The organism is Paenibacillus sp. OT2-17 (genome assembly GCF_009827695.1).
In the GTDB taxonomy this organism is placed as follows: Bacteria; Bacillota; Bacilli; order Paenibacillales; family Paenibacillaceae; genus Paenibacillus; species Paenibacillus polymyxa_B.
In genome coordinates this window covers 114,110-171,780 of sequence record NZ_WUDQ01000001.1, presented here as the reverse complement: position 1 = coordinate 171,780, position 57,671 = coordinate 114,110, and the positions used below count along the sequence as shown (strand labels likewise).

Annotated in this window: 53 protein-coding genes (2 of these 53 running past the window's edge); 29 read left to right on the top strand and 24 right to left on the bottom strand. The window is 43.9% G+C overall.

Translation table 11 applies throughout. The features are described from left to right. The 6 genes from GRP75_RS00800 to GRP75_RS00775 form a co-directional block, all read left to right on the top strand. Positions 1 to 1,104: the 3' portion of an elongation factor G gene (locus tag GRP75_RS00800; RefSeq protein WP_160788371.1), read on the top strand. It extends 861 nt beyond the left edge of the window; only the last 1,104 of its 1,965 coding nucleotides appear in the window; the start codon falls outside the window, past its left edge; its stop codon occupies positions 1,102 to 1,104. Positions 1,105 to 1,206: 102 nt separating this feature from the next. Then, positions 1,207 to 1,767, top strand: coding sequence for a DUF4303 domain-containing protein (locus tag GRP75_RS00795; RefSeq protein ID WP_160788370.1), 561 nt, complete (start codon positions 1,207 to 1,209; stop codon positions 1,765 to 1,767). Between the two features lie 141 nt (positions 1,768 to 1,908). Beyond that, on the top strand, positions 1,909 to 2,436 hold the full coding sequence (locus tag GRP75_RS00790; protein WP_053326487.1) for a hypothetical protein: 528 nt from the start codon (positions 1,909 to 1,911) through the stop codon (positions 2,434 to 2,436). Positions 2,437 to 2,775: 339 nt separating this feature from the next. Further along, entirely contained in the window at positions 2,776 to 4,110 is a 1,335-nt protein-coding gene (locus GRP75_RS00785) for an SMI1/KNR4 family protein (RefSeq protein WP_160788369.1), read from the top strand. 165 nt (positions 4,111 to 4,275) lie between these two features. After that, entirely contained in the window at positions 4,276 to 4,878 is a 603-nt protein-coding gene (locus GRP75_RS00780; protein WP_160788368.1) for a class I SAM-dependent methyltransferase, read from the top strand. A gap of 256 nt (positions 4,879 to 5,134) precedes the next feature. Then, the gene (locus GRP75_RS00775) at positions 5,135 to 5,671 is read left to right on the top strand and encodes a YceI family protein (RefSeq protein WP_160788367.1); all 537 of its coding nucleotides are present in this window, start codon (positions 5,135 to 5,137) and stop codon (positions 5,669 to 5,671) included. A 77-nt stretch (positions 5,672 to 5,748) separates the two neighbouring features. Here GRP75_RS00775 and GRP75_RS00770 read toward each other — a convergent pair whose 3' ends face one another. Further along, entirely contained in the window at positions 5,749 to 6,426 is a 678-nt protein-coding gene (locus GRP75_RS00770) for a TetR/AcrR family transcriptional regulator (RefSeq protein ID WP_160788366.1), read from the bottom strand. Positions 6,427 to 6,795: 369 nt separating this feature from the next. On the opposite strand from GRP75_RS00770, the gene GRP75_RS00765 reads away from it, so the two are divergent. Together GRP75_RS00765 and GRP75_RS00760 are read left to right on the top strand one after the other, a co-directional pair. Continuing rightward, entirely contained in the window at positions 6,796 to 8,502 is a 1,707-nt protein-coding gene (locus GRP75_RS00765) for a CocE/NonD family hydrolase (protein ID WP_160788365.1), read from the top strand. A gap of 179 nt (positions 8,503 to 8,681) precedes the next feature. Next, entirely contained in the window at positions 8,682 to 9,143 is a 462-nt protein-coding gene (locus tag GRP75_RS00760; protein ID WP_071644079.1) for a phage tail protein, read from the top strand. 77 nt (positions 9,144 to 9,220) lie between these two features. On the opposite strand, the gene GRP75_RS00755 is transcribed toward GRP75_RS00760, so the two are convergent. The 3 genes from GRP75_RS00755 to GRP75_RS00745 all read right to left on the bottom strand — a co-directional run bounded on the left by GRP75_RS00755 (position 9,221) and on the right by GRP75_RS00745 (position 12,350). Beyond that, positions 9,221 to 10,162, bottom strand: coding sequence for an NAD(P)H-binding protein (locus GRP75_RS00755; RefSeq protein ID WP_160788364.1), 942 nt, complete (start codon positions 10,160 to 10,162; stop codon positions 9,221 to 9,223). Between the two features lie 91 nt (positions 10,163 to 10,253). Then, positions 10,254 to 11,141, bottom strand: coding sequence for a LysR family transcriptional regulator (locus GRP75_RS00750; RefSeq protein ID WP_160788363.1), 888 nt, complete (start codon positions 11,139 to 11,141; stop codon positions 10,254 to 10,256). Positions 11,142 to 11,261: 120 nt separating this feature from the next. Continuing rightward, on the bottom strand, positions 11,262 to 12,350 hold the full coding sequence (locus GRP75_RS00745) for a GntR family transcriptional regulator (protein WP_023991084.1): 1,089 nt from the start codon (positions 12,348 to 12,350) through the stop codon (positions 11,262 to 11,264). A gap of 290 nt (positions 12,351 to 12,640) precedes the next feature. Here GRP75_RS00745 and GRP75_RS00740 point away from each other — a divergent pair, with 290 nt between their 5' ends. The 6 genes from GRP75_RS00740 (at position 12,641) to GRP75_RS00715 (ending at position 19,208) form a co-directional block, all read left to right on the top strand. Further along, positions 12,641 to 14,254: a xylulokinase gene (locus tag GRP75_RS00740; RefSeq protein WP_160788362.1), complete on the top strand. Its 1,614-nt coding sequence runs from the start codon at positions 12,641 to 12,643 to the stop codon at positions 14,252 to 14,254. A gap of 1 nt (position 14,255) precedes the next feature. Next, positions 14,256 to 14,951, top strand: a complete 696-nt coding sequence (locus GRP75_RS00735; RefSeq protein ID WP_160788361.1) for an L-ribulose-5-phosphate 4-epimerase — start codon at positions 14,256 to 14,258, stop codon at positions 14,949 to 14,951. 34 nt (positions 14,952 to 14,985) lie between these two features. Then, a complete protein-coding gene (gene araA / locus GRP75_RS00730) occupies positions 14,986 to 16,410 on the top strand; it encodes an L-arabinose isomerase (protein WP_160788403.1) in 1,425 nt (474 codons plus the stop codon). Positions 16,411 to 16,614: 204 nt separating this feature from the next. After that, the gene (locus GRP75_RS00725; protein ID WP_237448878.1) at positions 16,615 to 16,881 is read left to right on the top strand and encodes a P-loop NTPase family protein; all 267 of its coding nucleotides are present in this window, start codon (positions 16,615 to 16,617) and stop codon (positions 16,879 to 16,881) included. Positions 16,882 to 17,297: 416 nt separating this feature from the next. Then, a complete protein-coding gene (gene mqo / locus GRP75_RS00720; RefSeq protein ID WP_160788360.1) occupies positions 17,298 to 18,797 on the top strand; it encodes a malate dehydrogenase (quinone) in 1,500 nt (499 codons plus the stop codon). A 270-nt stretch (positions 18,798 to 19,067) separates the two neighbouring features. Continuing rightward, a complete protein-coding gene (locus tag GRP75_RS00715; RefSeq protein WP_237448877.1) occupies positions 19,068 to 19,208 on the top strand; it encodes a hypothetical protein in 141 nt (46 codons plus the stop codon). A gap of 10 nt (positions 19,209 to 19,218) precedes the next feature. On the opposite strand, the gene GRP75_RS00710 is transcribed toward GRP75_RS00715, so the two are convergent. Then, the gene (locus GRP75_RS00710; RefSeq protein WP_160788359.1) at positions 19,219 to 19,965 is read right to left on the bottom strand and encodes an SDR family oxidoreductase; all 747 of its coding nucleotides are present in this window, start codon (positions 19,963 to 19,965) and stop codon (positions 19,219 to 19,221) included. A gap of 185 nt (positions 19,966 to 20,150) precedes the next feature. On the opposite strand from GRP75_RS00710, the gene GRP75_RS00705 reads away from it, so the two are divergent. Next, a complete protein-coding gene (locus tag GRP75_RS00705) occupies positions 20,151 to 21,074 on the top strand; it encodes an AraC family transcriptional regulator (protein WP_160788358.1) in 924 nt (307 codons plus the stop codon). Positions 21,075 to 21,144: 70 nt separating this feature from the next. Here GRP75_RS00705 and nudK read toward each other — a convergent pair whose 3' ends face one another. Further along, complete coding sequence (nudK, locus tag GRP75_RS00700) at positions 21,145 to 22,107, bottom strand: GDP-mannose pyrophosphatase NudK (protein ID WP_160788357.1); 963 nt, start codon at positions 22,105 to 22,107, stop codon at positions 21,145 to 21,147. Position 22,108: 1 nt separating this feature from the next. After that, on the bottom strand, positions 22,109 to 23,293 hold the full coding sequence (locus GRP75_RS00695) for a MerR family transcriptional regulator (RefSeq protein ID WP_160788356.1): 1,185 nt from the start codon (positions 23,291 to 23,293) through the stop codon (positions 22,109 to 22,111). A gap of 189 nt (positions 23,294 to 23,482) precedes the next feature. Between GRP75_RS00695 and GRP75_RS00690 the strand changes: the two genes are divergently transcribed. Then, positions 23,483 to 24,058 (top strand): histidine phosphatase family protein, encoded by a 576-nt coding sequence (locus GRP75_RS00690; RefSeq protein ID WP_023991073.1) that lies wholly within the window; start codon positions 23,483 to 23,485, stop codon positions 24,056 to 24,058. A 92-nt stretch (positions 24,059 to 24,150) separates the two neighbouring features. On the opposite strand, the gene GRP75_RS00685 is transcribed toward GRP75_RS00690, so the two are convergent. After that, on the bottom strand, positions 24,151 to 25,218 hold the full coding sequence (locus tag GRP75_RS00685) for a DUF4367 domain-containing protein (protein WP_160788355.1): 1,068 nt from the start codon (positions 25,216 to 25,218) through the stop codon (positions 24,151 to 24,153). After that, positions 25,179 to 25,769, bottom strand: coding sequence for an RNA polymerase sigma factor (locus tag GRP75_RS00680; protein ID WP_160788354.1), 591 nt, complete (start codon positions 25,767 to 25,769; stop codon positions 25,179 to 25,181). The genes GRP75_RS00685 and GRP75_RS00680 overlap by 40 nt, the downstream gene beginning before the upstream one ends. A 252-nt stretch (positions 25,770 to 26,021) precedes the next feature. Between GRP75_RS00680 and GRP75_RS00675 the strand changes: the two genes are divergently transcribed. Beyond that, a complete protein-coding gene (locus tag GRP75_RS00675; protein ID WP_160788353.1) occupies positions 26,022 to 26,495 on the top strand; it encodes a HEAT repeat domain-containing protein in 474 nt (157 codons plus the stop codon). Between the two features lie 101 nt (positions 26,496 to 26,596). On the opposite strand, the gene GRP75_RS00670 is transcribed toward GRP75_RS00675, so the two are convergent. From GRP75_RS00670 to GRP75_RS00660, 3 genes are all read right to left on the bottom strand, one after another. Continuing rightward, positions 26,597 to 28,042, bottom strand: a complete 1,446-nt coding sequence (locus GRP75_RS00670; RefSeq protein WP_023991069.1) for a DEAD/DEAH box helicase — start codon at positions 28,040 to 28,042, stop codon at positions 26,597 to 26,599. Between the two features lie 400 nt (positions 28,043 to 28,442). Further along, positions 28,443 to 28,889, bottom strand: a complete 447-nt coding sequence (locus tag GRP75_RS00665; protein WP_160788352.1) for a GNAT family N-acetyltransferase — start codon at positions 28,887 to 28,889, stop codon at positions 28,443 to 28,445. Positions 28,890 to 29,115: 226 nt separating this feature from the next. Next, the gene (locus GRP75_RS00660) at positions 29,116 to 29,697 is read right to left on the bottom strand and encodes a TetR/AcrR family transcriptional regulator (protein WP_068939240.1); all 582 of its coding nucleotides are present in this window, start codon (positions 29,695 to 29,697) and stop codon (positions 29,116 to 29,118) included. Positions 29,698 to 30,015: 318 nt separating this feature from the next. On the opposite strand from GRP75_RS00660, the gene GRP75_RS00655 reads away from it, so the two are divergent. The 6 genes from GRP75_RS00655 (at position 30,016) to GRP75_RS00630 (ending at position 35,612) form a co-directional block, all read left to right on the top strand. Continuing rightward, positions 30,016 to 31,077, top strand: coding sequence for an LLM class flavin-dependent oxidoreductase (locus GRP75_RS00655; protein ID WP_160788351.1), 1,062 nt, complete (start codon positions 30,016 to 30,018; stop codon positions 31,075 to 31,077). A gap of 22 nt (positions 31,078 to 31,099) precedes the next feature. Continuing rightward, on the top strand, positions 31,100 to 32,038 hold the full coding sequence (locus GRP75_RS00650) for an alpha/beta hydrolase (RefSeq protein WP_160788350.1): 939 nt from the start codon (positions 31,100 to 31,102) through the stop codon (positions 32,036 to 32,038). 321 nt (positions 32,039 to 32,359) lie between these two features. Continuing rightward, positions 32,360 to 33,316 (top strand): endo-1,4-beta-xylanase, encoded by a 957-nt coding sequence (locus tag GRP75_RS00645; RefSeq protein WP_160788349.1) that lies wholly within the window; start codon positions 32,360 to 32,362, stop codon positions 33,314 to 33,316. A 240-nt stretch (positions 33,317 to 33,556) separates the two neighbouring features. Beyond that, entirely contained in the window at positions 33,557 to 34,108 is a 552-nt protein-coding gene (locus GRP75_RS00640) for a TetR/AcrR family transcriptional regulator (protein ID WP_160788348.1), read from the top strand. Continuing rightward, positions 34,108 to 34,479 (top strand): DMT family transporter, encoded by a 372-nt coding sequence (locus GRP75_RS00635; RefSeq protein ID WP_069290722.1) that lies wholly within the window; start codon positions 34,108 to 34,110, stop codon positions 34,477 to 34,479. Before GRP75_RS00640 ends, GRP75_RS00635 begins: the two co-directional genes overlap by 1 nt. A 245-nt stretch (positions 34,480 to 34,724) precedes the next feature. Then, a complete protein-coding gene (locus GRP75_RS00630; RefSeq protein WP_053326461.1) occupies positions 34,725 to 35,612 on the top strand; it encodes a class I SAM-dependent methyltransferase in 888 nt (295 codons plus the stop codon). A 168-nt stretch (positions 35,613 to 35,780) separates the two neighbouring features. Here the strand turns inward: GRP75_RS00630 and gnd are convergent, their stop codons facing one another. The 4 genes from gnd to GRP75_RS00610 form a co-directional block, all read right to left on the bottom strand. Continuing rightward, positions 35,781 to 37,184, bottom strand: a complete 1,404-nt coding sequence (gene gnd, locus GRP75_RS00625; protein ID WP_160788347.1) for a decarboxylating NADP(+)-dependent phosphogluconate dehydrogenase — start codon at positions 37,182 to 37,184, stop codon at positions 35,781 to 35,783. A 107-nt stretch (positions 37,185 to 37,291) separates the two neighbouring features. After that, positions 37,292 to 38,638: a GntP family permease gene (locus GRP75_RS00620; RefSeq protein ID WP_160788346.1), complete on the bottom strand. Its 1,347-nt coding sequence runs from the start codon at positions 38,636 to 38,638 to the stop codon at positions 37,292 to 37,294. A gap of 27 nt (positions 38,639 to 38,665) precedes the next feature. Then, positions 38,666 to 40,204: a gluconokinase gene (gene gntK, locus GRP75_RS00615; RefSeq protein ID WP_160788345.1), complete on the bottom strand. Its 1,539-nt coding sequence runs from the start codon at positions 40,202 to 40,204 to the stop codon at positions 38,666 to 38,668. Next, on the bottom strand, positions 40,197 to 40,928 hold the full coding sequence (locus tag GRP75_RS00610; protein ID WP_160788344.1) for a GntR family transcriptional regulator: 732 nt from the start codon (positions 40,926 to 40,928) through the stop codon (positions 40,197 to 40,199). The genes gntK and GRP75_RS00610 overlap by 8 nt, the downstream gene beginning before the upstream one ends. A gap of 317 nt (positions 40,929 to 41,245) precedes the next feature. On the opposite strand from GRP75_RS00610, the gene GRP75_RS00605 reads away from it, so the two are divergent. Both GRP75_RS00605 and GRP75_RS00600 read left to right on the top strand, forming a co-directional pair. Then, positions 41,246 to 42,541, top strand: coding sequence for a GntP family permease (locus tag GRP75_RS00605; protein ID WP_160788343.1), 1,296 nt, complete (start codon positions 41,246 to 41,248; stop codon positions 42,539 to 42,541). A 21-nt stretch (positions 42,542 to 42,562) separates the two neighbouring features. Continuing rightward, a complete protein-coding gene (locus GRP75_RS00600) occupies positions 42,563 to 43,708 on the top strand; it encodes a glycerate kinase family protein (protein WP_160788342.1) in 1,146 nt (381 codons plus the stop codon). A 173-nt stretch (positions 43,709 to 43,881) separates the two neighbouring features. Here GRP75_RS00600 and GRP75_RS00595 read toward each other — a convergent pair whose 3' ends face one another. The 5 genes from GRP75_RS00595 to GRP75_RS00575 all read right to left on the bottom strand — a co-directional run bounded on the left by GRP75_RS00595 (position 43,882) and on the right by GRP75_RS00575 (position 48,800). After that, positions 43,882 to 44,922 carry a CdaR family transcriptional regulator gene (locus GRP75_RS00595; protein WP_160788341.1) on the bottom strand — a complete coding sequence of 347 codons (1,041 nt, stop codon included), beginning with the start codon at positions 44,920 to 44,922 and terminating at the stop codon, positions 43,882 to 43,884. A gap of 286 nt (positions 44,923 to 45,208) precedes the next feature. After that, on the bottom strand, positions 45,209 to 46,330 hold the full coding sequence (locus GRP75_RS00590; protein WP_160788340.1) for an RDD family protein: 1,122 nt from the start codon (positions 46,328 to 46,330) through the stop codon (positions 45,209 to 45,211). Positions 46,331 to 46,643: 313 nt separating this feature from the next. Further along, positions 46,644 to 47,516, bottom strand: a complete 873-nt coding sequence (locus GRP75_RS00585) for a GNAT family N-acetyltransferase (protein ID WP_160788339.1) — start codon at positions 47,514 to 47,516, stop codon at positions 46,644 to 46,646. 91 nt (positions 47,517 to 47,607) lie between these two features. Beyond that, the gene (locus GRP75_RS00580; RefSeq protein ID WP_160788338.1) at positions 47,608 to 48,045 is read right to left on the bottom strand and encodes a MerR family transcriptional regulator; all 438 of its coding nucleotides are present in this window, start codon (positions 48,043 to 48,045) and stop codon (positions 47,608 to 47,610) included. A gap of 26 nt (positions 48,046 to 48,071) precedes the next feature. Then, positions 48,072 to 48,800: an SDR family oxidoreductase gene (locus GRP75_RS00575; protein ID WP_160788337.1), complete on the bottom strand. Its 729-nt coding sequence runs from the start codon at positions 48,798 to 48,800 to the stop codon at positions 48,072 to 48,074. A 148-nt stretch (positions 48,801 to 48,948) separates the two neighbouring features. On the opposite strand from GRP75_RS00575, the gene GRP75_RS00570 reads away from it, so the two are divergent. Together GRP75_RS00570 and GRP75_RS00565 are read left to right on the top strand one after the other, a co-directional pair. Next, positions 48,949 to 50,901 (top strand): BglG family transcription antiterminator, encoded by a 1,953-nt coding sequence (locus tag GRP75_RS00570; protein ID WP_160788336.1) that lies wholly within the window; start codon positions 48,949 to 48,951, stop codon positions 50,899 to 50,901. Between the two features lie 169 nt (positions 50,902 to 51,070). Further along, on the top strand, positions 51,071 to 53,077 hold the full coding sequence (locus tag GRP75_RS00565) for a PTS fructose transporter subunit IIABC (RefSeq protein ID WP_160788335.1): 2,007 nt from the start codon (positions 51,071 to 51,073) through the stop codon (positions 53,075 to 53,077). A gap of 88 nt (positions 53,078 to 53,165) precedes the next feature. Here the strand turns inward: GRP75_RS00565 and GRP75_RS00560 are convergent, their stop codons facing one another. Continuing rightward, positions 53,166 to 54,065, bottom strand: a complete 900-nt coding sequence (locus tag GRP75_RS00560; protein ID WP_025719209.1) for a DMT family transporter — start codon at positions 54,063 to 54,065, stop codon at positions 53,166 to 53,168. Positions 54,066 to 54,174: 109 nt separating this feature from the next. Between GRP75_RS00560 and pdxR the strand changes: the two genes are divergently transcribed. Continuing rightward, complete coding sequence (gene pdxR, locus GRP75_RS00555; protein WP_160788334.1) at positions 54,175 to 55,548, top strand: MocR-like pyridoxine biosynthesis transcription factor PdxR; 1,374 nt, start codon at positions 54,175 to 54,177, stop codon at positions 55,546 to 55,548. Positions 55,549 to 55,654: 106 nt separating this feature from the next. On the opposite strand, the gene GRP75_RS00550 is transcribed toward pdxR, so the two are convergent. Continuing rightward, positions 55,655 to 56,569 (bottom strand): phosphatidate cytidylyltransferase, encoded by a 915-nt coding sequence (locus GRP75_RS00550; RefSeq protein ID WP_025719205.1) that lies wholly within the window; start codon positions 56,567 to 56,569, stop codon positions 55,655 to 55,657. Positions 56,570 to 56,664: 95 nt separating this feature from the next. Here GRP75_RS00550 and GRP75_RS00545 point away from each other — a divergent pair, with 95 nt between their 5' ends. Beyond that, positions 56,665 to 57,207, top strand: coding sequence for a hypothetical protein (locus GRP75_RS00545; RefSeq protein ID WP_023991046.1), 543 nt, complete (start codon positions 56,665 to 56,667; stop codon positions 57,205 to 57,207). Positions 57,208 to 57,225: 18 nt separating this feature from the next. On the opposite strand, the gene GRP75_RS00540 is transcribed toward GRP75_RS00545, so the two are convergent. Further along, positions 57,226 to 57,671, bottom strand: the 3' portion of a protein-coding gene (locus tag GRP75_RS00540) for a diacylglycerol/lipid kinase family protein (RefSeq protein ID WP_075155097.1). It continues 445 nt past the right edge of the window; only the last 446 of its 891 coding nucleotides appear in the window; its start codon lies off the right edge, out of view — the gene reads right to left on this strand; the stop codon is at positions 57,226 to 57,228.

Here is a 57,671-nt window from a genome sequence, read left to right as displayed (position 1 = left end):
CGGCTCTTCTTGTTTAACGGTCTTAAATCGCAGCCGGTGGAGCAAGTGGAAGCCGGCGATTTGTTTGCGGTTGCCGGATTGTCCGCCGCCGGGGCTGGACAAGGCCTGGGGTCGATATCGGACAAGTTAGCTTACGAGTCGGAGCCGACGTTACAATCGAAGGTATTATTCGACAATTCGATACATGTACAGAAGGTGCTCGGTGCTTTTCGCACGCTGGAGGCGGAGGAGCCGTCTCTGAACGTCGTTTGGGATGAGAAATTGCAGGAGATTTCTATCCGCGTCATGGGATTGATTCAACTGGAAGTGCTGGAGCAGCTTGTTAGAGAGCGGTTTGGCTTTGCTATCTCATTTGGACAACCGGAAATCTTGTATAAGGAAACGATTCAATCGGCTGTGAAAGGGTACGGCCACTTCGAACCGCTCAGGCATTATGCGGAAGTGCATTTGCTGATTGAACCGGGAGCAAGGGGCAATGGCATCATGTTCGATAGCAGGTGTCATGCCGATGATCTGAATGTCAGCTACCAGAATCTGATTCGGAATCATCTCTATGAACGGGAGCATCACGGACTGCTGACCGGCATGCCGGTCACCGACGTGAACATTACGCTACTGAGGGGCCGCGCGCATAAAGAACATACCCATGGTGGCGATTTTCGTGAGGCTGCCTTTCGAGCACTACGGCAGGGACTGGAGAAGGCGGACAACGTGCTGCTGGAGCCCTATTACGATTTCAAAATCAAGGTCGCTATCGATGAAATGGGCAGGGTGCTGTCCGATATTCAGCGTGCTTCAGGTATTTTTAATCCGCCGCAAACAACCGGAACGCAAGCGGTGGTCACGGGTAGGGTGCCCGTGTCGACTTTCATGAACTACAGTGCCGAATTTGCATCCTTTACGCATGGACGAGGCAGTATCCGCTGCGTGTTCAGCGGCTACGACCGCTGCCATAACACGGAGGAAGTCATAGAACGGATGGGCTACCGCAAAGGGGCAGACCCACTGTATACATCCTCCTCCATCTTTTGCGCCAAGGGGGCGGGTTACTCGGTGCCATGGGATGAGGCGGAAGCCAAGATGCACCTTGAATTAGAACCTTAATCGCCCATATTTCCAGGATTCAGGTGAAAAGTAGGTAGATCTAGTACGAACAATTTTTATAATGGAAATAAGATATATTTATAGGGCTAAGGAGCGAATGTCATGAAACCGACGCAAGGAATAGAGGCGCTGGCGGCGGAAATTGTCGATGTGGCTAGGACATCCTTTCGCACTCTTTTTGAAAATGGCGAACGTTACTATTACTGCACGCTATTTACTACTGGAGAGGGACATGCGCCAAGCATCTCCGCCTGGTCATGGGAGGCCTTGGAGAGGGAAGCAGCCAGGCAAGGAGAAGAAAGTGACACGCCGGGGTCAACGATTGCGGAACTCATCAAATGGTCCTATGCCGATTCACCCTATTGTTGTTTCAGGGATGAGAACTTCGATGATGTTAAACAATTGTTTATGGAGCGTCCTTCTATTGCGGAGCTTGAAGCTGATGAATGGAATCGTGAATTTGATTCGAGGCTGAAGGCCATGGAGCTGGCGATGCAAATGCTCGATGATGAAGGCGTGTTTGCCTTGAATCAACCGCGAGAGTCTGTATGTGTCCTTGTCGAGGTTATGCCGCCGGATGAGATCAATACCGAAATCGCCCTACGTTTGAATCGGGCGGAGTCTCCGGCTATGCGAGCATGGCTGGCGGAAGCAGCGGAGTAAGGGGTTTCGCGTTTCTTGAGGGGGAGTTGTAAAATGCCTAATCATCAAGCGATTTTTGGCGTGCGTATGTCCCATTCGCACAAGCAGGCAGCCCGCCCCTGGCGTAAACTGAATTATAATCAGTGAGCGAGGTGAACTTCCATGGCACAATCGAAAGAGATGCGTGCACGGGCTAAGAAGTTTCAGGGCCGTCCGGTCTGTGTCACCCTGCACAGCGGAGAGACTTACGTCGGCTACATCACCGACGCTAATTATGGCGGGTTAGTACTTGCCAGCGCCGGAGTCCCCCCACGCGCTTCTTCCGGGAAGCAAGACTCCCGATCTCTCAAACGCAGAGCTGGTGCGCATGCCCCGGGCGTCCGTCTCGGCAACCGGAAAGGCGGCGCGCGTAAGCCGTCTGGCCGTTCGCGCTCCCGCAAGCCGGACGCCAAGGTGTCGGCATTCCTGCCGATGATGGGCTCGCTGTTAGGCGGCCTTGGCGGCTCCACTGCAGGCGCAGGAGGGCTTGGCAGTATGCTCGGCGGCGGCCTGCGGCTGTTCGGCATGATCCAGAAATTTGTCCCGGTCGTGAAGATGGGCTACGGTATGATCAAGTCCATTCGTCCGTTTCTCGGCGCCGTTAAAGGTTTGATGCCCCCGGCCAGTCCGGCCACGCCGGATAACGAATAATCGTGTCCCTGTGAACTTTAAGCCCCCATTGAGTGGTCAAAGGGGGCTAGCCCACACCATCACTTTCTAACAAGAATAAAAATGATCACGTTCTTTGTCATTAAATTTGCCAAGTTTCCGTATCCTAACAAATTCGTGTTGGCCCCCATATGGATTCCTTTCATATGCATTTTTTGTATGGTAATCTAAGGTGGTCCAGGGGACCTTAATAGAAGCTACAATGAAAGATTAATTAAAGATACATATCATTTTAAAGAGGTACGACCCATAGAAAAAACAATAAAATTGCTGGATAAGCAAACAAGGAAACCTGGATATGGTCAACAGGAGGGTTCAAATATGTGGTTTAGGAAGAAAGAAACGCAATTGGATCGAATAAATAACAAATTGAGTCAAGCTATGCGCAAAGATGCGGACTTCTCGGTGTTTGGAGCATCCTCACATCAATATAGGGTTAAAGAGAAGCTTACAGCAAAAGAGCTGGAGGACTGGCAAACCCTCAATCAGGTCACACTTCCTGAGCCTTACGCGCTGTTTTTAACGAAAATCGGCAACGGAGGCGCCGGACCCTACTATGGAATTTATTCAATTGGAAAGGCAACTTCCTACACCGAGCGCCAGGCACTCCTTGCCAAATCCGTTCTGCATCCCGGGATGACCAAAGAGGAATGGAACCATCTGATTGAGCCCCTGACCAGGGACGAGCACATTCCCGATGAGGAATACGACGATACCTGTAATCAGGTGTTGGGCGGCATGTTGTGCATAGGTACCCAAGGCTGCGAATACGACATGTATCTCGTACTTGAAGGGAAATATAGGGGGAGGATTGTGTACACCTCCGATTTTCATCCCGATCATCCTTTTTTCTTTGTCTATGAAGGCAGCTTTCTGGATTGGTACGAGCGCTGGCTGGATGAAATTATTCTGGATTATGATATCGGGTGGTTTGGCAGTCGAATGCCGGGTGATGAGAATGCACTGATCCAGATTTATCAGAGCGCTCCAAACGAAGAAATCCAAGTCAAAGCGCTTGATGGAATGTTCAAGTTTAAGAAGGTCTCTCAGCTAACCCTTGCTTTTTTGAAAAATATTGCGGAGCAAAGCCTAAAAAATCGGACCACAGCCATTTGGCTAATCTGCAAAACTTCTTTTGACGCGGGTAGAAAATATCTTCTGGAGCTGTTGCAATCGGATGGGCATGAGGATTTTCTGCAAGCTTTACAGATTCTGCATGCTTCCGGTAAAACTGTGAATTTAACAGAATTTATTCCAGTGATCTTGCAAAGGCTTGACAGGATTCACGACCCGGAAACGTTGCGTTATGCAGGGTATATCTTGGAAGATTACGGTGCGATTACTCTCCAGAACTTTGCGCCTTTCTTGTGTCACGCCGACCCGAAAATGCAGACCACTGCCATCTATGCCGCGCGCAGTTGCGAAAACAAGCTGGGAAGCTGGCAGATCATTGAACAGATGTTGATGGAGGGCGGCCCGCAGGTTCTGAATAACTTGATTTTATACTGGGGCATTATTCCACATGAGAAGTTGCTGCCTTCCTATAAGGTGGTATGGCCGGAATACAAAAGCAATCCGAATTTCAGAGAAAAATTTATCGGTTGTTTGCGAGAACTGCATTTGCCAGATGATTATTTCGACAAAGACGAATCGTGAAGAAGGTGTACATGAACCACCCCAAGGTTGTCTCCTCCATTCATACAGAGGTTTTGTTTTTCCATAAGCATGAATAAGAATGTGGACTAAATGCTAATGCTTGATAGAATATCATTCTATATGGTTGTATTCAGGATTTTATTAAGGCGGATTGGGGAGGTAATTATGGGAAATACGGATAAGTTTGAAATGATAGCGAATATATATGACACTTCGGAAAGAATTCAAATTGCAAAGGCATCATCTGATGCCATTCGTGAATATGTAGTTGACGCTAATAGTAAGAATGCTATTGATTTTGGGTGTGGAACGGGTCTTGTCGGAATGAACTTGTTAAACGATTTTAATTCTATGCTTTTTCTGGATACTTCACAAAACATGATTAATCAAATAAAACAAAAAATTACTGATCTTCATATTCGGAATGCAGATACATTATGTTTTGATTTTGAAAAGGAAGGTTTAACGGATTTACATGCGGATTATATTTTTATGGCTCAGGTTCTGCTCCATATTCATGATGTTGAATTCGTTTTATCCAGATTATTTGATGTTCTAAATGAGGGAGGACATTTACTAATCGTAGATTTTAATAAAAATGAAAAAGTAGTTTCAGATATAGTTCACAACGGGTTTCATCAAGAAGAGCTGGCTGACATTATGACTAAAATAGGGTATAGAGATATTCAATCCAAAACTTTTTATAATGGAAGTAAAATATTCATGGGACAAGATGCATCTATGTTTATTCTTGATTCTCGGAAATAAACTTTTAGGCAGAAATCAACTCTCCTTATAGTCGGGATTCTAAGGTACAACGAAATAAAAGGCCGCCCCTTATGAGACAGCCCCATGCTTCTTGCACAGTCCGAATCGGATATACGAGGAAGCCGAAAAAATGCTAAAACGCTACTGACATCCCGTTGTCAGTAGCGTTTTTGTATATTAGGAGCATGCGAATAGCGCAGTGTTTTGGAGATAGGGCGACCTTTCTCAAATCTTATCATAGAGGTGGAATCTATTTATGAGCAATATCAATTGGGAAGTGGATCGGGACCACAGCTCCGTCGAGTTTTCGGTGACGCATTTAATGATTAATAGAATCAAAGGAGTATTCGAGCATTTCCAAGCGATCTTGAGTTTTGACCCCAATGATTTAACAACCATGGGTATTCAGGCTTCCATAGACGCAAATAGTATCACAACTCGCCAATCGCAACGAGATGAGCACCTGAAGAGCGACGACTTCCTTCATGCAGCCAAGTATCCAACCATTACGTTTCAAAGCACCAGCTGCGTCCTTGCTGGCGAAAGGCAATATGAACTTACGGGCAATCTAACTTTGCATGGAGTAACAAAACCCATCACTTTTCATACCGTTTTTGAAGGACTAAATAAAGACCCTCGCGGCCGGGAACGTGTAGGATTTCATTCAACAGCCAGTATCGAACGCAATGAATTTGGCTTGACATTCAACTCGCATCTGGAAAAAGGCGGGATTGTTGTCGGGAATGAAGTGAGAATCGAACTTTATATCGAGGCAATTAAAATAGTAGATTAGCGGTCCTAAAGGCCATCCTTTTATCGGGATGGTCCTTATTCAAAAACTTGCCGCTACAAAAAGATGCCTTGGCGGCCTCATGTTGAGCCTTCCAAGCTTCCATCCGATTGATCTGGCTTGTAGCATAGCTTGGGGGGGATAGTTTTATCAACCTGCGTTATCCGACAATACATGGCCATTCCTTCTTTGGTTAGATGAGGAAGTATAAGGCTCCATAGGATGGACAAGATGTTTTTTGGATTTGTAAGAAATTTTTGGAGAAGAATTATTTCCTGTGTACCATACATATTTATCGATAGTAAAGAAATAGACAAATCTTCATATTGCCCAGCATATAATTCTTCTTTCATAATTCCTTTATTAACAAACCCCTTAAATATGTTGGTAAAAAGCGTATAGAAATCATTAACAACCTTAATTTGCATTTTAGCTATCTCCGGATACAACTTAGGCAATTCTGTAAAACTGGAGAAATAAAAGAAATATTTTTTACGGAATGCATTAAGAATTAAAAACTGCTGATTCAGCCCTTCGATAGAAACCTCCGCTGAGAAATTTAAGTTTTGGTATTCTTCATACTGCATTGCCATAACACCAATCATAAGATCATGTTTTTTTTTGAAATAGTATGTCAAATTACCAGGACTTATATTTAACGCATCGGAAATATCCCTCAATGTTACATATGCATATCCTTTTTTATTAAATAATTCAATTGCAGTCTCAAGGATCTTATCCCTTAAATTAATATCCATTTCTATCTCCTTTAGAGCGTTTGTGCTATGCACTTGAAATCAAAAGCATTATATCATAAATTGTTCCTTCAAGACCGAAATAAGTAGCTTGATTAAGAATACGGAAGAATTCGAGAGATAATTTGCGAAAATCCTCAGCCAAGAGTGCCATTCCCAATAAAGACCAGAGTTGAGTTGCTGTATTTGCAGGAATATACTGATTTTAGTACACGTGTACTAAAACTTTTCTGAATAATTATTGAAGGGAGTGAACCCCTTGCAAGAAATCAGAAAGAGGCCTAAAGTTCACAATGCGATTGAACAGGATACAGAAGCACGCTGCTTATTGATTGACTGGTTTGAAGAAAAACTATCAAATGGAGGCAAGCTATGAATCCATTACCTATCGACATTAACGAAAGAAGTAATCACTTTTATGAAATTACTTGGAAAGAAGTACAGATTCCTATGAGAGACGGGAATTATCTCGCCGCAAATCTTTATCAGCCTAATGTGGAGGGGAGTTTTCCAGTAATCATGACGATGTGTCCGTATGGAAAGGATCTTCATTTCTCTCGATTTGCTCCTGCTAATCCAACAATCGCAATAGAATATACACATTCGCAGGATAAAGGGCCCTTAATTAGTTGGGAAACACCAAATCCTGAATTTTGGGTGCCGCAAGGTTATATTGTCTTGCGAGTAGATGAACGTGGTATCGGTAATTCTCCAGGAAAGCTGGATATATTATCAAATTCTTTGAAGAAAGATTATTATGATGCAATCGAATGGGCTGGAACGCAACCATGGAGCAATGGAAAGATAGGACTGCTGGGCATCTCCTATTTGGCTATGAGTCAATGGGCCGTGGCATCCGAACAACCTCCTCATTTAGCTTGTATCATACCTTGGGAAGGTACAGTAGATTATTATGCAGAATTCTGTTATCCGGGCGGAATCCAGGCGAACGGTTTTCTTTCATTCTGGTGGAAGAACGGAGTTTTGGCGCATCAATACAATCCCGATGGAAAATTCTCGGAAGAACAATTGCAAGCCAATCGCACTGATTTCCCGGAGATGGTAAAAAACAATCCATTACGTGATCAATCGTGGACGAATCGATTTTCTGATTTGAGTAAAGTAGAGGTGCCTTTATTATCCGCAAGCAACTGGTTTAGCGCCGGAATGCATACCCGTGGAAATTTCCTGGGTTTTCAGAATGCGGTATCAGAGCACAAGTGGCTTGAAGTACATATCGGGAGCCATGTTGGTGCATTTTACACCGCTCAGGGTCGGGAACTGCAGAAAAAATTTCTGGATTATTGGCTTAAAGGAATCGATACTGGCATAATGAGAGAACCGAAAGTGAAGCTTGCCATTCCTCGCGGAGGCAATAACTACACATGGCGCTACGAGAACGAGTATCCGCTTAAGCGCACCCAATGGACCCGCTTTTACCTTGATGCAAGCTCGAATTTGCTTTCGCAAGAGCCTCCGCAAGCCAAGGCCCAGCTTTGCTATGAAGGCGATAAGGAGTGCGAGTCAAAGCACTGGGCGAAGCCTTTTATGGTGAAAGAATTCTCGAGAGAGGAAAACAATTCAAAGCGTGTTCTGTTTGAAACCGATCCGTTTGATAACGAAACAGAAATTCTCGGGCCTATCAAACTCCGTTTGTGGGCATCGTCAACTACAGATGATATGGACATTTTCGTATCTTTGCGAAATATTGACTCACTAGGCAATGAGGTCGTTAACTCAGGAGCACTAACAGAGAAATTTCCAATTAGCCAGGGCTGGCTGCGCGCTTCCTTACGTAAAACTGATGATGAATTATCTACGGAGTATAAGCCTTATTACACCTTCGATGAGTTTCAAAAGCTGGTTCCAGGAGAAGTCTATTGCTTGGATATTGAGATATGGGATAGTGCAATTGTTGTAGCTAAAGGGAACCGATTGCTCCTGGAAATTGGAAGTCAGAATCAAAGTGGCTGCGCACTGCTGACTCAGACGGGGGATGACAGGGTATGGGATGCAGACATTACCCTATATACAGGGGATGAATTTGATTCTTATTTGTTGCTGCCGATTATACCCTAACTGAGTTCAAGTTGACATGCTTCCCAACGCCCATGTTCCCTCAGACAGAAGGAAGTTGGAGAGAATATTCCTTTGGATCGGTGACGATTTATGTGTACCAGTAAGTTGTGAGCGCCAGAACCGTAACATAAATAGCGGCAAGTTTTTTGGGGAATAATGAGATAAAAGGAGATGTGGAAATGTCCTATATCGTTGATTTTAATAATGTGTCTACGGTTGGTTTAGAGTCTTCACCTGTAGTAGAAGCGCTTGCTGGTTTGCGTGCTAATGAAGCCCGTTACTTTATGAACAAATACAAGCATGAATTTACGGTTGTGTCAGCTAGTGAAAGTCAGGAGACCCTTGATTATGTGAACCGAATTCTGAAAGAGCGTGATATTGAGTTTGCGGCCAAACCTTTAGAAACGTCACGTTTTCAAGTGGAAAATATTAAATTTGCTTATGTCTTTTATGAGGATGGTCTTGAGGTCAACGTCATGTATACGGTTGATGACACTAAGAAGCGGGCCGTTGGGTTTAAGCTTTCTGAGGGGATGGAGGTACCAAAGGAGCTAGAAGGGAAGTTTAAGTTTGCTAGGCAGAAGTCAAAACTAGCTGGAACAATCCGAGGTTCATTTTTTGTAATTAAAGGAGAATACTAAAGTAGGCAAAAGCGCAATTGGAGAAATCGGATGTAAATCAGCTTCCGATCTCTCCGCAAACATGATCATGACTTGAATTAATTATCTTTGGAGTGTCGTTCACCCACTTGGTACTCATTCGCATGTTCAAACATATATTTCACTGTTACGGGATCTTGGCCCGTCAGCTTCTTGAAGTCGTCCGTAAATATATCCATTTTTCCTAAGCGAATAGCTTGTCCAAAGGTAACCATACCTTCAGAAGAGAAGGGGGCTTCGGAGTCCTCTGCAAATTTGCCATCTGTTGTTCTGGGAACACCCATGGCATCAAATATGGCGTAGTTTTCTTCATCCGTGATCTGCTTGTAGGTAATATGATGACCCGTTACTTCATTTCCAATCTCGATAAAGTCGGACATTGTTATTAATTCAGGACCATTTATATTTAATATCGCCTCATGATAATTGCTTGCTGCTAATGCATAAGCGACAGCTTTTGCACAATCTTTCCGTGAGATATAGGCCATCTTGCCGTCACCCTGGTTGTTTTTCAACACGCCGTCAGACTTCACATAGGTGAAGTAATTGGTAACCATAGCTTCCGCATATTGCGAATTACGCAGGAAAATATAATCTAACCCGACACTTTTGATATAATCTTCTGTATAGACATGGTCCAGTTTTTCAACACTTGGATTGGATTCATCCGCCGCGTTAACCAATGAAGTATAGATGATTTGTGTTACTCCAGCTTCTTTCGCCGCATTGACCACGTTTTTGTGTGCATTTTGGCGTTTTACCCCCACAAAAGGCATGGAGATTAAAGCAAGTTTATCTGCATTAGCAAAAGCTTCTGCAAGACCGTCTATTGTATTGAAATTGGTCACATGCGTTTCAATACCTTGTTCTGCATACCCTTGTAAAGATGCCGGATCATATGCACAAAAAATAATTTGGTCTTTTTCTACTAATTTCAATAAAAATTCAGCCGCTTGTCTGCCCAGATTGCCATCCACACCCGTTAATAATAACTTACCCATGTTTGTCGTCACTCCTTGCTGAAATGAACTATACTTATATATTATGTGAAAAAAATAACAAAGTATAATACAAAAAACTTATGGGCTATTGCTAAAACGAATTTTGTATTTGTTGCAGGAATGAGTATAATGCTGGATTAGAATTATTTTTCAAGTAGCCTATTTCGATTTTAAAAGTATGGTGTGAACCTTGTATGGGAATGAGTCGGACCTCTTCTTTCAGGTCAGCAAGATCATAGTTATCTGGGAAAAAGCCAATTAAATTCTCTGTGATGATATAAAACAGCTTTGTTTCGACATCGTCTGCGGTTCTAAGGATGTTGGGCTGGTAACCATCTTCCATGGCATGTTGAATCATTAAATAATAGGAGTCTCCAATAACCATTGGATTCAGCATGACAAGCGGATACTTATATAATTCTTCCTTTGAGATGGACTCAAAACTGAAGAGGGGATGTTGTTTACTTACGGCCGCGCAGTATCGTCCGCTATATAATGTATGGGTTAGGATTTCTTCTTTCCCTTTAAACTCTGAGTCAAAGGCAATGGCTACGTCATGTATTCCTTTTTGCAGATACTCAGCGATATCCTTTAGCAATACTTTATTTAATTCAAGTTTAATCTTTGGATGATTTTCTTTAAATGAAGGGATAAATTTTAATAAGCTTTGGATATCTGTGATTGTAGCATATTCGATACTCAATAGCTGGGTATTATATTTTAGAAAATTTTCCATGCTTGTTTTCATATGATTATATTGCTTCCAGAGCACGACGGCCTCTGCATAAAACAGCCATCCCGCTTTGGTGGGCTCAATCGGAATTTGTTTTCTATCAATTAACTGAATGTTGAACTCATTCTCAAGTGAGGCCATTTGTTGGCTAATCGTAGTTTGCGATACAAAATTCTTTTTTGCTGTTTCTGTGAAGTTTCTACATTCAACGAGATCTATAAAATATTTTATTCTTTTTAGATTCATGTTTACCTCCAATTGTATGGAATTTATTAAAACTTACGTTCCCGCCATAAATTCAAGCCAGCATACCCTAATGTTAATGGCAAACTGGCGGTTCATAATTGGAGGTAATGTGAGCACCATCTACTTCAGTTTCTTCTTTACCGTCTCCCCTTCAATCAACACGGGCTGATAATAGGTGTGGTTGCGTAGATCCTTCTTCCCTTGCAGTTTCTTAATAACCCAATCGGCGGCATCACGTCCCATTTGTTCCTGTGGGTGTGTTAATGTCGTTAGTTTGATGTTTGCATTCTTGGAAATATAGGAATTATCTTGACCAATAATGGATATGTCTTCGGGAACAGATATCCCAAGTTGTCTGCATACATGTACAACTTCTAATCCTACCTCGTCGTTATAGCAGACAATTGCGGTTAACCCATCTCTTTGTTCGGTAAGGAATTTTTTTAAGTTGGCGGACAGGTCCTGCTTCGTCTCTGTATAGAATGAGAGCACTTGCTCTGGGTGAAACCGTAATTTGGCTTCTCCAAGCGCTTTGATATAGCCCTTCATTCGATGCTTTCCTTGTAAATCATCCATTTTGGCAATGATACCAATGTGTGTGTGTCCGTTAGCAATCAATTCTTTTGTTGCCAGATAGCTGGATTGTACGTCATCGAGACAAAAGAAGGGAACTTCCAACTCTTCATAATAAGCATTAATCATGATGAACGGAACATCCTGCTCCTTGAACGTCAAATAGTAAGAGATATTGGGATTATATAGATTGCTCTTCGTAGGCTCAATGATCAAGCCATCCACACCAAAGGACAACATCATCTCCAAAGCTTTCTTTTCCTGTGCGACATCATTATTTGTACTAGCTAATAGCAATGAATAATTATCTTCATTCAATCTAGCTTCAATCCCGCGAATAATAGAAGGGAAGATGTAATCGGAAATATAGGTCGTGATGACTCCGATGGTTTTATTACTGGAATTCCCGCCGGTTTTTGATCGGAATTGGTTGCTGACATAGGTGCCCGATCCTTTTTCACTTCTTAAAAAGCCCTCGTTGGATAGTTCTAAAATTGCCTTTCGTACCGTCTGGCGACTAACTTTATACATATCCTGCAAAGCCGATTCTGTTGGAATTTGTTCTCCTACGCTGTATGCTCCTGATAGAATGTTGCTTTTTATATCCTCAAGGATGACCTGATACTTTGGTTTCACTTTATTCCTTCTTTCCTGGTTGTACTAATACCAATTTACCCACCCATAATATTTGTATGTACATATTTTAGCATAATTATGAACTTATTATAATCCATTGCCCAACATGCAGTAATACTAAAGGAAAAATAGAGAAACATTCAATTCGTAAGAATATTTGTAGGTATAACTATGTATTCGTGTTGACAAATGTACGAACAAAAAATATACTAAGGTTGTAAATTAAAGAAAGCGCCTTCTTTCAATTATTGCGATTATAACAGTTGTTCAGAGAGAGGAGTCACGTGAGCATGGATCAAGACATTAAACAAGCGATTACTAAGGGAGAAACCTCACTTGGTATCGAATTTGGATCCACACGTATCAAGGCAGTGCTGATTGATCATCATTTTGAAACAATCGCATCTGGAAGCTATGAGTGGGAAAATCTCTTGGTAGACGGATATTGGACGTACAACTTAGAGAGTATTATTACGGGTCTACAAGAGGCTTATAGTGAAATGAAACAAGAAGTTGAGCGAAAATATGGAATCACTCTTCGTACCGTTGGTTCTATAGGATTCTCTGCAATGATGCACGGATATATGGCTTTTGACAGCAAAGGTGAGTTGCTTGTTCCGTTCCGGACTTGGCGGAATGCGACAACCGGTGTTGCGGCAAAAGTGTTAACCGATAAATTCCAATTCAACATCCCTGAGCGATGGAGTATTGCTCACCTGTATCAAGCTATATTGAACGAAGAGCAACATGTCCCTCAGATTGATTTTATGACGACGTTAGCTGGATATATTCACTGGCTGCTGACTGGCAATAAGTCCATTGGCATCGGAGATGCTTCGGGCATATTCCCAATTGATGAGACTACACATGATTATAACGAATCGATGGTTAAGCAGTTCGATGAACTCATTGCAGCCAAAGGTTACGATTGGAAGTTAGAAGGAATTCTCCCTAAAGTTTATATTTCAGGCGAGCAGGCAGGTGTACTAACCGCCGCGGGAGCCAAAATCTTAGATAAATCCGAAGATTTACAACCAGGTATTCCGCTTTGTCCTCCAGAAGGTGATGCGGGAACAGGGATGGTCGCTACGAATAGTGTGAGGAAACGGACTGGCAACGTCTCTGTGGGGACCTCGGTTTTTGCCATGCTTGTATTAGAGAAGGATCTTTCAGCGGTATATCCGGAAATTGATCTGGTGACTACACCGAATGGTAATCCGGTCGGAATGGTTCATGCCAACAACTGTTCAAGTGATCTCAATGCTTGGCTGGGATTGTTCCGTGAGTTCTATGAGGCAATGGGGCAAAAGGCCGATCCAAACCAATTATTCAGTGTGTTGCTGAACAAGGCATTGGAAGCAGATCCAGATGGCGGCGGTTTACTCAGCTATGGCTATTTGTCAGGGGAGAATATCACCGGAATAGAGAAAGGTCGGCCATTGTTTGTCCGCTCTCCTGAGAGCCGTTTTAATTTGGCCAATTTCATGCGGACTCATCTTTTCACTGCGTTTGCTGCTTTGAAAATCGGAATGGATATTTTGACAAAGAAAGAAAATGTCGCAATTGATAGCATACTGGCTCACGGTGGTTTATTTAAAACCCCTATCGTCGGACAAAAAATCGTTGCGGCTGCCATGAATGTCCCGGTATCAGTGATGTCAACAGCTGGAGAAGGCGGGGCGTGGGGTATTGCTATTCTGGCTTCTTACATGATGAACAAGGCTCAACAAGAAAGTCTGGAAGACTTCCTCGACCAAAAAGTATTTAGAGATGCTGAGGGGCAAGAAATTTCTCCTGACAGTTCCGACGTTAAGGGATTCGAAGCATTCATGGAACGCTATACACAAGGTCTAGCGATTGAACAGGCTGCTGTAGATAATCTAGTGGAAAACTGGAGGGATTGACGTGTTAGAGCAACTGAAAGAAGAAGTATATCAAGCCAATCTGGATTTGCCTAAACATGGACTCGTGAAATACACCTGGGGTAACGTAAGCGCTGTTGATCGTGAGAGCCGCTTATTCGTTATCAAACCTAGTGGTGTTAGTTATGACACGATGAAACCTAGCGATATGGTGGTTGTTGATTTTGATGGCAATGTTGTTGAAGGAGAAATGAGACCTTCATCAGATACACCGACTCACGCTGTGCTTTATAAGCATTATTCAGAGATCGGCGGTATTGTACACACGCATTCAACTTGGGCGACCATTTGGGCTCAAGCAGGCCTGGATGTACCTGTAATGGGGACTACTCACGCAGACACCTTCTATGGTTCTGTTCCTTGCGCCCGTTTCTTGACACAAGAGGAGATTGATCGTGGTTACGAAGCGGAAACCGGCCGTGTCATTATCGAAACTTTTGAGCAGCGCGGACTGGATATTTTAGCAGTGCCGGGTGTTCTTCTTAAGGGGCATGCTCCTTTTACTTGGGGCAAAGATGCGAAATCGGCAGTCATGAATAGCGTCGTGTTGGAAGAAGTTTCGAAAATGAATTTATTCGCACGAGAATTGAATCATTTTGCTGAAGAATTGCCGCAACGCATTCTAGATAAACACTATTTACGCAAACATGGGAAAGACGCGTACTACGGGCAAAAGTAATATAAACTAAAAAATTATGAAAAGAGGATGAATGATGTCAACAGTAGGTACAAAACAGTTCTGGTTTGTCGTAGGTTCACAACATCTGTATGGCGAAGAAGCATTAGCAGAAGTTAAAGCACACGCACAAGAAATGACCGATGCCTTAAATAAGAGTGGCGTTCTGCCTTATCCGCTTGTATTGCAGGATCTGGCGGTTAGTGCAGACAAAATTACTAGCCTTATGAAAGAAGTCAACTATCGCGACGAGGTTGCCGGTGTCATCACGTGGATGCATACCTTCTCACCTGCAAAAATGTGGATTCGTGGTACTAAATTGCTGCAAAAGCCGCTGCTTCATTTGGCTACACAGTTCAATGAAAGTATTCCTTGGGCTACGATTGACATGGACTTCATGAACCTCAATCAGGCAGCTCACGGTGACCGTGAATATGGATTTATCAATGCCCGCTTGAAGAAACAGAATAAAGTGGTTGTAGGTTACTGGGAACGCGCAGAAGTGCAGAAGCAAATCGCAGAGTGGATGGATGTAGCGGTTGCTTATAACGAAAGCTTCAATATCAAAGTTGCCCGTTTTGGCGACAACATGCGTAACGTTGGTGTTACGGAAGGCGATAAGGTCGAAGCTCAAATTCAATTTGGATGGACCGTTGACTACTTCGGAATTGGCGACCTTGTTCAGTACGTCAATGCTGTGAAAGAAGAAGAGATTGATGCTTTGTTTGCAGAATACTCCGAACTCTATGAATTTGATTATGGTACTTACAGCAAGGAAGCTTGGGAAGCCAGCGTAAGAGTGCAAGCAAGCTATGAAATTGCCCTTAAACGGTTCCTGGATCATGGCGGCTATACTGCCTTCACTACGAACTTCGAAGACCTCTATGGTATGAAACAGCTTCCTGGTCTTGCCGTTCAACGTTTGATGGCACAAGGATACGGCTTCGCCGGTGAAGGGGACTGGAAGACGGCAGCGCTCGATCGCCTGCTTAAAGTAATGAGCCATAACCAATCCACTGGCTTTATGGAAGACTACACCTATGAATTGGCGGCTGGTCAGGAATCGATCCTTCAATCCCATATGCTTGAAGTTGACCCAACGTTGGCAAGCAACAAGCCTAAAATCATCGTTTCACCGTTAGGTATCGGCGATCGTGAAGATCCAGCCCGTCTGGTGTTTGACGGCAAGGCAGGAGACGGTGTAGTTGTTTCCATGGCTGACTTTGGCACGCATTATAAACTGCTGATCAATGAGGTTACTGCATTTGAACCGACAGTTCCTGCTCCAAATCTTCCAGTGGCCCGTGTACTGTGGAACGTGAAGCCAAACTTCCAAGATGGGGTTAAAGCATGGATTGAGAACGGCGGTGGTCACCATACCGTGGTTTCCTTGAATCTAACCACAGACCAAATTGTTACTTATGCAAAACTGGTTAACCTGGAATACGTAATTATTAAGTAACTAGAAGATAGTCATCTACTAAAAGCATTGGGTCAGTCCTCAGGACCCAGTGCTTTTTATTAGTTTTCTAAGAATGTATAGATATGGGAAGGTTCCTAAGCTATCTGGCATTTAACGGGATAATTGGTTTCTCCTTAAGGTAATCATTTAATTCATAAGGATGTGATACTATGTCCAATTTTGTTCTATTTGAAGCAACCAAATGTGCGTGAGACGATTGAGCGAGTTAAAACAACGAGATCTCAAGAATGGTTAGATTTCGCGATTTGGTACCATGCGGAGCAAGATTATGGAAAGAGGAAGGGTTTGCACGGGTACGAAGGATATATTCAGTTCCTTGAACATCGACGTGAGCTAGAATTGCAAATCATTGAGCAACTCCCTTTTCAATCATTTATTATGGATAACTCCGATTATGCTTGGGAGAATCAACAACAGACCGTTTTGAATATTATGATGAAGTATTTATAAACCGTGAAGCTCATTCCAGAAAACGTTAGTGCAATTAGAAAGGGCCTATCCCGTAAAGACATATTTTACCGAATTATTCATATACATGGACTGTTGATTCGATCATTGGAAATCTGTACTCTACATCATTTGCTTCTAAACGCTTTTTTGGTGTCTGTTATTATTGCTAGTAAGTGAAGCTCAAATAATACAGCGTGTTGAGATCAATTCTTATTATTTCTGCAAAGAAAATTCTCACTTTTTAGCAGAAATGATTTATAATTATCAGATAATAGACAATATAATTTTTAAAAGATTATATTTTAGTTATAATAGAGACAGAAAAGATATGTTCCTGAGTGGAGCCTTGCTTCTTGTATCATCTAAGCAGGAGGGCCTGCTCTTTTTTGCAAATATAAGAGATAAGGAAGGTTTTTATGAATAGCATTCAGAAAAAAACAGACATTATCTTAATTGGTGCCGGAGTCATGAGCGCGACTCTGGGATCATTGCTGAAAGAGTTAGCACCGGAGTGGGAAATTCAAGTGTTTGAGAAACTCGCAAACGCGGGAGAAGAAAGCTCTAACGAATGGAATAATGCAGGTACAGGCCATGCTGCACTGTGCGAACTGAACTATACATCCGAGAAAGCTGATGGATCTATAGATATTCGTAAAGCTGTAGACATTAATGAGCAGTTTCAGCTTTCAAGACAGTTTTGGTCTTTTCTTGTAAACAGCAAGTTGATTCGTAATCCACAGGACTTTATCAAACCAATACCTCATATGAGTTTGGTAACAGGAGAGAAAAATGTATCTTTTTTGAAAAAAAGGTTTAAAGCGCTTTCAACTATTTCTCTGTTTCAAGGCATGGAATTTTCCGACGACCCTGAAAAGCTGAAGGAATGGATTCCGTTGATTATGGAAGGCCGTACATTGAATGAACCAATCGCGGCAACCAAAATCGACTCTGGAACAGATGTCAACTTTGGTGCTTTAACACGCATGTTGTTTGAGCATTTAAAAAGTAAAAACGTCGACATCAAATACAAGCATAGTGTAAAGGATATTAAACGTGCGAGCGACGGCTCGTGGAAAGTCAAAGTCCATAATCTGGACAACGGTAAAATCGAATACCATAACGCCAAATTTGTCTTTATCGGTGGTGGGGGTGGAAGTTTACCTTTGCTACAACGAACTGGTATTCCTGAGTCCAAATATATCGGGGGATTCCCGGTAAGTGGACTATTTATGGTATGTAACAATCCTAAGGTTGTCGCCCAGCATCATGCAAAAGTATATGGTAAGGCTAAGGTTGGTGCTCCTCCCATGTCTGTTCCGCATCTGGATACAAGATACATCGGTAACCAAAAAGCACTGCTATTTGGGCCGTTTGCTGGCTTCTCACCGAAGTTCTTGAAAACGGGCTCAAATTTGGATTTGATCGGTTCTGTAAAACCCAATAATCTCATCACAATGTTGGCGGCAGGCGCAAAAGAGATGGCATTGACCAAATACCTGATCCAGCAAGTGATGTTATCGAATGAAAAGCGTCTGGTAGAATTACGCGAGTTTATTCCGAACGCCAAAATCGAGGACTGGGGGATTGTGGTAGCGGGTCAACGTGTGCAGGTGATCAAAGATACGGAGGGCGGTAAAGGAACACTTCAATTTGGTACGGAGGTGGTTAGTGCCGCTGATGGTTCGGTAGCTGCACTGCTCGGCGCTTCTCCGGGTGCTTCTACTGCTGTTCACGTTATGCTGGAAGTATTGGAAAAATGCTTCCCACAACATATGGAAGAGTGGGAACCAAAAATAAAAGAAATGATTCCTTCTTATGGAGTGTCACTAGCGGAAAACCCAGAGCTTTACCAAGAAATTTATGATTCCACAACGGAGGTGCTGGGACTGGGCGAAAAAGAACCGCTTCATCGTTAATTTTGCATGGCTGGTAACTGGATCATCCCACTACTTTTTAATAAAATGTGCAGTAATCTTACGATATATTTTAAAGTTGAATAAATAACAACACCAAGCGGTGGGAAGGAATTCCCCACCGCTAAAATGCTTGCTTAACAATACAAAATTTTGCAATCCTTCTGCATTTTCGGTGTCTGCTACAGTGATCACAGTAATTATGTAGACCGCTATAGGCTCTATTCAGTTCCAGTTGTCCAATAAACTGGTGCAGCGGATTACTACCCCGGCTTGGTTAAAACGCAGATGGGCGGAGAAAAGACAGAGCTGTCGGTGGAGGATGTAGCGAAAATGGAGGACCGACTGGCGACCCTGCCGGAGGATGGTCCAACGGGCGGATTTAATTACATGGATGATCAGCTTCCAGGGTAAAGCACTTATGTTACATTTGTGCGGTTGGGCGGATCACGATTTCGTTCACATCAATATCATCCGGTTGTTCAATTGCGAATCCAATTGCGCGGGCTACCGCGTCCGGTGTCATGGCTAGTTTATCCCGGATGGCAGCGAGTTGATCTCTCAATGCGGGATTGGTCATACCCTCCGTGAAATTCGTCTGCACAATACCAGGCGAAATGATGGTCACGCGCAGCTTGTCACCAGCCTCCTGGCGCAACCCTTCTGAGATGGCGCGCACAGCGAACTTCGTACCGGAGTAGACCGACTGGTTCGGCACAGTCTTATGTCCTGCTACAGAAGCGATGTTCACGAAGTGTCCGGAACCCTGCTTATGAAAGATAGGCAACGCTGCGGCTATACCGTACAAAACGCCTTTAATGTTGACGTCAATCATGTCCTCCCAGTCCTCGACACACAGATCTTCGAGAGGGGAAATGGGCATAACGCCAGCGTTGCTGACGAGAACATCCAGCTTCCCGTACCGTTCGCAAGCCAAATTAACGAGGTTGCACAGATCCTCGCGCCCTCTCACGTCAGTGCGTGCATAAACAGCTTCGCCACCTCCATTTGAAATGCGTGTCGCCAGCGCTTCAAGGCGATCCGCTCCGCGCGCTCCAAGCACGACTTTTGCCCCACGCTCGGCAAGCAACAGTGCTGTTGCTTCTCCAATTCCGCTGCTTGCACCTGTAATCACGACGACTTTGTTCTCTATTCTTCCTTCCAAATGCATAGCCCAATCCCTCTTCCTCTAATCTATTTGCCTTAGGCCCTTTGTTGGCCTTGCAAGTAAATTTTAAGTAGAATTCGATTGAGACAGGTAGACCGATCAAGTCCAATTCTTGCCTAATCCTATTCGGCGTGCATATAATTAGCACATCAATATTAGCGTTCAACGGAAAGGACGGTGAAGCATGAATGATTTCGTCTCCTCCCCCCTCTGATATTTCTACGAATCTACAAGAACTGATTCATTTAATTCATCAACATGCGTCTTCGGATGGTACGTTTGTCTCGTCTGTGCCAGGACTTTATTTCAGACGTGCAAGCGATGTGTCGGAGCTAAATCATACGGTCCATATGCCCTCCCTGTACGTGGTTGCACAAGGCTCAAAGACAGCAATGCTGGCTGGAGAAAACTATGTGTACGATCCAACAACTTACATGGTCACATCAGTTCAGCTTCCCGTAACTGGTAAAATAACTCAGGCCTCGTCGGAGCTCCCTTATCTAAGTCTTCAATTATCCATTAGTCCAGACGTCATCCTGGACATTATCAAGAAGAGTCCTCCTCAATGTAACGTAAAGACTGGACGCGGCATACTGGTGAGCCAATTTGACCCTCTGCTGCTTGATGCGCTGCTTCGGCTTGTCAGACTTTCGGATACGCCTGCGGATATTCAGTTTCTTGCGCCGCTTATCACGCGCGAGATCCTTTATCGTGTATTACAAGGTGAGCAGGGAGCTTTAATCAGGCAATTTGCCGTAGTTGGCAGCTATGCACATAGCATCTCCAAAGCGATCCATCTGATAACCCGCGATTACTCTAAGCCTCTTGTGATCGAAGAATTGGCGAAGGAAGTAAACATGAGCGCCTCTTCCTTACACAAGCATTTTAAAAAAGTAACGGCTATAAGTCCTCTCCAGTATCAGAAGGCCATTCGATTGCAGACTGCACGCCGCTTACTGCTCTCGGAGGGATTGGAAGCCGCCACTGCAGGCTTTCGCGTTGGCTATGAGAGCCCATCACAGTTCAGCCGGGAATATGCACGCATGTTTGGACGTCCACCGATGAGTGATGTTACACATTTGCGTAATTCCCTTAGTGTCTCAGTTGATTGAGAGTTTCTTCGGGTGATCCGTGGAGGATGCCCAGAGGCAAGTTGTCTTTGGTCTGGTCAAAGAGGATATATCACACCAACGGAAGTTCGTCGAGCCGTTTGTAAATCAACAATCCTTTCTCTTTCGCCACCCTTACCATTTCATCGGCACCCTGAGAGGGTCCTCCAACCCGAAGCACGGCGTTACAGCAATCAAGCAGGCGAATGGAAGACGGATGAAAGATTCTGTTAAAAGTCTCGTCTCCCAAAGCAGTGGAACCAGCTGTCGCGATAAGGGGCAAAGCATACCACTCCCCCAGCACCGGCATATGACCAGCCTCGTAAACTTGAAGAGCAATTTCATTCATGTAGTTGACGTTCTTCTCAATTAATATATGATCATCATTCGTTCCAGATCGATACGGGCCTGCGATAAGGATATGAAGGGGTTTCGATTTCACTTTTAAGAGACCCTTGATCTGAGCGTATTGGAGCAGCATTATTGTCTTGGCGTCACGAATCTCGCCGCTTTCGACCATGTTTAGCACTTGAGCAAACGGAAGTTCCATTACTTCAATGTTTTCCTGCTCCTCCTCAAGGCCACCACCGTCACCCGTTGTCATATCTTCACTATACTCGGCTACATAGAAGTGCAGGATTTCGGTAACGGAGCCCGGTGACATATAGGCCTCGCCAACTTTCTGCACACGGTTGATACGGTATCCCGTCTCCTCCTCCGTCTCCCGAAGAATACCTTCTTCCGGTGTTTCTTTATCGAGTAGTCCTGCACAGGTTTCGATAAGCATCCCAGTTTCATTGCCGTTCCGATAAGTAGGCATCCGGAACTGTCTGGTCAGTACAACGGTTTGTTTGTGCTGATTATAGAGCAGGATCGTTGCGCCGTTGCCGCGATCGTACACTTCACGGGATTGTGTCTCCCATTGTCCATTATTTTTTTCAAACTCGAATGTGACCTTATTTAAGATGTACCAGTTATCCGATAGAAGCTCCTCTTTTACAATCCGTACTCTTGGGTGATACTGTTGTGACTTCATCTCATTTCCTCCCTAGAAAGATTCCGTTCTCTTTAGTCATTTCGAGAGTTCCGTTCTGCTGCAGAAGCCGATTGACGTGGTCTCGAAACTTGTCAATAGCCGCTCCGACAAGTCGCTCTCTTGCGTTCATCGGAGTCGAGATTATATATTCGATCAGGGGTTCCGCTTCGTCGACCAACAAACAGTCCTCGTATCGAAGCAACCGAAGATCGGAAAAGCAAGAAGACAGCAAGTCCCCTCCGTTATCCAGGTGGAACCGTTTAATAGCATGATCCAACACATGAAGCTCAGGATCGAACGAAACCGCCAAGTGTTCGACCTCTTGTAGGTGTTGAGTGCTCATTGTAGAGGTGCATACTATACCTCCTTGCTTTAAGATACGGTGCATCTCGCGGATTGCTCTAGGGATGTCCGGCACGTGGTACAGCATGTTGTTAGCGATAACCATATCGAATTGTTCTTCATGGAATGGGATCTGTTGCGCGTCAACAGATAAAAACTTAAACTGCGGATTGTTGCTTCCCAAGCGACAACGTGCTTCTTCCACCATCCCGCTTGACATATCGGTAAGCGTGATACGCCAGCTGCTTGGAATTCGTTCGGCGTTTCTTATCCAAAAGGTCCCGTCGCCGCAGCCCAACTCGAGAATGTGTGCTCCCGGTTGGACCTCCAGTTGTTCAAAGATCCAACGATGCCAGCCTTGGGGATTTGTACTGTACTTGTCGTAAAGATGTATCCGCGTTTGCAGACGGTTCGCCGTCCGATATTGCTCCCCCCAATTTTGCTCACTCTGCACGGTTTGAATAACATCCGCCAAATGGTTCCAATCGGAGCCATAAGCCGACATTTCCATAGCATCTCGTATTGCATGTACTACGTGCTCTGTATGAGCAATTTTCTTTTGTAAAACATCGAGTTGTGCTTGCAACGAGTGTCTGATCTCTCCGTTGGATGGCGATTCTGCATCTAAAATGTCCATTATTGTTTGAAGCGATAACCCTAGATACTTCAACATCTGAATTCGCTGTAATCTTTCCATATCTTTCATGTTGTACAGTCTTATGGATCCAGTGCGATGACCTCCTGGACTCAGAAGTCCAATTTGATCGTAATATTGCAATGTCCTGACCGTTATCCCTGTACGTTTGGCAAGCTGTCCTGTCGTCAGACAGTTCTCTTTGTCCATCCATTGCTCACATCCAATTGATTGCTCTAGCATGTCGTTCTCAGTCAGTATAGCAAATGACGTAACGTCACCTTCAAGAAAAACTTATGCAATAAGAAATAAGAGAAAACCACCCTAGCAAAAGGTAACTTGGTAGTTAGTCACGAATATCATGTAATAAAAATTCATCAGCTCTTCATGGAGGCTACTATGAAAACTTTCATTTACATGGTGAGACATGGCGAATCACCGAAGACGGAAGGAAATGAAAGAACAAGAGGTTTGACTGATAAAGGCAAGTCAGATGCTTTTCAAATAACTGAATTATTGAGAGGAGAGGGGATCGAGGTTTTCGTTTCAAGTCCATATCAACGGGCAATCCTAACCATTCAAGAATTAGCTCAATGCTCAGGACAAGAAGTTTTAATATTCGAGGATCTTAAAGAAAGAATTTTTTCTAGTGAAGATAACCGAATCCCCGATGATGAATTATTCCCTTTGTTAGATAAGTCATTTTCTGATCCCAACTTTGCTTTAACGGGAGGAGAGTCTAATGCAGTTTGTCAGAACCGAAGTATAACAGTCTTAAAGGAATTGCTAAAAATCTACCGAGGACAGAAAGTCGCATTAGGCACTCATGGAGCTGTAATGACTTTAATGATGGAGTATTATGACAAGCAGTATGATTTGAATTTTTTACTACACACATCCAAACCAGACGTATACAGAATGGAATTCAATGATCAGGAATTAGTTGAGGTAAAAAGATTGTGGAACATGCCGTAATAGTTTGTGAGGAAAAGGTATAAGGACTATTCTTCAAAGAGAGACCACCCTTAAAAAAGGGATGGTCTCTCTTCGAAACTTTTCTTTTATAGCTATTGCGGTGAACCGTTAAGCAAATCTTCAGCTATTTTTACCAGGTCTTCTTTGCTCAGCGGGCTGTCCTGGTTATCAGATATGTTGTAGTGTAACCGTCTTTTTTCATCGAGCCATCCCAGTCGATTTTTTCCTACCTCCAAGGGCTTGCTTAATTCGCTTGCTCTGATGTAATAGGCCTTGGTTCCTTTAATCATCAGTTCCTCAGCCGAATCCTGTTCATTTTGCATCACGGTCGTCTTTGTGACTTCGGGAGCGTATTTGGTGACGGCGATATTTACATAGTCATTTCCTCTCGCATACCGGGCGAGGGTGAAGTCTGACTTGTCCCAGCTCAGCTTTTGAATAAACAGATTTTCACCTTTCGGTGCAGCTTTAGCCTGTTGCGTCAGTTTATCCGTTAAAGCCCGATATTCCTCTTTGTTCATCATCCCAGGATATGCAGCGACTGGGTAGACGTATCCGAAATCAAACCGGTAGCCATTCGGCAGATGAGTGGGACTATGCAACAGCGGAGCTTCTGTCCGCTTGATTTCATCCTGCAGACTGCTGAAGCTAGAAAGTTCAGTCGGCTTGTAGGCAAACAGGACGGGATTAGACGAATTTTGTTGATTCATAGAATCGTCCTTAACGTAATAGGCGGCATACTCTCCAGGCTGTAGACGGTCTGTCACCTCTTCGTTCCACTGTGTGTAGGTGGTTGTATACGTTTTGGAAGCGTCCGTTTCGGCAGGTGTTTTGGCGGTATTTAATACGACATCGCCTTTACTGTTACGGAATTCCAGATATTGCGAAGCGGCGTATCCAGTCACAGAGACGCCCAATACAAAAAGCAAGATCATGATAGGAGCGGTGATGCGCGGCTGAAGACGCATTTTTACAATGAGTCCCTTTTTGGATTTCGCCTTTTGGTAGACCTGTTCCATCACTTTATCAGAGACGTCAAAAGCTTGGATTTTTAGGACACTCTCTGGTTCTGTCAGCATGTCCATGTTTTTTAAGCCTCTGTCTTTTAGATCGGTGTATTTCAGGCCTTGTTCCTGAGTTCTGTCTTGTAATTCACGCATTTTGGGTCCTCCTCTATGGGCTCCATCATTTTTTTGAGCTTTGTTTTTGTTCTGCCGTATTTTTTCTTGATCGCTTCCTCGCTTTTGTTCATAATTTCCCCGATTTCTCCAAACGATTTTTCTTCAAAGATGCGCAGCACCAACAGGTTTCGCTCCTCTGCATTCAGTTGGTCCAATGCCCGGCTCAGCGGTTCACTGAAAAACTGACGTTCCATAACCTGCGCAGCACTGTCTGAAGTCATGTTAGTTGAGGTGAACAGGGTCATTTTAAATTTGCGCTGTAGTTTCTTCCTGCGAATCAGGTTTAGGCAGTGATGATAAGCCATTTTATACAGCCAGGAGGAGAAGCCCACTGTGGGCCTGTACATACTAATTTTCTCGAAAGCACTAACGAAAATATCCTGTACAGCCTCTTCCGCTTCCTGCTCACTGCCTAATATCCGCCAGCAGTACACAAAAATCTGACGCTGATACTCCTTTACAATGTAGGCGTAATCCTGGATCTCGCCAGCTTGGACCCGTTTAATTCTATATTCGATTTCCTCATTCAAAGATTTAGGCACCCCCTCTGATTAAAAAGAAAACTATGTCTGTATAACAAATGAAGAGGACCGAAAGGGACACCTTTTCTAAAATTTTTTAAGTATTAATCAACTCTCTAAGAGAATACGATAAAGCAGAACAATTATCACCAACGTTGTTGATTTCATAGAGCTTGAATTTTTATTGTGGAAATAAATAGAATGATAAAATATACCTATCAAAAAAGGAAAATAGATTGTAAAGAAAAAAGGAGATGGAAAATGGGTTTTTATGATAATAGAGAAAATGCTTTATTCCGCACTCTTCAAGAGCAAGTCATAACATTCAAACAATGGGGAGCTAGCATAGCTGAAAAACATGGAGAATGGGAAACGAATTATCTTTATTGGGATAAGCTTTATAATGCTGTTGAGGGAGTGTTAGAACATACTTCATTAGCTGAATGGCAGACAGAAGTTTATGAACTGATCTTATATACACTGGCAAGGGATAATGAAGTTGAGAATGTATTGCAGTTGTTAATTGTACAACCCAAAATATTTTTGTCTTTAGCCTACAGTGCAATTACATACTCTGATTACGAAGCCAGATGGCAAATAGCCTATGGATTAGGTGAAGTAAAAGGAATGAGGGATGAAGTAAATAGTCTTTTGTCTAAGCTCTCGAATGATGAGCACGAATATGTCAGAAGAAGGGCATTAATTGCATTGCAGAAAAATGGAAAGATGAATTAAATGATCAAGAGGTAAACTCGGCAGTCCCGCCCGTATAGCTAACGATAGCCATCGGCTATGCTGGGCGGGATTGCCTCACCCTCTTTAATGCAGCGTATCTTCTACTTATTCCCTTTGCGTACCTTTAACAGCTTACCCTTTACGGTTGTATTCTTCATAATCTCAAGCACCAGTGGACCTTTACCATTCAGAATCTCAACATCTGTCGCATAATCCAGAATCGTAATGATCCCGATATCATCTGCGGTGACTCCGTCAAGCTTAGCGATGGTCCCCACGAAGTCGACAGCTCTAAGTTTTTTCTTCTTACCGCCGTTAAAATTCAGCTTCATAATCTGTTGGTTTAATTGCTCGCGCTTATCTTTTTTGAGTGCGGTTTTTACATGCAGTTTCTGCTCAAAATCTTCTCTACGGAGATCAACAGCCTCTTCTGAGGGGGCCTTTACCTGCGGAATCGCGAATCCAATATATGCTTCAATATCAGCTAATCTTCGGCCATCCTTAGGAGTGATGAGGGAAATGGCTTTCCCCGTTTTGCCAGCACGTCCCGTACGTCCTGTGCGGTGAACATAGCTTTCCTTCTCAAGGGGAATATCGTAGTTAATGACATGGGTGATATTCGTGATATCAATCCCTCTGGCGGCGACATCTGTCGCAATCAAGTAACGGAATTGACCCCTTCTGAATGCATTCATTACCTCAAATCGCTCGTCTTGCTCCATGCCACCATGAATGCGATCACATGGATATTCGAGATCAGCCAATGCTCTGAATAATGTATCTACATTCTCCTGCGTACGACAGAAAATAATGCAGCTGTCAGGATTCTCAACAATGAGCAGATCTTGCAGTAGTGCCAGCTTGTCTGACTCCTTCACCTGAATAAGAGAGTGATCAATTGTGGCGGTCGTTATACCAGTCGCTTTAATCTCAATTCTAACAGGATCTTTCATATATTTACGTGACAGTGTGGCTACATCCTCAGGGAAGGTAGCGGAGAATAGCATGGTAACCCGGTCACTAGGCAGCGCTTGAATAATCGACTGGACTTGCTCGATAAAGCCCATATTCAGCATCTCGTCAGCTTCATCAATCACGAGGTAGGCAATCCGATCTAACGATAGCGTGCCTCGTTCGATATGGTCCAGTACACGTCCTGGCGTACCTACAGCCACATGCGTTCTTTGTTTTAACTCAGCCTTTTGGATATGAAAAGGATGTTTTCCATAAAGGGGTGTTGCTTTTATCCGCTTAAAGCGTCCAATATTCGTGATGTCTTCGGTGACCTGTAACGCGAGTTCACGGGTTGGCGTCAGGATTAAAGCTTGGGGCTTATTCTCATTCCAATCTACTAGCTCACAGATTGGAATACCATATGCTGCTGTTTTGCCGCTACCTGTTTGCGATTTGGCGACAAGATCCTTCTTCTCAAGCGCAACAGGAATAACTTCCGTTTGAATCTCTGTTGGCGTCTCATAGCCCAAGCTATTGAGCGCTCTTACAATTTCTTCACTTAATGCGTAATCTGTAAAATGCTTCTGACTCATTTTCAACCTCTTCTGCGCTGTATTTGAATACCAATACATATATAATGTCATCGTGTATCGAACTTATACTCATCTAGTATACTCTATATCCAGGCTTACTCTAATACATATCCATGTTACTGTTTGTCTAATCGTATCCTTGGAACGTTTAACGAAGGGCTCGTCCATTTTCTCGTGTATGGTATCTGATGTGTTGGTCGACTGAGCTATTTCGCAATTTAACGACCAACAAACTTTACCCCATATGGATCTACGTTGAACAATTTCATGGAGAATTACTTATCTTCAATTGTATCGGCATTTCCATATCCGCATGCGTGAAAACATGTGTTACGAAAGGGCACCCAATCGGGTGCCCTTTGAACTGCCGTTAGCGCGGAAAACCGTATCAAAAGTATTGTTACGATGAAAAGTGAACCCAATCTCTCCCTTGGACAGCATCCATCTTTTTAAAGAAAATTTGAGCGCGTTTATTCTCAGTAGAAGTTATCCAGGTCATATGAGCATATCCATAATTTTGTGAGTACTTTTGACATTCTAAAAAAAGCTGTGATTCTACTTCTGTATCTCTAAATGGTTCCAATACAAATAGGTCGTTCATGACGGTGATTTTGTCTGCTTTCATCGTGCTAAAGGTAAAGAATAATGTAGCAAAGCCGATTAATTCTCCATTTTGTTCCGCCACAAATTGTATACCGTTTTGCTGCTCAAAAAGGGTTTGAATCAAATTATGAATTTTTTCGATAGGTGGCCTAGGGTTTTGATAAAAACCAACGATGTATTCATACATTAACTCGGTCAAACTGCTTAAATCATCAGGCTTAGCGTTTCTTATTAAAAATGACATTAGATGTACTCCCTTTTCATTAGTTTTGAATTAATATACATCATAAAGTATATATATGCAAAACTAAGATCAGTGAAGGAATCTTTTGAACTCATGCAAATGCGAAGAAGTATGTAATATGGGTGCGACAAAGGCTGCCGAGAAAATGTATCCGGCAGCCTTTGTTGCGCTGAGGGACATGTGCGTCGAGAATACACCCATTCGTTAAAATTGAATTCACTCCGAATTACTTAAGAAGTGTAAGTGTCACCTCTATCGTGTTATCAATAAATGATCGTTCTGGACGAGACTTTATCATTACGGTCAGTCCAATTAACGATACGACTAGCGCCTGTGATACAGCCTTCGCATTGAGCCCGATCTCAAGCTCACCTGATTGTACACCTCGTTCAATGGTTTCTTGAAATATAACCGATAGGTACATTTGATGTTCCCTTGTAAGAATTTCAAATTTCTCATCATGAGGTGCAAGTTCAACCATTGTATTGATGCAAAAGCATCCTTTTCTAGGGTTTTCTGTATATTCCTCATCGACCACACCTTCAAAAAAAGCTCGAAATGCTTCTTTTACAGATGGTTTGCTTTGAAGCTTGGCTCGGATCAGAGAAGCACGGGACATCATGTATTTGCGCAGCGCAGCTTCGAACAATTCTTTTTTTCCTCCAAAAGTGGAGTATATACTAGGTCGTTGAATTTCCATTCTGGAAGTTAAATCACTCAGTGAGGTAGCTTCATATCCCTTCTCCCAAAATATTTGCATTGCTGCATCTAATACTTTATCTTCGTCAAATTCGCGGATTCGTCCCATAATCAATACCTCTCATTGCTCGTAATTTTATTCTTAACTCAATAACTCTGATCATAATTGTCAGGGGTCTTTATTTGCGTACCAATTAGTATGTTATTATCTTATAATTAACCCGTTGTATTGTCAAATGCAGATTGGTTTATCGCACCAAGGAGATATCACTATGAGGATGAATCAAAGTATTTTTACTATATTTATTGACAGTATTCTTTTTGATGGGTTATATTTACTGGGAAAAATATTTTACCGATCAGTATGATATTTTATCGGTATTTGATTGTCATACAAAGAAAGCTATTAGAATAGGAGAGATGGACCATGGAGATAGGTATTACTTCGTTTGTAGAAACAAAGCCTGACGTTCAGACAGGTGAAGTGATAAGTCACGCACAGCGATTGCGCGAAGTTGTCGAGGAAATTATTCTTGCTGATCAAGTGGGACTTGATGTGTTCGGTGTAGGTGAGCATCATCGGAAGGATTATTCGGCATCTTCACCAGCAGTTGTGCTGTCAGCGGCTGCAGCGCAGACGAAACGGATTCGGCTGACCAGTGCAGTCACAGTGCTTTCTTCAGCTGATCCCGTTCGCGTTTTTCAGGATTTTGCTACGCTGGATGGTATTTCGAATGGACGTGCGGAGATTATGGCGGGCCGAGGTTCCTTTATTGAATCTTTCCCTCTGTTTGGCTATGACTTGGACGACTATGATGAGTTGTTTGAACAACATTTGGAATTGCTCCTTAAAATACGGGAGTCCGAAAAAGTAACTTGGAAGGGCGGGCATCGGCCAGCGATTAGCAATTTGGGGGTGTATCCACGGCCGGTTCAGAATCCTTTACCGGTATGGGTTGGCAGCGGGGGCAGGCAGGATTCTGCTATCCGTGCAGGTCTGTTAGGACTGCCCTTGATGCTGGCGATCATTGGTGGAAATCCAGTGAATTTTGCACCGCTCGTGCAGCTTTATAAGAAAGCAGCAGCGCACGCTGGTCATGACGAATCACAGCTTAAGGTTGGATCGCACTCGATAGGATTTGTCGGAGAGAATAATGAACGAGCTGCAGATACATATTTCCCTTCTACGATGGCAGGTATGAATAGATTAGGCAGGGAGCGGGGCTGGGCGCATTATGATCGTTCTAGCTACGATGCCGCGCGCAGCTTTGAAGGTGCGCTGTATGTTGGCGATCCTGAGACTGTTGCCCAGAAGATCATTCACCTTCGCAAACATGTAGGTGTTACACGCTTTATGCTGTATGTTCCGTTAAGCACGATGCCGCATGCCGAGGTGATGAGAGCCATTGAGCTGCTAGGAACAGAGGTAGCACCCCGAGTTCGGAAGGAAATAACCAAGTGGGAAGCTGAAACGGAAAAAAGATCATAATTCAATTATAGGAGTGATTTGAATGGATTTTGAAAGTCGGTTATTACCAGAATTAAGGCCGATATTAGAACAATTTCCCGGTTTTCAACTGGAAGAAAATTTAGCACTGAGCAGAAGCTATTTGTCGAGTTCTCCCATTGAGCAGTCGAAGCACGTACGCACAACAAGCCGGATGATTCCGAGCGTAGCAGGCGAGATATTAGTCAAAATCTACGAACCTGCCCAGCGAACTGACGTTAAGCTTCCGGCCATGCTGTGGATTCACGGGGGAGGCTATGTGATGGGGCATCCTGATATGGACGATGCTTTGTGCGAACGCTTCGTGCAGGCTGCTAAATGCGTCGTCGTATCGGTCGATTACCGACTTGCTCCCGAGCATCCCTACCCAGCTGCCATCGATGACTGTTATGCCGCTTTGACGTGGATGACCGACGAAGCTGAGCTACTGGGCATCGACTTAGACCGGGTCGCAATTGCCGGAGCAAGTGGGGGCGGCGGTCTGACTGCAGCACTTGCTTTAATGGCCCGTGACAAAGGCGGGCCAGCCCTCATTTTCCAAATGCCGCTGTATCCGATGATCGATGACCGCAGTATTACGGCGTCAAGTCATGAAATTACGGCCGATAACGCACCATGGAACCGGAAGAACAACTTGGCGGCCTGGAACATGTACTTGGGGGATCGTACTGAAGACACCGAGGTGTCCCTATACGCTGTGCCGTCGAGAGCGGAATGCTTGGCTGGGCTACCGCCGACCTATACGTGCATAGGCCAGCTCGATCTGTTCCGAGATGAGACGATCGAATATGTAGCACGCCTTGCCCAAGCGGGGGTGGACGTCGAATTCCATCTGTATCCCGGCACATTCCACAACTTTGAGGGGATGGTTCCGCAAGCAGAAGTAAGCCAACGTGCTAGCCAAAGTTATGTAGACGCAATTGCAAGAGCCCTTAATCCTTAAACTATTCAATAGGCAGTCTCCAAAGTGATATGCTTCCAAAAAAGTAGACAGGTTAAATAATAAAACTTGCTACTGTAAGGGGAGTATATCACTTTTTGCAGTAATCTTTTTGTCGTTTGATACGAGACTAGATTCTAATCGAAACGATGTGTTAAAGGAGCACGAGGTGTTCAGTCGCCCCGCAATGATGTAAAGTTTTTCGGGTAAAATCTTTACTTTTACATGTAGCGGACAATAACCTTTCATTCTTATAATTGGAAATGTAAGCGATTTATTTAGAGGTAGGAATATTAAAAACTATATGTATGAGGAGGAGATTGTATGTCGAAATTTAAAGTGGGCAAGTTGGTAAGCAGCTTGGCGTTGGCGGGTGTGTTGTTATCATCAGTTCTGATAAACCCGGCTAGTGCCAGTATGGCGAACGGTGGTAAATTCCTCGGGAATATCATTGCTGGAAGTGTCCCTGCAAGTTTCGGAACATACTGGAACCAGGTGACGCCAGAGAATTCGACCAAATGGGGGTCGGTTGAAGGCAGTCGTAACAACATGAACTGGTCGCAGGCGGATACCGCCTACAATTATGCCCGTAACAATGGCTTCCCGTTCAAGTTCCATACATTGGTATGGGGTGCTCAGGAGCCAGGTTGGATTAGCGGACTGTCGGCTGCTGATCAGAAGGCGGAAGTAACCCAGTGGATTAAAGCAGCAGGTCAACGCTATCCGAATGCGGAGTTTATAGATGTGGTGAATGAGCCCCTGCATCAGAAGCCATCCTTCCGCAATGCCATAGGCGGTGACGGATCGACCGGATGGGATTGGGTCATATGGTCGTTCCAACAGGCAAGACAAGCTTTTCCCAATGCCAAGCTGATGATTAATGAATATGGAATTATCAACGATCCCTCGTTAACCGACCAATATGTCAATATTATTAATCAGCTCAAGAGCAGAGGCCTGATTGACGGAATTGGTATTCAATGCCACCAGTTTAGCATGGACACTGTTTCAGTTAACACGATGAACACTGTACTGAACAAGCTGGCGGCAACAGGATTGCCAATCTATGTGTCGGAACTGGATATAACTGGTGACGACAACACCCAGCTTGCCAGATACAAGGAGAAATTTCCGGTATTATGGAAGCATTCTGCGGTGAAGGGAGTTACGCTCTGGGGGTATATCCAGGGACAAACTTGGAAGCCGAACACACATCTGCTGAATTCTAACGGCACGGAACGTCCCGCGCTCCAATGGCTGAGACAATATGTGCAGAGTTAAACTATAGGTGGCACTTAAAACCCAACAGATGCTAACTTTTGCCAAATGTCTGGGCTGGGTAGATGTTTATTTGACGAAGTCTTGGCTGAAATGTTATACGCCCAAGGCTTCTTTTTATTTAGCTTAAACCTAACGTATCAAAACCTAATCCAACTCAATTAGGCTTACATACCCAATCCATAACTTTAACCCACTTGAAATAAAACCGTCTGGACGGTATAGTAAAGAGGGGTGATCAATATGAATACAACTAAAAAAACATTAAAAAGAGAATTAATTCTTAAAGCGGCCTCCATGATTGTGCACGAAGAAGGAGTAGAGAAGTTAACGTTAGAAGCGGTGGCTAAGAAAGCGGGAATAAGTAAAGGAGGATTGCTTTACCATTTTCCGAATAAGGATGAATTGGTTTTGGGAATGGTTGAGCAACTATCGACCAGCTTTGTCTCCGAATTTAATGAGAGAGCAGAAAACGATATGCATTCCAAAGGAAGATGGACTCGCGCTTATATGAATACATCATTTTCTGGCGATCGGAATGCAAGTGACCTGTATACCGCTCTTTCAGCAGCACAGTTTACGAACCCTCACATGCTAAAATTACTTCAGGACGAGTATGAGAATATCCAAAATAAAATTGAAAACGACGAATTGGACCCCGTTCGTTCCACGATAGTCCGATTAGCTATAGACGGTTTGTGGTTTGCTGAAATGTTTGGGCTTGCTCCTCCCAATGAAGAAATGAGGCAAAAAATGATGGAAGAATTGAAAACATATATAAAGGAGAATGAATAATGGCTTATCTTTTCTTGGCAATCTCTATTGTTGGTGAACTTGTTGGAACTTCAATGCTTAAAGCTTCAGAAGGTTTCACCAGACTGTATCCGACTCTATTCACAATTGTGGCGTTCGTGATCTCTTTCTTCTTTATCTCCTTATCCCTTAAGACGCTCCCCTTAAATATGACTTATGCCATCTGGTCAGGTGTAGGAGCCGTTGCTACAACGCTTATTTCAGTATTGATTTGGAAAGAAAAAATTAATACAGGAAGTATCGCAGGTATTGCTTTAATTGTTATTGGCGTGGTGGTACTGAACCTATTTGGTGCAGGACATGGTGAGGCAAAAGGAACAACAGAAGCAACGAGTTCAATCGTTCAAAAATGAGATAAAGATTTTCGGACCGAGGATACAAGCACGCTTGAAGGCATAAGGGCATTCGTCGAGAAAGTTCTTGTGCCGCACGGCGTGAGGGTATGAATTTTTAGTCATGTAAATTTTTTTGATTGAATTACGGATATAATAAGTCTATAATATCTATTGTAGAGTGTTTCATATTTACCACCATACGGAAGCAAGGTGTAGATATTAGTAGACTTTAAAATCTAATTAGTAGAAGGGAAGTCTAATTAATGACCCAGTCTTTATTTGATCCCGAAGTATGGAAGGCTGCTTGGATAAACGATCCGGAAGCCGGTGTAAATCGAATGCTTAGAGCGGGAACGGTACCGGCTCATTCGTTTGATGATATGGCAAGGGCAAGAAGCTTCCACAAGCAGGCATTTAATGAAGAAGGAATAAAGAGAACAGCCAGAATTATGGGATGGCTAAGGACACAAGGAGTTACCATTAAAGACTCCTCTATCCTGGATATTGGTGCTGCCTCGGGTGTCTTCAGTATTCCTTTTGCAGAGGAAGGGGCAAATGTTACTGCCGTTGAGCCTTCAGGACCGTTGACAGCCTTAATGGAAGAGAGTATTAAGCCATCAATAAAGGAAAACATTAAAATCGTGCGGGAACAATTTGAGGAGTTATCTATTGAGACGAACGGATGGCAAAACAAATTTGATCTGGTGTTTGCATCCATGTGTCCAGCCATTTTCGGTTGGGAAATGGTAGAGAAGGCGCTCGCCTGTGCCAGCCAGTTTTGTTACATCAGTACGAGTGCTGGGCCTAAGGAGCATAGTCTGATTCAGGAATTGCGCCCTGTAGTCGGAATAAAAGAGGACCTAGTACAAACTTCAGATATGGCATATATCATCCAACTATTAAACATATACGGCTACTCTTTTCAAACCCTGATTACTCGTGAAACCCAAACGGTAATGATGTCGGTGGACGAGGCGGTAAAACATACATTAGGCTGGTTCTCATTCTTCGGGATGCCAACAGATGAACAGTCGCTACAGAAAGCAGAAGCCTATTTAAGAGAGACGTACGTAGGGAAGAGAATCCCTGTTCAGCAAGGAGGACGCTTTGGTAAAGTTCTGGTCCGTATAAAGAATCAGCACATGTATTAATCGTTTTGTCATGTAGCTTCTATTTATTCCCCTTGCCCTTCAGAATCTCAACGTCTGTTACATAATATAGACACAAGAGCATTGTGGGGAAAATGTATTCAAAATAAGAGCCCTAATGAAGGGAAGAACCACTTCATTAGGGCTCTGGAGATTTACTACGGCTATGGATCACTGCCAGTTTGTGTGAAAGAATCCTGCTACATCACTTCGTTCATAAGTATGGGCACCAAAATAATCCCTTTGTGCTTGCAAAAGGTTAGCATTCGAAATGCCTGTCCGGTAACTATCGTAATAAGTAAGTGAAGCACTTAAACATGGAAACGAAGTGCCAGAATTAATACCCTCACAGACAACTTTTCGTAATCCTTTTTGATACTCTTTAACCTTTTCAGCAAAATACGGGGCGATTAATAGATTAGCCAAATTCGGCTGTTCTTGATATGTTTCGCTTATTACGTTTAAGAATTCGGCACGAATGATGCAACCACCACGGAAAATAAGGGCAATATCCTTTAAAGGTAAATTCCATCCGTAAAGTTCAGAAGTCATTTTATATTGTATAAATCCTTGCGCGTAGGCACAAATTTTACCCATATAAAAAGCTTGTCTAATGTACCCAATCCACACATCTTTATCTAAACTTCGCTGGTCAATCCCTGGTCCTGTTAGAATATTTTCTGCATAAACTCGTTCTTCTTTTAAAGAGGAGATGTAACGGGCAAACAATGACTCTGTAATAATGGATGATGGGATCCCATTGTCAATTGCTTGAATGCTTGTCCATTTACCAGTGCCCTTTTGCCCTGTTTTATCAAGAATCACATCGATTAGTGGTAGGCCTGTTACATCATCCTTTTTCCGTAAAATCTCTGCTGTGATTTGGATTAAATAACTTTTCAGTTCCCCTTGATTCCATATTTCAAAGATATCAGCAATTTCATTCACAGATAAACGTAACCTCTTTCTTAAAAATGTATAGGTTTCTGCGATTAATTGCATATCTGCGTACTCGATTCCGTTATGTACCATTTTTACAAAGTGACCGGACCCTTTTGGACCCATATAAACACAGCAAGGGTCTCCGTCCACGTGGGCTGCTATTTTTGTTAGAATAGAAGCTGCCTTTTCATATACGTTTTTATCTCCACCAGGCATGATCGAAGGTCCATTTAAAGCCCCGACTTCGCCGCCGGAAATACCGATTCCTAAATAACCGATTCCTTTTGACTTCAATTCATCATATCTACGTTCCGTATCTTTGTAATGGGAGTTACCACCGTCCATAATCACATCGCCTGCTTCAAGGAAGGGTACTAATGTACCTATTACCGAATCGACCGGTTTGCCCGCTGTTACCATAAGGAAAATTTTTCTTGGAGTTTTTAAGGAGTAAACAAAATCTTGAATTTCGTAGTAGGGATGGATAGAGTGACCTTCACTTTTTTTAACAAGATCATCCGTTAAATCCCTCGTATAGTTATAGACAGCGACTTGCTCACCCTTACCAGCCATGTTTAAGGCGATATTACGGCCCATTACCCCTAAACCAATGACACCAATTGTGTTGGACATTTTTTCTGCTCCTTTTATTTGAAATGAATAGGCCGTAGATCCTCACTTATAGGCTTAGAAAATTCTAAGGGAAATAAGTGGGGGATCTACCGCCCAGGAATCATGGTTTAAACGAATAAACTTAGTACTAAAATAAATCCTAATCCAGCTACAGAAATGATGGTCTCAAGCAATGTCCATGTTGCAAATGTTTCTTTCATACTTAAACCAAAATATTCTTTAAACATCCAGAAACCAGCATCGTTAACATGTGAAGCTATTAAACTACCCGCTCCCGTTGCAAGCACAACTAAAGCAAGATTAACGTCGGATTGTCCTAACATCGGAATAACTAAACCAGCGGTTGTTAAAGCTGCAACAGTTGCAGAACCTAAGGAAATACGTAATATTGCAGCTATGATCCAGGCAAGCAAGATGGGTGATAATGTAGTTCCATTGAATAATTCAGCTACATAGTCACCTACGCCGCCATTAATCAGTACTTGTTTGAAGGCGCCGCCACCCCCAATGATTAAGAGCATCATCCCAATATGAGTAATAGCCGTTGTACAAGATGTCATTACATTTTTGATTGGAATTTTCCGTGCTATTCCCATGGTGTAGACAGCTACCAGTAAGGAAATTAACATGGAAGTTGATGCATCACCAATAAAACGGATCGCTGCTAGTAAACTGCTATCTTCAAATCCCATTGTTTTTTGAAGCAAAGTAATAACCGTAGCAATAGACATTAAAATAACAGGAAGCATTGCAGTAAATACACTGATACCAAATCCCGGAGTTTCCTCGGATTTAAATACTTTTTGTTCACCTAAAGAGGCAATATTACCGGTTTTCGTAAATGATGCAGGTACGAGTTTTTTGGCAAGCTTAGTAAATACAGGTCCAGCTAAAATAACGGTTGGAATGGCAATAATGAAACCGTAAAGTAAAACCTCACCAAGGTTCGCGCCATATTCACCAGCAATAACTGTTGGTCCTGGATGTGGAGGTAAGAAACCATGTGTTACGGATAAAGCTGCAACCATCGGAATCCCGAGATATAAGATAGAAACCTTTAATTCTTTTGAAATGGCAAATATGATTGGAATTAACAATACTAATCCTACTTCAAAAAATAACGCCACACCGATAATGAATGAAGCAGCTACGACTGCCCATTGGATATTTTTTTCACCAAATTTGTCTACGAGGGTCATGGCAATTCGTTGAGCACCGCCAGAATCAGCGATCAACTTACCTAACATCGCTCCAAGTCCAAAGATTAACGCTAAGTGACCAAGGGTTCCGCCTAATCCGGCTTCGATGGTTTTGACAATTTCCTCTAATGGCATTCCAAGTGCTAAAGCGACGCCGAACGATACAATGATTAATGAAATAAAGGTATTCAATTTGAAGCCCATGATTAAAACTAATAATGCTAAAATTCCAATCGCTACGATAACTAATGGCATTGTAATTACCCCCTGCTTTTTATCTTTTTAGTGTTTAATTAAGCTTCTTTGATAATTGGAAATCCGTGTATAATCATCTTCTAATACTCTGGATAGGTTAATGAAAATCGGGAGCAATTTCCTATATTCCTTGGTCGCTTCTTCTTTTGGTGTATGTTTGTTGGTACTGCCAACCATTTCAGAAACGACTTCAAAGGACTGGATTTGTCCGGTGGCATACAGGCCTAAAATACAAGCTCCTAGACAAGAACTTTCGTAGCTTTCTGGAACGACGACTTCAGATGCGAATATATCGGACATCATTTGCCGCCAAACAGCTGACCTTGCGAAGCCTCCAGTAGCTTGGATTCGGGTCACAGGACCGTCCATACATTCGGTTAATGCTAAAAATACGGTGTACAAATTGTAAATGACTCCTTCTAGGGCTGCGCGAATCATATGTTCTTTCTTATGTGACATCGTTAAACCGAAGAATGAGCCACGTACGTCTGGGTTCCATAATGGCGCACGTTCACCAGCGAGGTATGGATGGAATAACAATCCGTCAGATCCTGGTCTTACACGTTCAGCAATCTTGGTTAGTACATCATATGGATCAATTCCTAGCCTTTTCGCTGTTTCGACTTCTGATGAGGCAAGTTCGTCACGGATCCAGCGAAGGACCATCCCGCCATTGTTCACCGGGCCCCCAATAACCCAGTGCTTTTCTGTTAAGGCATAACAAAATATTCTTCCCTTTTCGTCTGTTTGAGGCTTGTCTATAATGGTTCGAATAGCTCCGCTTGTCCCGATTGTAACGGCAACTTCGCCTTTTCGTATCGCATTTACACCTAGATTAGAAAGGACTCCATCGCTAGCTCCAATGACAAACGATGTTTGTGGATCGATCCCCATCTTTTTTGCTAAATCTGAATCACAGTTGGTAAATATCCTGGTTGTTGGCACGAGCTCAGATAATTGAGAAGGGGTTATACCAGCAATTTTTAATGCCTCTTCATCCCAATCTAATTTTTCTAGATTCATCATGCCCATGGCAGAAGCTAGGGAATAATCCACTACATATTGGTCAAAGAACTTTTTAAAAATATATTCTTTAATTCCGATATACTTTTTAACCTTGACAGCGGTTTCAGGAAGGTCATTCACAATCCAAGCTATTTTTGTTAATGGTGACATGGGGTGAATGGGTGTTCCTGTTCGTTTATAGACTTCATGGCCATTCAGCTCATCTTTTATTTTATGTGCCCACGCTTCACTGCGATTATCTGCCCATGTAATACAAGGCGTCAGTGGGCGGTCATTTTCATCCATCGCAATGACACTATGCATGGCACTGCTAAATGAAACAAACGATAGCTTTTTTTGTGAGTGATGTTTCATTATATTCGAAATGGCTTGTAGGACAGCCTGAAAAATCTCTTCTGGGTTTTGTTCAGCTGTTGCTATATCCGGTGTATAAAGCGGGTATCCAATATTCTCTTGTTGGATGACTTCGCCTTTTTCGCTAAATAGAACGGCTTTCGTACTTGTCGTTCCGATATCTACACCTAACATATAGTTAGTCATTTTGTTGCACGACTCCTTTAGATAGCATTTGTTGTGACATCCATAGGTCTTCTACTTTACCTTGAACATCATCAAAGTTTTCATGTAAAGACTTGATCATGAGGTCTCTATCTTTTGCTTTGATTGCTTCAATATAAAGTTCGTGATTGTTTATAATCCGTGTAAAGTCTTCATACTTTTCAGTGAAACGCATACGCATCGACAAAAGAATGAGACTTTCCATAACAGGCTTTAAATTATTCCAGATCATCAGAATATGCGAATGATTGACTGCACGAATAATCGTTTCATGGAACAAGACATCTTGATATGAAAACTCATCAGCATCACTATATTTAACGGCGACTTTCATCATTTCGAGTATTTTACTAAGTTCCTTCGCCAAATCATTAGTATCCATCTTTACAAGACGTTCAAATACGAAGGATTCTATGAGCAGACGGACATCATAAATTTCTTCTATTTCTTTTTCTGATAGGCCATTAACAACGGCTCCCATTCTTTCTAATCGAATAATATTTTCGGATGCCAGTATTTTTAATGCTTCACGAATGGGTGAGCGACTTACAGTGAAATCAGCAGCAAGTTTATTTTCAGATAATATGGTACCGCTTTCAATCACGCCAGAAATAATGCGCATTCTAAGCTCGGATGTTACGCGATCACCAGCAGAGGCTTTTAAAAGCCATTTGGAGGGATATAGGAATTCTGATTCGACCATCATTTCACCTTCTCAATTAATCAAGTATACTTGTATACAGGTATTATAATCTGAAATTTTAAATTTGCAAGCGTATACATTAAATTTGTTTTGTAACGCCTCGATACATAAAATGAAAATTGCATATTAAGACATAGATCCTGTTTGGATCTTCTCATATATAATGCTAGACTCAATACTGATTTCATCTATAGGTTCCAATTGAAGTTCGGATTTTTTGTTCAAATGCACAATCAATTTCGTCTGTTCTTCAATATTTTTAACGTGCGGCAATCGATATAATGAAAGCGTAATCAAAAATTACCCGGGGGGTTAGACAGATGGAAGGATTGACGATCAGTTGGATAGGAGCTCTGGCAGGGCTGGCTATTGCAATTATTCTGATATTAAGAAAGCTGAATCCGGTTTACGCTTTATTTTTGGGAGCTATTGTAGGCGCTTTATTGGGCGGAGCCAATTTGGAACAGACGATCAGCGTGTTAATAAGCGGTACGCAAAGTGTGATGGGGACGGTCATTCGTGTGCTTGCCGCAGGTGTATTGGCAGGTGTAATGATGGAATCCGGGGCAGCGGAGACGATTGCGCAGGCTATTGTAAAGAAGTTCGGCGGCAGTAAAGCGATACTCGCACTAGCCTTGGCGACGATGATTATTACGGCGGTAGGTGTATTTATTCCCGTTGCCGTGTTGATTGTGGCACCTATTGCATTGTCGGTCGGTAACAAAATGGGGATTTCCAAGCTGGCGCTCCTGTTGGCTTTGTCTGGAGGCGGAAAAGCGGGGAACATCATCTCTCCCAATCCTAATACGATTGCGGCGGCGCGCGGATTTAATCTGGATTTAAGCCACGTTATGTTGGCGGGTGTGGTTCCTGCAATATGTGGTTTAATCATGACTGTTTTGGTGGCATCTATGTTGAAAACCAAAGGTGTGAAGGTGTCTGATCAGGATATCATGGACAGTGACGTCGATACATCGAAATATCCAGCGTTGGGACGGGCGATTGTAGCCCCGCTGGTAGCTGTTATTTTGCTGATGATTAACCCGATTGGTTCTATTTCCGGTATTGAAGTACTTTCGAATTTCAAGGTGGATGCGATGTACATTTTGCCGATTGCTGGGATTGTGGGTATGCTGGCCATGGGACAAGGGCGCAATATCTTGAAGTATTCGGCCTCCGGTTTAAATAAAATGACGGCGACTGTGCTGATTTTGATCGGTGCGGGCGGGATTGCGGGTCTGATCTCTGCCTCCAACTTGTCTGCTCAGGTGGTTGGCCTGATTGAAGCTTCAGGAGTTTCCGGTACATTTTTGGCACCGCTTGCAGGCATTCTGATGGCAGCTGCCACGGCGTCCACCTCGACGGGAGTTATTTTGGCGACAGGCTCGTTTGGGGAAGCCATTCTGAACATGGGAACGGCCCCGCTCGCTGCAGCTGTGATGGTGCATACAGGAGCTACAGTCATTGATTCCTTGCCGCAGGGCAACTATTTCCACGTCACGGCAGACAGCATGAAAATGAGCATTAAACAACGGATGGGCTTGATTCCTTACGAAGCTATTGTGGGTGGAACGATGGCAATTGTAGCGACAATCATGTATGGATTTTTACTTTAATATTCACGATGGGGTGAGAAGATGAGAGAGAAAACATTTGTGCTGGCACCAGATTCTTTTAAAGAAAGCATGACGGCTAAAGAAGTGTGTATCGCGATGGAGAAAGGACTGCGCAAGGTCTATCCGGCGGCGAATTATGTCCACGTACCGATGGCGGACGGCGGTGAAGGAACGGTGCAGTCACTGGTGGATGCGACAGGCGGACAGATTCGTTATATCGAGGTGACAGGACCGCTTGGAGAACCTGTAACTGCTGCATACGGCCTGCTGGGAGACGGCACCACAGCGGCAATCGAGATGGCATCCGCCAGTGGAATCCATTTGGTGAACAAGGATAACAAAAACCCGTTAAAGACAACAACCTACGGAACAGGGGAGTTAATCCGTGAATGTCTGAACCAGGGAATTCGAAAAATTATCATCGGCATTGGTGGAAGCGCGACGAATGATGGCGGTACAGGAATGGCGGAAGCGCTGGGCGCCAGATTTCTGGATACAAAAGGAAATACTCTTCCGCGCGGCGGCGGTAGTCTGGGCGAGCTGGCCAGTGTTGATATTTCATCACTGGATGACCGCTTGCAGCAGGTACAACTAATTGTAGCCTGTGATGTGACAAATCCGCTGTGCGGTGAGCATGGGGCATCCCAAGTATTCGGGCCACAAAAAGGGGCAACCCCGGAAATGGTGCAGCAATTGGATGCCAATCTTGCTCATTACGCCGATGTGGTGAAGCAGCAGCTGGGCAAGGATGTGCGCGATCTCCCAGGCGCAGGCGCAGCAGGTGGATTGGGTGCGGGCTTATTAATTTTCACTCAGGCGACGCTGCAAAAAGGCATTGAAATTGTGATTGAATACACCGGTTTAAAACAAAAGCTCGCCACTGCCGATATCGTTTTGACGGGGGAAGGCGGTATTGATTTTCAGACCAAATTCGGTAAAACTCCTTATGGAGTAGCCCAGGCGGCAAAGCAGTCTGGTAAAAAGGTCATTGCGGTCGCAGGTTATATCGGGGAAGGGATCGACACGTTGTACAAGGAAGGAATAGATGCGGTGTTCGGCATCGTACCGGGAGCCTCGGAGCTCGGTAAGCTGCTGGCTGAAGGGCCGCAAAACGTAGAGCGTACGTGCGAGAATATCGCAAGAGTACTTCAATTCAGCGAGAAATGAACAGATGGAGAAGCGGGCTATAAATATAAAACGGCATCATACAAATACGATATAATACGAGCGCTCGCCTGTAATCCCGAACTTAGCCAAAGCAGGATTGACTAAGAAATTTGGGAGTGACGGCGAGCGAAAATATGGTGTTACTGGCGCATGGTCTGGCGTGATACAGCAGTTCATTGATACAGTGCCAATAAGCCGTGCGTAAGCTCAAAAAGCTGAAGGAGATTCCGGGGATCTTTACCGGTTAAGGTATGGATGCGCTTCAGGCGGTATTGCAGCGTATTTCGGTGAATATTTAATTCATCTGCGGTAAAGGAGACACTGCCGTTATGGTTAATAAAGCTTCGCAGCGTATCCAGCAAATCCACAGTATCTTCCAACTTGCTAACCAGATAGATCGTGTTCGTCAGGTTCGTTTGACTCAATTTGACCAGAAATTCGACTTCCGCAAAAGAAATTTTTTGCACAGGCGGGCGCAAAGCCAGTAAAACATTCATAGCTGACTTGGCTTGCATATAAACATCCGCTATGTTGTGCTCTTGTCTGCTGACCGTAATCAGCACATCGGGATGGCTGCGCACAAGTGGCTCTAGCAGTTTGTCTGTCGGTTCCTGATTTTGTATTAGGATGAGATAGCAGTCTTCCTCCATACGAAAGGATGGATGCTGCATAAATATATTGGACAACTCGGCTAAATGAGCTGGATCAGTAGGCAGGTGCTTTACATATACAGCCGAAGTTTTTAGAAGCAAATCAATGTGATATTGGGCTGCTTCTTTTTTTATTTTTTGCGTGTAGGCTCCCTGATGATTTAACAGCATTTCCAGCACAGATTTTTTGCGGTTGGCTTCGTGGGCCAGATGCTCCAAGGAGATCCGCTGTTCAATCAGGAGAGACACCGTAGTTTTAACAATATTGCAAAAAGGACGTACTTCATCGGGATTGCCTGAAATACCAATGACACCAACTAACTCATGATGAATGACAATCGGTTCATTGGTTCCCTTTTTCTCATAGTGGCCGTCCTGCCACACTTCAACCATTTTCCCAGTTTCGAGCGCCTGAACAGCTCCTTGGTGAATGGTTCCGATTCGTTCACTCTCGCCGCTGCCAATGATGATGCCTCGTTCATTCATAATATTGATATTGTATGGAATATCCTTCATCATTTTGTCTACGATGTCTTGGGCTTGTTTTTCGGAGAGCTGAAACAAATCAGGATTCCTCCTTTATCTATAGTGATATAGTGTGTTTTAATGTACTACCTTTGTGAAAGGGTTTCCAATTTATTGTGCATCTGAACAATATGATAAGGCAGGTCGCCGAGCATGTCAGTCAATTTTATCATAGGTGTGAAATTGCAGCGTATTATGATAATCCATTAAACGATGTTATATATTTTTGTATTGAGTGTAATCTAGAGTATAGTTGTACGCAAAAAAACAGGGCTCATAGGAGCACCTGCTTTTTGTCTATCCTTTTTATTGCCAGCCACGCTGTCTAATGACGGACCTCGCGGAAGCTGTAGATAATATCATGTAGCTCTTTCTTAAAACGACTATATTTAGATGCGGGCGTATATCCGAGCACCTGATAATAATCATTTTCGGTCTCAATAATCGCCACATGGGTGACATAATGGTTCACATCTTTTTGTCCTTTAATCGTAAACTCAATGGCAGGATATCCATGAATCGTTGTGTTAGATGAAGGTCCTACAGTAGAGAGATTAAACTCTTTGGTCATGTTGTATTGAATTTTCTTTGTGTAGTGCTGGAGAGTTACATTGCCCAATTCCTTTTTCGAATTGGATACTACCGCAACGGACTTTTGAATGTACGGATTGAATATTGCAATCTCTGCTTTTCCTTCACGGTCCGGGTCTGTTGACCAGTCCAGCGGGGCCGTGATTTGAAACCGTCCATCTTTACTTACATAGCTTTGCTCTTTCTTGCTCACCGGAACTTCAGGAGGTACGTAACTGTCTGCAAGTATAAAAATAGCATTTACAAACGAGGCTCCCAAGATCACCATTGCGGTAAAAAATATAAAGAGCGAACGTTTCATTGTCTTTTTGCTAATGGGCTCTAAATCCCGTACCTTTACAACATATGTACCTGCAGCTAAATCACCAATTCGTTGTCTTGATGCAGTTACTAACACACTGATACCAGCAGGTATCCCACCCATTAGCAATGGATTGGTGTCTATTAGCCTGAGCAGCGTACGAATGAGTGATTTAAGAAAACCGGGAGGCCTTCCTTCCCCGTTAACCACCTTAATACGAAAGACGAACTTACCCAGCGTATAGCCTGTGTAACCTTCCAAAAGCAAATAATAGCTGAAGAAAGCAATAAGCAGAATACAACGGGATGCAATCGCTAAAGGTAAAAACCATCTGTCCGTTATTTGAATAACAGAAATAAAAAAACAAATATACCCGATTACAAAAAATATGCAATCAAAAACCGTTGCTCCCCACCGTCTAAACAGAGTAGAATTCCCGTATGTTTTTGATAACGCCGCCATCCTGTTTGGATCTACCCCATAATTTTGACCATGCCGAATGTACGTCTGTCTTGAAGTTTCCTGCGGAATGTGTGATATGTGCTGTTCGTCCAAAAAATACACCTCTTCTTAATAATTAAAACACACTCCTTATATTAACGGTCATTTTATAATCCATGTTTAGGAAAACATTCTATAAACAAAGAAATTATTATAAATATCCCTTCCTCTCATTGAACCGCATTCAGGCGTTAGTAGAGCCAGAGAAGGCACAATCCTTGCGTTTGCTTGAAAAAGCGGGCTTTCGGCAAGAAGGGCTCCTCTCCCAATATGAATTTACGTCCGGGAAATATGATGATCTTTACATGTGCGCATTGGTCAAATCAGAGTATATCAATCGTTCTCAGAAATGATAGGTATAGGTGGATCAAGCGGGGGAGCTTGGATTCAGCGGCATACACATTTCATATTGCTCAATGGGGTCTTTCGAGAGACCTATTTTTTGGATAAAGCCTTCAAGAGAGTCATTGTCGGACAGACAAATGTACACCTTCTCAATCTTTTGGATCTCTGCTGCTCTATGAAGGAGGGCGCGTCCTAATCCTTGGTTGCGGTGCTTAGGATCGACCCAAAGAAAGTTGATTTTACCCTGAGCACTCATGCTCACCATGCCAAGACACGTTTGATTCACTTCGTAGATGCCGAGAAAAGCTTCTTGTGTACTGGTGGCGTAATAAGGCGTGTCACTTTGCCAATGGATGTGGCAGTCGGTGAGGGTCTTACGAAAAGCTGCGACGTCATCAAATGTAACTTCCTTAAGAATATACGAAGATGAGAGGGCAGCGGGTGGGGCGGAGGGCAGAGTGCCGTTGTAGTATTTCAGCGTATAGCGTGGCTGATAGCCTTGCTTTTCATATAATTTGACGGCCCGATGATTATCCTTGATGACTTCGAGCCATAGCTGCTGGCAGTCCGCGGAGATGGCTGTTTGTTTATGTAATTCCAGCAACTTGTTGCTAATCCCCTGACCACGGTAAGCCGGAGCGACGCATAGCGTACCGCAACGCATCGTCTTGTACCCGTCGAACTGTCGGACACCGCCGAGAATTAAGCCGATCGGTTGATTCTCATCCATGGCAAGGAAAGAGTGATTCCGTGTATTCCCCTCTGGACCAAAAAACCGTGCTACGAAATCGTCCTGATCCATGGTCAGGCGAATGGAATAATCTGAGAACCCAAGCGAAAATGCTTGAAAAATGTGTTCCATGCTGACGTCATTGCATCTCATATAGGTGATCACCGTTATTCCCCCCTAGAAATTCATGCTATATTTGGATTATAGGGAATTAAGGGAGCTCCATCAATCTCCCACTGAAAATGAAAATAACCCCTTAAAAAAGGGGATTGGTGCTGGGTGTTGTAGGGGTGCAATTCGTGTCGCTAAGATCAGGATTGGTAGAGAGGTCACGATAATGGTTGAGCTTATATTCAATAATTTTTTGGGTTTCCATCAGTCTGGAGATTTCTTGTTGAATCTTCTGATTATGTTTTTCAAGTAAGGAGTGTCTGATCGGAATGGTGCTGTTGCCTTGCATCGAAAGTTCTCGATAATGCTTCATTTCCTCTATGGTCATTCCAGTGGCTTTTAATCGGGTTAAAAAGATAATCCCCAGAATCTGATCTCTACTGTAGAACCTGTGTCCGTTAGCCTTTCGTTCTGCATAAGGCAGCAAGCCAATTCGCTCATAATAGCGTATGGTATCCTCTGTCAAACCTGTTAGTTCTGCAGCTTGACTAATCGAGGTTATGGTCTCCGGAATTTCCTGCAAAGTATCTCACTCCTTAATTGTAACGATTACCAAGGCACTTCTCCATTCGAGTCAAAAAACCCTCCTGACGGACCATCATTATTTAAAGTGGCTAAACGAACAACGACAGCAGCAGCTTGTTGTACCGAACCCGGTCCTGTAAAGCCATTTAAGTCAGTGGCGGTAAAGCCAGGGTCAGCCGAATTAATTTTGAGAGGTGAGTCTTTGAATTCTTTGGCAAGGGTGACGGTGAACATATTAACCGCTGCTTTGCTGCTATTGTAGGCAAGCAAATTAAATTGTGCATGCTCATGCTCAGGATCGCTATTATAGGTTAACGAACCAAGGCCACTCGACAAGTTAACGATTCTACCACAAGGAGATTCTTGCAGTAAAGGCAGCATGGCTTGCGTCACCGCGACCAAACCGAAAAAGTTTGTTTCATACGTTTCTCTTAAAACGTCCAAAGAGAACTGACTTGGAGGAGTGGCTCCTCCTAAAGATATGCCGGCATTGTTGATTAGTACATCAAGGGAACCAGATTTTTGTTTGATCTGATGGATTGCGGAATCAATCGTACTTTGATTCGTCAAGTCTAACAAAATCAATCGGGCTTCTACTCCCTCATTAGCCAACTTAGCCACCGCTTCCCGGCCGCTCTGCTCATTCCGTGAGCCAATCAGGATTGTATAACCCATACCCCCCAATTGTCTGGCTGTTTCATACCCGATGCCTTTGTTGGCCCCAGTAATAAGAACTGTTTTCCCAATGGTCATGAGCGATTCCTCTTTTCATTATTCTTGAATTTGGCGGCCACCATGCTTTAAATGTACTACTTGGAGTATACTTAAAGTCAACACAAAACCAGCAATTATAGCTCGAAGTGCCCTAGACATTCTTTATTTTGGAAGATGGGAGAATGGAATGAATAAAAGGCAAATGGAAATTTTACGCATGTTGTTAACTGAACCGGACCGGTTGTGGTTAGCGCAGGATCTGGCGGATCTGACCGACTGCTCTGAAAAGACGATCCGCAACGATCTGAAAGTAATTGAAGATTATATCGTTAAACATTCTGATGCCAATCTGGTGAGAAGGCCGGGACGCGGCATTTATCTGGAGATGGGTAAAGCGGATCAGAATGAATTGTTCCATCGACTGTATGCGGATGAGAGTACAGCCCAACACGAGTCTGATGAGGAAAGGGTGCTGCATCTCGCCTATCGGCTCTTGATGAATGCCAAGCCTGTGACCATCCAGGATCTAGCTTCACAGTATTATGTGAACAAGACGGTGATCCGTAGAGATATGGAGAAGATTGATGGCTGGCTGCACAGCTTTGATCTAGCCTTAATTACCAAGCAGCGCGTAGGCTTGACCATTCAAGGCTCTGAGAAAAATAAGCGAATCGCTTTGGCGCGGATGAACCAGCTGATTGATAGTCCTGAGTTAACAGGACAGATGATGCGCAAACAGTTTGAATCGCACGAGATTACAACCATAAATCATGAATTAAAAGCATTTCAAAAACGCCATGAGCTCAGCTTTACTGACGAAGCTTTCGAAGCTCTAATGCTGCATATTCTCTTAATGGTCAAACGAACCAAGATGGGACAACCCATTTCGCTCTCCAAGCAGGACATTGCCTTTTTACAGGAGAGACGCGAATTTACATGGGCTACGTCTTTTTTGCAGCAGTTGCAAAAGTTGTTTGCCGTGCCTTTTTCCAAGGAAGAGACGGCGTATTTAACTCTGCATCTGCTTAGCGGGAAGTTCCGTTACCAGCAGGAAGAAAGAAGGGGAAAACAAGGTGAGCTGGCAGATAGCCACCCGCTTTTGCCTGAGTTGATTGAGCAGTTAGTCCGGCGGATGTCCGAGCTGAATATGATTGCCTTTTCCAAGGACAAGATGTTGCTGAAAGGGTTGAATGTCCATTTATATACGACCCTGAACCGTCTTCAATATGGGTTGACCGTGTCCAATCCTATGCTGGCCGAGATCAAGAAGATGTACCCCTACATGTTCGACCGAGTTATTATTACACTGGAAGAGGTAGGAAAATGGATCCGGCTATCCTTCCCCGAGGAGGAAGCGGCGTATTTAACGCTGCATTTTCAGGCTTCTGTGGAGCGATTGCATCAGAAAGAGAGTCACCCCCAGAGAGCCATCATCGTGTGTCACATGGGCATCGGTATGTCCCAACTGCTGCGCACCAAGGTGGAACGTAAATTTCCGGCTGTACATGTGGAGACAACCCTTTCCAAAGCAGAAGTCCAGGACTATCTGGCAGCCCAGGAGGTGGATCTCGTCATTACCACTGTAGATCTCCCAGAGATGAACGTTCCGCATATTCTCGTCTCTCCCTTGCTGGATGCCAAGGACGAGCGTCGGCTGGAGCAAGTGATCCGACGACTAGATGAGCCGGAACAGAGGGCGGCAGACGAATCTGTATTTTTTAAATATACAACACCTTTTTTGGTCTTTCCCCAGCAGGAAGTGCAGCATCCGGAACAATTGATCTCCAAGCTGGCGCAAATACTGGAGGACAAAGGATATGTGGAGCCCGGTTATGTGGACAGCGTACTGGCGCGAGAAAAAATGTCGGCTACGACGATTGGGGGAGGCATAGCCATCCCGCATGGCGGTTCTGAGTGGATAAGGCAGTCCTCCATTGTAATCGCTACCTTGAAGCAGCCGCTTACCTGGGGAACCGAGAAAGTAGAGCTTGTGTTCCTCCTTGCGGTCAAACAGGATGGGCGGGAAGAGATGCGGCAGTTATTTAAGGAATTATCCCTGATCAGTGAGCAGCCTGCTTTGGTTCATGCCTTATCTAAAGAGACCGATGCGATGAGATTATTAGGGAGAATGAAGGGATAAACTAAAATCAAAAGCTGTGCTCTGGAACAGGACTTATAGATAAGTCCTGTTTTTTGTCGGTTTAATTCCGTTTTTCCGAAAGTTCCGGTAAAAAGTTCGTCCGATAACAGCAAGATAGGCGTTTATACTATCAATGTAAGCGGAAACAACAGAGAGAAGGGGAATGACTATGAAGATATTAGCGATTACCTCATGTCCTAACGGAATTGCACATACGTATATGGCAGCTGAGAATCTGCAAAAGGCAGCAGCAAAGCTGGGCATCGAGATGAAGGTTGAGACACAAGGCTCCATTGGAGTCGAAAATCAACTGACCGAGCAGGAGATCCGTGAGGCAGATGGCATTATTATTGCAGCGGATAAAACGGTAGTTAAAGACCGCTTCGTCGGCAAAAAACTGCTGGTCGTTGGCGTACAGGATGGGATTCGCCGTCCGGAGGAATTGATCCAGCGGGTGATGAAGGGGAATGTGCCTGTATACCAGGCAGAGTCGCGTTCTGCCGAAAGTAGCTCACAGGAGAACAAGCCGAAACAAAATCCCATCTACCGCCACTTGATGAACGGTGTATCCTATATGGTACCCTTCATCGTCATTGGAGGATTGCTTATTGCCATTGCGTTGACGATTGGCGGTGAGAAGACTCCAGGCGGTTTGGTTATACCGGACGGTTCATTCTGGAAGACGGTTCAGGATATCGGCTCAGCTTCGTTTACCTTTATGATACCGATCCTCGCCGGATTTATCGCGATGAGTATTGCGGATAGACCGGGGCTTGCACCAGGTATGATTGGCGGATTCATTGCTGCGAACGGCAGCTTTTATGGAAGTGAGGCGGGGGCTGGATTTATCGGCGGGATTATCGCCGGTTTCCTGGCGGGTTATGTTGCACTTGGGATTCGGAAAATTAAAGTTGGCCGAGCATTACAGCCGATCATGCCTATTATTATTATCCCTGTATTGGCATCTTTAATTGTAGGATTAATCTTTGTCTTTGTGATTGGTGCTCCAGTCGCACAATTGTTTGAAGCTTTAACAGGTTGGCTTGCAGGTATGCAAGGTACAAGTTCAATTCTATTGGCATTGATTCTAGGTGCGATGATCTCCTTCGATATGGGTGGACCTGTGAACAAAGTCGCTTTCTTATTCGGTTCGGCTATGATCGGCGAAGGGAATTATGAAATTATGGGCCCGATCGCCGTTGCGATTTGTATCCCGCCAATTGGGATGGGACTTGCAGCGATGATCAACAAACGTAAATTTGCACCTGAAGAACGCGAGGCTGGGAAGGCAACATTCACGATGGGTTTGTTCGGTATTACCGAAGGTGCGATTCCATTCGCGGCGCAAGATCCACTACGTGTTATTCCCAGTATCATGGTAGGGTCCATGGTCGGCTCTGTCATTGCGATGTTGGGGAATGTAGGTGACAAGGTAGCTCACGGTGGACCGATTGTAGCTGTACTTGGTGCAGTGGACCATGTGCTTATGTTCTTCATCGCCGTTATTGTCGGTGTAGCCGTATCGGTTGTCTTGGTGAGCTTGCTGAAAAAGGATATTGCAGCAACTGTAACTTCGGATGTTGCTGGGGAAGCGATGCCTGGACATTCTACCGCAGGAGCTGGACAATCTGCGATTACTACAATGGCCGCTGCGGAGTCATCTGCCTCAACAACTGTCACAAATAACGGGCCAGCCGTGTCTTCGCAGGCCATTCACATTGAGAAACTGACGGATATTGTAACAATGGATCTGATTAATTTGGATCTGGAAGGAACGACACGAGATGCTGTAGTTGATGAAATGATCGGAGCACTTGAGAGAAATGGAGCCGTAAGCTCTGCCAGTGATTTCAAACAGGCAATATTAGCCAGAGAGGAAGAAGGCTCCACAGGCATTGGAATGAATATTGCCATTCCTCATGGCAAATCGGAAGCTGTCCTGAAGCCAAGCGTGGTCTTCGGCATCAAGCAGGGTGGTGTTGACTGGAATAGTGCAGACGGAAGTGAAGCAAAACTGATCTTCATGATTGCCGTACCGCGCAACAGCAAGGAAAATGCGCATCTGAAAGTGCTGCAAATGTTATCACGTAAGCTGATGGACGATCATTTCAGAGAGGCGCTTCTAGCAGCTGCAACGAAGGAAGAAGCATATCAATTGCTGGATCAGGTGCATTAATTCAATGCGATAAGAACTTGAATCAAAGAAAAGAGGCTCCCGAAGTTTCAGCCGGGAGCCTCTTTTTTTGAGAAGGTCTTTGCGTAAGTCAGCGGCGTTCACCGCGTGATATAAGTATGATGCCGAGAAATACAAAGCCTGCACCAGCCAGATGAGCAAATGAGAAGGATTCACGGAGGATGATATAGGACAGCAGTAGTGTGCTGACGGGAATACAACCCGTGTATACAGCTGCTGTACTAGCCGATACCCTTGACACGCCCCGAAACCATAATACGTAGGCTAATGCGGTGACAAAGATACCATAATATAAGACAAGCCCAATATCCCCTGCCCCAACGTGGTTAAAGTTGAACTGTTGGGCCTCCCCGAAGGAACAAACCAGAAACATAAGGAATGAAAAGAGTGTTATATACATAGTCCCAAGCAGGGAAGAGACATCGCTGGATAGCATCTTGCGTAATACCGTTAGTGCCGCTTCTCCGAACACAGCAGACAGAACAAGCAGCATGCCAATGAACGAGGTTGCGTTGGGAGCATTGAACCAGAGCGCCGATATGTGAGGCACTTGCAACGCCAAAACACCGAGCAGAGAACAGGCAATCCCGAGACCGGGGCGTAGCGTAATCTTTTCTCTCAGCAGTATATACGAAAGAAGTGCAACGATAGCTGGGGTCAAGCTTGTTAAAATTCCGCTTTCGGAAGCAGAGGCGTAGGCCAGCCCGTACAGCATTAGGACGCGGAAGAGAAACATGCCGATCAGGGCCTGAATGAACAGGATTAAGGCATCCCGTTTGCTGATCCTTAGTGAATATTTCTTGATGAATACAATGGGTACCAAGAACAGAAGGGCAACGGCCAGACTGGCAGATTGCGATAAAAAAACAGGCAGCCGCATCACGACCAGTTTACCGACTACTACAGAACTGCCGACAATGGAGGTTGCGATCACTAATTCCATGTAAGTCGAAAAGGTTGGTTTGTTCATTTCATCTCACCTCTTGTACAGATATTGATATATACTGTAGCAATAGAAACTGGGCACTTGTAGATCCAGTTGAAGAGGTTTTTGACAGTACCGCTTGAGGGGGCAACCTATGTGGTTATCTATCGATAAGAATGTGACAGTTCCGATGCTGCGTCAGGTGTATCAAGCGATACGGGACCGTATTTTAGCCGGAGAACTGCATGCAGGATATAAACTTCCTTCGACCCGGGTGCTGGCCTTACAGTTGAATGTTTCCCGGAATGTTATCCTCGAAGCTTATGAAATGCTGCTAGCCGAAGGCTTAGCCATTGCGCGCTCGGGTTCAGGTACCTATGTAGCCGAGGGGGCCGTTCTTCCAGGTTATGTATCCGCACCGCCTATCGAGGCGTCTGCGTCTGCAATGAATACTTCATATTCAAATGAGGAGTCGGTAATATCCTTCCGGACAGGCCTCCCCGCATTGGAATTGTTCCCGCGCAAATCATGGGCCGACTTGCTTCAGAGCGTATGCAAAGAGGCTCCTGATCTGGCACTGGGTTATGGCGACCCTGCTGGAGAGCCTGAGTTACGAAGGGAGCTGGCCGACTATTTGGTTCACACCAGAGGAGCGAAAGCCAGACCGGAACATATTGTAATCACAAGCGGAGCAGTACAAGCGATTCAGCTTGTCACCCGTCTGTTACTGTCAGCTGGAGACGAAGTTCTGGTAGAGGAACCGACAAATGAAGATTTAAAAAGCATTCTGTCGGCTACAGGGGCCACACTGCGGAGCATGCCTGTTGATGATTCGGGAGTTATAACAGCCGATCTGCCGCAAAAGAGACACCCCAAGCTGGCATATCTGACACCCTCGCACCAGTTCCCGCTGGGGGGTATCTTGCCGATCCAAAGGCGGATCGAGCTTATTCAGTATGCAGCCCGGACAGGATGTCTTCTGCTCGAAGATGATTATGACAGTGAGTTCCGGTATGACGGGGCGCCCGTCCACTCTTTGCAGAGTCTGGACCCAGAACGGGTGCTATATGTCGGGACGTTTAGCAAAATTCTGTTCCCCGCACTGCGGATCGGCTATATTGTTCTTCCCCCGTCACGAGTCGCTGATTTTATCCGTTTAAAGCAACTGGCGGATTACCAGACAGCGAGCCTGGAGCAAATTGTGTTGAGTCGGTATATCAGGAAGCGACTCCTTCATAAGCATGTACATAAGATGAAAAAAGTGTACGCCAAGCGTCGTCAGGTCCTGCTTGATAGCCTGGAGCAGCAATTTACAGGGCAATACCGGGTATGTGGCCGATCGGCTGGTTTACATTTGGTAGCAGAGTTTCAGTTCCCACTCCGAGAGAATTTGCTAGAACATCTCCGTAGCGAAAATGTATTTGCGGCACAGCTCGAAGGGAATCGACTGCTAATGGGCTACGGGCATCTAAGGGAAAACGAAATTCGTGAAGGGGTTAGCAGGATTAGGAATGCCCTGCAACGGTAGTACACGCAAAAGCAGCCTATCCTTGGGTGAGGATAGGCTGCCCTTTTCATAACAAGATATCGTGTTCCATGATCACTATTCATACGAGGTTTGAGCCATGTAATCGCTACATAAAGTCAAAAAAATAACGGATCACGTGAAAAAAGACGGGCGAGGTGTAGGTCAAGCTATCCACCCGACTTAAATAGCTTTTTTTCAAAGCATCGAACTTATCATCATCGCCGATTAATAAATCCCGCTTCAGCACGGAAACCGTTAAGCTACCGAAGAAACCGCTCAAGCTGATCAGCATGCCGAAAATAATTCCAAATTTCAGGTCAAACGGCGTCAGATAGGGATAGATAAGATAGGAAGCCGCTATGGTTACGGGAAAAGCGAATGCAAAGCCTTCCCAAGTTATATTGGGATTGGATGTCGGGACGATTTTCCGCTTTCCGAAATAGAGTGATGCTAGATAGTGTACGACATCATTGAGCTGCGTCAGTACCACTAGAAAAAGTACAAGTTTTGCTCCGTATTGCGGCGTAGCAAACTGAAAATAGGCCAGATGACTCAACCCGAAAACCATCAGCATGAGCCCCCATTGGGTCGAACTGACACTGCGCAAAAAACCAACCGTTCCTTTGTTGATCAATCGCGGGAGCGGTAGCAGTAAGAATACATAGATAGGGATAAAGACAATAAACATTCCGTACCACCCGATATAAATCCAATAAAATTGTACGGGAATCGCTAAGTACGCCCATAGAAACAATCTGCGATCAGCTTTTCTGGATCTAATCATGGAAAAGTATTCTTTTAGCGCAAAAAAGGTGAGTGCCATCAAGGAAAGCAGTGAAACGATCGGATTGAAAAGAGTTGCCAAGCAAAAGATAAAGAACATACCCCACCATGTCTTGATGCGAAGCCCAATAGCTGCATAGTCTTTGTCTGGCTGTGTTTTGACTACCACTATATAAATCAGATGGATGACCAATAAGGCTGCGAAAATAAGGATTAACGTTAATAGCGAACTGTCCATTACCACTCACCAACTTATCGCGAAATAGGATTCCATTAAGGTTCCTATGTTATTATGAAGGAATAATTCAAACTTGATAAGGGGAAATTTCGTAAATGGTAGCAGATCAATCCGTCTTTATCTTGCTTACGAATACGGGAACGTTTCTTACGAGAGTCATTAAAAGCTATACGAGAGCGCCATACAATCACGCCTCCATTTCCTTCAACCGGGAACTTTCGGAGTTATACAGCTTCGGGAGAAAGACCCCTAATAACCCTCTGGATGGTGGTTTCGTGAAAGAGGATATTAAGACAGGTACATACAGCAGATTTCCGAATACAACATGTGTTATCTACGAGCTTCAAGTAACCGACCGTGAAGTTGAAAAAATGAAGCGAGTTTTACATGTATTTATCCGAAGTCGTCAAAAATATATGTATAACTTACTGGGTTTGATTGGTATTGCGCTCAAAGAACCAGTCGAGTTCAGCAATTCTTATTTTTGTTCGCAATTCGTTGCGGAAATTTTACAGCGATCCGGCATAAAAATATGGAACAAGTTGCCCGCTCTTGTTACGCCAGACGATTTTCGTCAAAGTGATCGATTCCATTTGATCTACGAGGGGAAATTGAGCGAGTATGATCCTCAAGCTTGAGGACCAGCACCGCATTACTTAAACCTCTTCCGGCACAATTACCTCAATATGACGCGGTAAAATACCAAGCTCGATAGGCAAAGACGGCCCTTCCTCACCATCTACATTCGTACTGACCGGTTCTGCAGAGCTGACACTTACATGCTTTGCGGTAAAGTAAACGATATCACTATGATCCTTCAGGTTGCCTAAAAATAAGGATATGCTGGCCGTCACGGTGTTCAATATATTGAGGTTTTTGAAAATAAAGCAGTGAAGCAGACCATCGTCAACAGCCGCATCGGGCGCCAGTTTCTCGAATCCGCCAACTGAATTGGTCAAAGTAGCCAAAAAGAGTGGGGATTTTCCTTCCCAGATATTGTCATCATAGCGGACGATAAGTGAGTGGGCAGGATGGCTGATAAGCTCTTTCATGCCTTCTTTGAAGTAGGCAAACGTGCCAAACATGGATTTATCGTCTGATG

Coding starts and splice junctions, on each gene's coding strand:
- GRP75_RS00705 (WP_160788358.1), top strand. CDS start 20,151: ATGATTTCGTCTCCTCCCCCCTCTGATATTTCTACGAATCTACAAGAA.
- GRP75_RS00770 (WP_160788366.1), bottom strand. CDS start 6,426: ATGGATATTAATTTAAGGGATAAGATCCTTGAGACTGCAATTGAATTA.
- GRP75_RS00765 (WP_160788365.1), top strand. CDS start 6,796: ATGAATCCATTACCTATCGACATTAACGAAAGAAGTAATCACTTTTAT.
- GRP75_RS00610 (WP_160788344.1), bottom strand. CDS start 40,928: ATGATGGTCGAATCAGAATTCCTATATCCCTCCAAATGGCTTTTAAAA.
- GRP75_RS00695 (WP_160788356.1), bottom strand. CDS start 23,293: ATGGACAAAGAGAACTGTCTGACGACAGGACAGCTTGCCAAACGTACA.
- GRP75_RS00620 (WP_160788346.1), bottom strand. CDS start 38,638: ATGCCATTAGTTATCGTAGCGATTGGAATTTTAGCATTATTAGTTTTA.
- GRP75_RS00650 (WP_160788350.1), top strand. CDS start 31,100: ATGGATTTTGAAAGTCGGTTATTACCAGAATTAAGGCCGATATTAGAA.
- GRP75_RS00760 (WP_071644079.1), top strand. CDS start 8,682: ATGTCCTATATCGTTGATTTTAATAATGTGTCTACGGTTGGTTTAGAG.
- GRP75_RS00795 (WP_160788370.1), top strand. CDS start 1,207: ATGAAACCGACGCAAGGAATAGAGGCGCTGGCGGCGGAAATTGTCGAT.
- GRP75_RS00685 (WP_160788355.1), bottom strand. CDS start 25,218: ATGCGTGAATTACAAGACAGAACTCAGGAACAAGGCCTGAAATACACC.
- GRP75_RS00605 (WP_160788343.1), top strand. CDS start 41,246: ATGGAAGGATTGACGATCAGTTGGATAGGAGCTCTGGCAGGGCTGGCT.
- GRP75_RS00570 (WP_160788336.1), top strand. CDS start 48,949: ATGAATAAAAGGCAAATGGAAATTTTACGCATGTTGTTAACTGAACCG.
- GRP75_RS00780 (WP_160788368.1), top strand. CDS start 4,276: ATGGGAAATACGGATAAGTTTGAAATGATAGCGAATATATATGACACT.
- GRP75_RS00565 (WP_160788335.1), top strand. CDS start 51,071: ATGAAGATATTAGCGATTACCTCATGTCCTAACGGAATTGCACATACG.
- GRP75_RS00575 (WP_160788337.1), bottom strand. CDS start 48,800: ATGACCATTGGGAAAACAGTTCTTATTACTGGGGCCAACAAAGGCATC.
- GRP75_RS00630 (WP_053326461.1), top strand. CDS start 34,725: ATGACCCAGTCTTTATTTGATCCCGAAGTATGGAAGGCTGCTTGGATA.
- GRP75_RS00665 (WP_160788352.1), bottom strand. CDS start 28,889: ATGTCATTTTTAATAAGAAACGCTAAGCCTGATGATTTAAGCAGTTTG.
- pdxR (WP_160788334.1), top strand. CDS start 54,175: ATGTGGTTATCTATCGATAAGAATGTGACAGTTCCGATGCTGCGTCAG.
- GRP75_RS00545 (WP_023991046.1), top strand. CDS start 56,665: ATGGTAGCAGATCAATCCGTCTTTATCTTGCTTACGAATACGGGAACG.
- GRP75_RS00690 (WP_023991073.1), top strand. CDS start 23,483: ATGAAAACTTTCATTTACATGGTGAGACATGGCGAATCACCGAAGACG.
- GRP75_RS00710 (WP_160788359.1), bottom strand. CDS start 19,965: ATGCATTTGGAAGGAAGAATAGAGAACAAAGTCGTCGTGATTACAGGT.
- GRP75_RS00560 (WP_025719209.1), bottom strand. CDS start 54,065: ATGAACAAACCAACCTTTTCGACTTACATGGAATTAGTGATCGCAACC.
- gnd (WP_160788347.1), bottom strand. CDS start 37,184: ATGTCCAACACAATTGGTGTCATTGGTTTAGGGGTAATGGGCCGTAAT.
- GRP75_RS00670 (WP_023991069.1), bottom strand. CDS start 28,042: ATGAGTCAGAAGCATTTTACAGATTACGCATTAAGTGAAGAAATTGTA.
- GRP75_RS00740 (WP_160788362.1), top strand. CDS start 12,641: ATGGATCAAGACATTAAACAAGCGATTACTAAGGGAGAAACCTCACTT.
- GRP75_RS00655 (WP_160788351.1), top strand. CDS start 30,016: ATGGAGATAGGTATTACTTCGTTTGTAGAAACAAAGCCTGACGTTCAG.
- GRP75_RS00660 (WP_068939240.1), bottom strand. CDS start 29,697: ATGGGACGAATCCGCGAATTTGACGAAGATAAAGTATTAGATGCAGCA.
- GRP75_RS00645 (WP_160788349.1), top strand. CDS start 32,360: ATGTCGAAATTTAAAGTGGGCAAGTTGGTAAGCAGCTTGGCGTTGGCG.
- GRP75_RS00785 (WP_160788369.1), top strand. CDS start 2,776: ATGTGGTTTAGGAAGAAAGAAACGCAATTGGATCGAATAAATAACAAA.
- GRP75_RS00790 (WP_053326487.1), top strand. CDS start 1,909: ATGGCACAATCGAAAGAGATGCGTGCACGGGCTAAGAAGTTTCAGGGC.
- nudK (WP_160788357.1), bottom strand. CDS start 22,107: ATGAAGTCACAACAGTATCACCCAAGAGTACGGATTGTAAAAGAGGAG.
- GRP75_RS00750 (WP_160788363.1), bottom strand. CDS start 11,141: ATGAATCTAAAAAGAATAAAATATTTTATAGATCTCGTTGAATGTAGA.
- GRP75_RS00635 (WP_069290722.1), top strand. CDS start 34,108: ATGGCTTATCTTTTCTTGGCAATCTCTATTGTTGGTGAACTTGTTGGA.
- araA (WP_160788403.1), top strand. CDS start 14,986: ATGTCAACAGTAGGTACAAAACAGTTCTGGTTTGTCGTAGGTTCACAA.
- GRP75_RS00600 (WP_160788342.1), top strand. CDS start 42,563: ATGAGAGAGAAAACATTTGTGCTGGCACCAGATTCTTTTAAAGAAAGC.
- GRP75_RS00755 (WP_160788364.1), bottom strand. CDS start 10,162: ATGGGTAAGTTATTATTAACGGGTGTGGATGGCAATCTGGGCAGACAA.
- GRP75_RS00550 (WP_025719205.1), bottom strand. CDS start 56,569: ATGGACAGTTCGCTATTAACGTTAATCCTTATTTTCGCAGCCTTATTG.
- GRP75_RS00775 (WP_160788367.1), top strand. CDS start 5,135: ATGAGCAATATCAATTGGGAAGTGGATCGGGACCACAGCTCCGTCGAG.
- GRP75_RS00640 (WP_160788348.1), top strand. CDS start 33,557: ATGAATACAACTAAAAAAACATTAAAAAGAGAATTAATTCTTAAAGCG.
- GRP75_RS00675 (WP_160788353.1), top strand. CDS start 26,022: ATGGGTTTTTATGATAATAGAGAAAATGCTTTATTCCGCACTCTTCAA.
- mqo (WP_160788360.1), top strand. CDS start 17,298: ATGAATAGCATTCAGAAAAAAACAGACATTATCTTAATTGGTGCCGGA.
- gntK (WP_160788345.1), bottom strand. CDS start 40,204: ATGACTAACTATATGTTAGGTGTAGATATCGGAACGACAAGTACGAAA.